General features: G+C 34.1%; 48 protein-coding genes and 1 riboswitch (2 of these 49 cut by a window edge). Of the genes, 21 read left to right on the top strand and 27 right to left on the bottom strand.

Going from position 1 to position 57671, the window contains the following annotated elements:
- Positions 1–841: the 3' end of a peptidylprolyl isomerase gene (locus ACEN2K_RS13230; RefSeq protein ID WP_441759810.1), read on the top strand. Its footprint begins 1256 nt before the window's first position; the window shows 841 of its 2097 coding nt (coding positions 1257–2097); the start codon falls outside the window, past its left edge; the stop codon is at positions 839–841.
- A 111-nt stretch (positions 842–952) separates the two neighbouring features.
- Here the strand turns inward: ACEN2K_RS13230 and ACEN2K_RS13225 are convergent, their stop codons facing one another.
- Positions 953–1864, bottom strand: coding sequence for a GYDIA family GHMP kinase (locus ACEN2K_RS13225; protein WP_441759809.1), 912 nt, complete (start codon positions 1862–1864; stop codon positions 953–955).
- Positions 1865–1909: 45 nt separating this feature from the next.
- Positions 1910–3226 carry a hydroxymethylglutaryl-CoA reductase, degradative gene (locus ACEN2K_RS13220; RefSeq protein WP_441759808.1) on the bottom strand — a complete coding sequence of 439 codons (1317 nt, stop codon included), beginning with the start codon at positions 3224–3226 and terminating at the stop codon, positions 1910–1912.
- A 181-nt stretch (positions 3227–3407) separates the two neighbouring features.
- Here ACEN2K_RS13220 and ACEN2K_RS13215 point away from each other — a divergent pair, with 181 nt between their 5' ends.
- Genes ACEN2K_RS13215 through ACEN2K_RS13195 form a run of 5 tightly spaced genes read left to right on the top strand, consistent with a single transcriptional unit; the run spans position 3408 to position 10729 of the window.
- Entirely contained in the window at positions 3408–5576 is a 2169-nt protein-coding gene (locus ACEN2K_RS13215; RefSeq protein ID WP_441759807.1) for a S9 family peptidase, read from the top strand.
- Positions 5577–5583: 7 nt separating this feature from the next.
- Entirely contained in the window at positions 5584–7098 is a 1515-nt protein-coding gene (locus ACEN2K_RS13210) for a peptide MFS transporter (RefSeq protein WP_441759806.1), read from the top strand.
- A 35-nt stretch (positions 7099–7133) separates the two neighbouring features.
- A complete protein-coding gene (locus ACEN2K_RS13205; RefSeq protein ID WP_441759805.1) occupies positions 7134–8648 on the top strand; it encodes a peptide MFS transporter in 1515 nt (504 codons plus the stop codon).
- Between the two features lie 39 nt (positions 8649–8687).
- On the top strand, positions 8688–10229 hold the full coding sequence (locus tag ACEN2K_RS13200) for a peptide MFS transporter (RefSeq protein WP_441759804.1): 1542 nt from the start codon (positions 8688–8690) through the stop codon (positions 10227–10229).
- A 41-nt stretch (positions 10230–10270) separates the two neighbouring features.
- On the top strand, positions 10271–10729 hold the full coding sequence (locus ACEN2K_RS13195; RefSeq protein ID WP_441759803.1) for a thioredoxin family protein: 459 nt from the start codon (positions 10271–10273) through the stop codon (positions 10727–10729).
- 6 nt (positions 10730–10735) lie between these two features.
- Here ACEN2K_RS13195 and ACEN2K_RS13190 read toward each other — a convergent pair whose 3' ends face one another.
- The 5 genes from ACEN2K_RS13190 to surE all read right to left on the bottom strand — a co-directional run bounded on the left by ACEN2K_RS13190 (position 10736) and on the right by surE (position 15577).
- Complete coding sequence (locus ACEN2K_RS13190) at positions 10736–12775, bottom strand: ComEC/Rec2 family competence protein (protein ID WP_441759802.1); 2040 nt, start codon at positions 12773–12775, stop codon at positions 10736–10738.
- A 39-nt stretch (positions 12776–12814) separates the two neighbouring features.
- Entirely contained in the window at positions 12815–13312 is a 498-nt protein-coding gene (locus tag ACEN2K_RS13185; RefSeq protein WP_441759801.1) for a C40 family peptidase, read from the bottom strand.
- A gap of 18 nt (positions 13313–13330) precedes the next feature.
- Complete coding sequence (lpxB, locus tag ACEN2K_RS13180; protein ID WP_441759800.1) at positions 13331–14446, bottom strand: lipid-A-disaccharide synthase; 1116 nt, start codon at positions 14444–14446, stop codon at positions 13331–13333.
- Positions 14447–14532: 86 nt separating this feature from the next.
- A complete protein-coding gene (locus ACEN2K_RS13175; protein ID WP_441759799.1) occupies positions 14533–14838 on the bottom strand; it encodes a hypothetical protein in 306 nt (101 codons plus the stop codon).
- Positions 14798–15577, bottom strand: a complete 780-nt coding sequence (gene surE / locus ACEN2K_RS13170; protein ID WP_441759798.1) for a 5'/3'-nucleotidase SurE — start codon at positions 15575–15577, stop codon at positions 14798–14800. Before surE ends, ACEN2K_RS13175 begins: the two co-directional genes overlap by 41 nt.
- Positions 15578–15776: 199 nt before the next feature.
- Here surE and ACEN2K_RS13165 point away from each other — a divergent pair, with 199 nt between their 5' ends.
- The 3 genes from ACEN2K_RS13165 to ACEN2K_RS13155 are packed head-to-tail and all read left to right on the top strand — an operon-like array spanning position 15777 to position 19999.
- Entirely contained in the window at positions 15777–18032 is a 2256-nt protein-coding gene (locus ACEN2K_RS13165; protein ID WP_441759797.1) for a carboxy terminal-processing peptidase, read from the top strand.
- A 17-nt stretch (positions 18033–18049) separates the two neighbouring features.
- On the top strand, positions 18050–19156 hold the full coding sequence (locus ACEN2K_RS13160) for an ABC transporter permease (protein ID WP_441759796.1): 1107 nt from the start codon (positions 18050–18052) through the stop codon (positions 19154–19156).
- Between the two features lie 18 nt (positions 19157–19174).
- Positions 19175–19999, top strand: coding sequence for a DNA/RNA non-specific endonuclease (locus tag ACEN2K_RS13155; RefSeq protein ID WP_441759795.1), 825 nt, complete (start codon positions 19175–19177; stop codon positions 19997–19999).
- 1 nt (position 20000) lies between these two features.
- Here the strand turns inward: ACEN2K_RS13155 and rodA are convergent, their stop codons facing one another.
- From rodA to purH, 6 genes are all read right to left on the bottom strand, one after another.
- Positions 20001–21236 (bottom strand): rod shape-determining protein RodA, encoded by a 1236-nt coding sequence (gene rodA, locus ACEN2K_RS13150; RefSeq protein WP_441759794.1) that lies wholly within the window; start codon positions 21234–21236, stop codon positions 20001–20003.
- A 17-nt stretch (positions 21237–21253) separates the two neighbouring features.
- Entirely contained in the window at positions 21254–23203 is a 1950-nt protein-coding gene (mrdA, locus tag ACEN2K_RS13145) for a penicillin-binding protein 2 (protein WP_441759793.1), read from the bottom strand.
- Positions 23200–23706, bottom strand: coding sequence for a rod shape-determining protein MreD (locus ACEN2K_RS13140; RefSeq protein WP_441759792.1), 507 nt, complete (start codon positions 23704–23706; stop codon positions 23200–23202). Before ACEN2K_RS13140 ends, mrdA begins: the two co-directional genes overlap by 4 nt.
- Positions 23699–24526 carry a rod shape-determining protein MreC gene (gene mreC / locus ACEN2K_RS13135; protein WP_441759791.1) on the bottom strand — a complete coding sequence of 276 codons (828 nt, stop codon included), beginning with the start codon at positions 24524–24526 and terminating at the stop codon, positions 23699–23701. The genes ACEN2K_RS13140 and mreC overlap by 8 nt, the downstream gene beginning before the upstream one ends.
- 106 nt (positions 24527–24632) lie before the next feature.
- A complete protein-coding gene (locus ACEN2K_RS13130) occupies positions 24633–25661 on the bottom strand; it encodes a rod shape-determining protein (protein WP_187009493.1) in 1029 nt (342 codons plus the stop codon).
- A 54-nt stretch (positions 25662–25715) separates the two neighbouring features.
- Complete coding sequence (purH, locus tag ACEN2K_RS13125) at positions 25716–27242, bottom strand: bifunctional phosphoribosylaminoimidazolecarboxamide formyltransferase/IMP cyclohydrolase (protein WP_441759790.1); 1527 nt, start codon at positions 27240–27242, stop codon at positions 25716–25718.
- A 196-nt stretch (positions 27243–27438) separates the two neighbouring features.
- Between purH and ACEN2K_RS13120 the strand changes: the two genes are divergently transcribed.
- Both ACEN2K_RS13120 and ACEN2K_RS13115 read left to right on the top strand, forming a co-directional pair.
- A complete protein-coding gene (locus tag ACEN2K_RS13120; protein ID WP_441759789.1) occupies positions 27439–28689 on the top strand; it encodes an ABC transporter permease in 1251 nt (416 codons plus the stop codon).
- 116 nt (positions 28690–28805) lie between these two features.
- Positions 28806–29858: an NAD(P)-dependent alcohol dehydrogenase gene (locus ACEN2K_RS13115; protein WP_441759788.1), complete on the top strand. Its 1053-nt coding sequence runs from the start codon at positions 28806–28808 to the stop codon at positions 29856–29858.
- Between the two features lie 129 nt (positions 29859–29987).
- Here the strand turns inward: ACEN2K_RS13115 and accD are convergent, their stop codons facing one another.
- The 3 genes from accD to tamL all read right to left on the bottom strand — a co-directional run bounded on the left by accD (position 29988) and on the right by tamL (position 34627).
- Positions 29988–30842 (bottom strand): acetyl-CoA carboxylase, carboxyltransferase subunit beta, encoded by an 855-nt coding sequence (gene accD / locus ACEN2K_RS13110; protein ID WP_441759787.1) that lies wholly within the window; start codon positions 30840–30842, stop codon positions 29988–29990.
- Positions 30843–30927: 85 nt separating this feature from the next.
- Complete coding sequence (fbaA, locus tag ACEN2K_RS13105) at positions 30928–31995, bottom strand: class II fructose-bisphosphate aldolase (protein WP_441759786.1); 1068 nt, start codon at positions 31993–31995, stop codon at positions 30928–30930.
- Between the two features lie 67 nt (positions 31996–32062).
- Complete coding sequence (gene tamL, locus ACEN2K_RS13100; RefSeq protein ID WP_441759785.1) at positions 32063–34627, bottom strand: translocation and assembly module lipoprotein TamL; 2565 nt, start codon at positions 34625–34627, stop codon at positions 32063–32065.
- 37 nt (positions 34628–34664) lie between these two features.
- Here tamL and ACEN2K_RS13095 point away from each other — a divergent pair, with 37 nt between their 5' ends.
- Positions 34665–35396 carry a TrmH family RNA methyltransferase gene (locus ACEN2K_RS13095; RefSeq protein WP_441759784.1) on the top strand — a complete coding sequence of 244 codons (732 nt, stop codon included), beginning with the start codon at positions 34665–34667 and terminating at the stop codon, positions 35394–35396.
- A 10-nt stretch (positions 35397–35406) separates the two neighbouring features.
- Here the strand turns inward: ACEN2K_RS13095 and porT are convergent, their stop codons facing one another.
- On the bottom strand, positions 35407–36111 hold the full coding sequence (porT, locus tag ACEN2K_RS13090) for a type IX secretion/gliding motility protein PorT/SprT (RefSeq protein WP_441759783.1): 705 nt from the start codon (positions 36109–36111) through the stop codon (positions 35407–35409).
- A gap of 24 nt (positions 36112–36135) precedes the next feature.
- Positions 36136–36867, bottom strand: coding sequence for a bifunctional demethylmenaquinone methyltransferase/2-methoxy-6-polyprenyl-1,4-benzoquinol methylase UbiE (gene ubiE / locus ACEN2K_RS13085; RefSeq protein ID WP_441759782.1), 732 nt, complete (start codon positions 36865–36867; stop codon positions 36136–36138).
- A 242-nt stretch (positions 36868–37109) separates the two neighbouring features.
- On the opposite strand from ubiE, the gene ACEN2K_RS13080 reads away from it, so the two are divergent.
- Positions 37110–37409 carry a hypothetical protein gene (locus tag ACEN2K_RS13080; protein WP_441759781.1) on the top strand — a complete coding sequence of 100 codons (300 nt, stop codon included), beginning with the start codon at positions 37110–37112 and terminating at the stop codon, positions 37407–37409.
- 70 nt (positions 37410–37479) lie between these two features.
- Here the strand turns inward: ACEN2K_RS13080 and ACEN2K_RS13075 are convergent, their stop codons facing one another.
- Positions 37480–37962: a dihydrofolate reductase gene (locus tag ACEN2K_RS13075; RefSeq protein ID WP_441759780.1), complete on the bottom strand. Its 483-nt coding sequence runs from the start codon at positions 37960–37962 to the stop codon at positions 37480–37482.
- A gap of 3 nt (positions 37963–37965) precedes the next feature.
- Positions 37966–38304 carry a 2TM domain-containing protein gene (locus ACEN2K_RS13070; RefSeq protein WP_441759779.1) on the bottom strand — a complete coding sequence of 113 codons (339 nt, stop codon included), beginning with the start codon at positions 38302–38304 and terminating at the stop codon, positions 37966–37968.
- A 236-nt stretch (positions 38305–38540) separates the two neighbouring features.
- On the opposite strand from ACEN2K_RS13070, the gene ACEN2K_RS13065 reads away from it, so the two are divergent.
- Positions 38541–38837, top strand: a complete 297-nt coding sequence (locus tag ACEN2K_RS13065) for an isoamylase early set domain-containing protein (protein ID WP_441759778.1) — start codon at positions 38541–38543, stop codon at positions 38835–38837.
- On the opposite strand, the gene ACEN2K_RS13060 is transcribed toward ACEN2K_RS13065, so the two are convergent.
- The 4 genes from ACEN2K_RS13060 to ACEN2K_RS13045 all read right to left on the bottom strand — a co-directional run bounded on the left by ACEN2K_RS13060 (position 38834) and on the right by ACEN2K_RS13045 (position 42352).
- Positions 38834–39658, bottom strand: a complete 825-nt coding sequence (locus tag ACEN2K_RS13060; protein ID WP_441759777.1) for a thymidylate synthase — start codon at positions 39656–39658, stop codon at positions 38834–38836. The two genes, ACEN2K_RS13065 and ACEN2K_RS13060, sit on opposite strands and share 4 nt — an antisense overlap.
- A gap of 85 nt (positions 39659–39743) precedes the next feature.
- Complete coding sequence (locus ACEN2K_RS13055) at positions 39744–40373, bottom strand: bifunctional nuclease domain-containing protein (RefSeq protein WP_441759776.1); 630 nt, start codon at positions 40371–40373, stop codon at positions 39744–39746.
- 165 nt (positions 40374–40538) lie between these two features.
- Positions 40539–41507, bottom strand: a complete 969-nt coding sequence (locus tag ACEN2K_RS13050) for an electron transfer flavoprotein subunit alpha/FixB family protein (RefSeq protein ID WP_441759775.1) — start codon at positions 41505–41507, stop codon at positions 40539–40541.
- A 98-nt stretch (positions 41508–41605) separates the two neighbouring features.
- Positions 41606–42352, bottom strand: coding sequence for an electron transfer flavoprotein subunit beta/FixA family protein (locus ACEN2K_RS13045; RefSeq protein ID WP_441759774.1), 747 nt, complete (start codon positions 42350–42352; stop codon positions 41606–41608).
- A gap of 267 nt (positions 42353–42619) precedes the next feature.
- On the opposite strand from ACEN2K_RS13045, the gene ACEN2K_RS13040 reads away from it, so the two are divergent.
- The 4 genes from ACEN2K_RS13040 to ACEN2K_RS13025 all read left to right on the top strand — a co-directional run bounded on the left by ACEN2K_RS13040 (position 42620) and on the right by ACEN2K_RS13025 (position 49562).
- On the top strand, positions 42620–43597 hold the full coding sequence (locus tag ACEN2K_RS13040) for a pyruvate dehydrogenase complex E1 component subunit beta (protein ID WP_441759773.1): 978 nt from the start codon (positions 42620–42622) through the stop codon (positions 43595–43597).
- 70 nt (positions 43598–43667) lie between these two features.
- Entirely contained in the window at positions 43668–46154 is a 2487-nt protein-coding gene (locus ACEN2K_RS13035; protein ID WP_441759772.1) for a DUF5686 family protein, read from the top strand.
- A gap of 283 nt (positions 46155–46437) precedes the next feature.
- The gene (locus ACEN2K_RS13030) at positions 46438–46968 is read left to right on the top strand and encodes an inorganic diphosphatase (RefSeq protein WP_441759771.1); all 531 of its coding nucleotides are present in this window, start codon (positions 46438–46440) and stop codon (positions 46966–46968) included.
- 110 nt (positions 46969–47078) lie between these two features.
- A complete protein-coding gene (locus ACEN2K_RS13025; protein ID WP_441759770.1) occupies positions 47079–49562 on the top strand; it encodes a sodium-translocating pyrophosphatase in 2484 nt (827 codons plus the stop codon).
- A gap of 114 nt (positions 49563–49676) precedes the next feature.
- Here ACEN2K_RS13025 and ACEN2K_RS13020 read toward each other — a convergent pair whose 3' ends face one another.
- The 3 genes from ACEN2K_RS13020 to metK all read right to left on the bottom strand — a co-directional run bounded on the left by ACEN2K_RS13020 (position 49677) and on the right by metK (position 52506).
- Positions 49677–50291, bottom strand: a complete 615-nt coding sequence (locus ACEN2K_RS13020) for a deoxynucleoside kinase (RefSeq protein WP_441759769.1) — start codon at positions 50289–50291, stop codon at positions 49677–49679.
- Positions 50291–51082 carry a hypothetical protein gene (locus tag ACEN2K_RS13015; RefSeq protein WP_441759768.1) on the bottom strand — a complete coding sequence of 264 codons (792 nt, stop codon included), beginning with the start codon at positions 51080–51082 and terminating at the stop codon, positions 50291–50293. Before ACEN2K_RS13015 ends, ACEN2K_RS13020 begins: the two co-directional genes overlap by 1 nt.
- Positions 51083–51255: 173 nt before the next feature.
- On the bottom strand, positions 51256–52506 hold the full coding sequence (metK, locus tag ACEN2K_RS13010; RefSeq protein ID WP_441759767.1) for a methionine adenosyltransferase: 1251 nt from the start codon (positions 52504–52506) through the stop codon (positions 51256–51258).
- Positions 52507–53328: 822 nt separating this feature from the next.
- Here metK and ACEN2K_RS13005 point away from each other — a divergent pair.
- The 3 genes from ACEN2K_RS13005 to ACEN2K_RS12995 all read left to right on the top strand — a co-directional run.
- On the top strand, positions 53329–53466 hold the full coding sequence (locus tag ACEN2K_RS13005) for a hypothetical protein (RefSeq protein WP_441759766.1): 138 nt from the start codon (positions 53329–53331) through the stop codon (positions 53464–53466).
- 180 nt (positions 53467–53646) lie between these two features.
- Positions 53647–53755: riboswitch (SAM riboswitch) on the top strand.
- A gap of 80 nt (positions 53756–53835) precedes the next feature.
- Positions 53836–57222, top strand: a complete 3387-nt coding sequence (thrA, locus tag ACEN2K_RS13000) for a bifunctional aspartate kinase/homoserine dehydrogenase I (protein ID WP_441759765.1) — start codon at positions 53836–53838, stop codon at positions 57220–57222.
- A gap of 122 nt (positions 57223–57344) precedes the next feature.
- Positions 57345–57671: the 5' portion of an OsmC family protein gene (locus ACEN2K_RS12995; RefSeq protein WP_441759764.1), read on the top strand. The gene runs 108 nt beyond the window's last position; 327 of the gene's 435 nt are visible here — the first part of the coding sequence; its start codon is at positions 57345–57347; its stop codon lies off the right edge, out of view.

The raw sequence follows: 57671 nt of genomic DNA, 5'->3' as shown, positions 1-57671 counted from the left end.
TAATGACTTTGTATTTAATAACGGTATTGGTAAAGTAGGTTTAGTAGAGACTCCTTTTGGTTTTCATATTATTAAAATTACTGATAAACAAGACGGAATACGTTTAGCAACTGTTGCTCAAAAAGTGGAAGCTTCAGAAGCAACTTCAGATAAAATATTTACACAGGCAACTAAATTTGAAATGGATGCTACTGATAAAGATTTTAATAAAGTTGCAAAAGAAATGGGACTTACAGTTTCAGCTCCAGTTACTGTATCTGCAATGCAAGAAAACTTTGGTTCATTAGGAAATCAAAGATCTATTGTAAGATGGGCATTTGAAGATGATTCTAAAGTAGGTGCTGTAAAACGTTTTGAGGTGGCTAATGTGGGTCACGTTATTGCAAAAGTAAAAAGCATTGATAATTCAGGATTAGTTTCAGTAACACAAGCAAGACCTTATGTTGAATCTATTCTTAAAAACAAGAAAAAAGCAGCAATCATAAAAGCTAAAATGACAGGAAGCTCTTTAGAGGCAATTGCTAAAACGGTAGGTTCTACAGTTCAGCAAGCTACTGATGTAGTTCTTGAAAATCCAACACTTGCGGGTGTAGGTCAAGAGGCTAAAGTAGTAGGAAATGCATTTGCATTAGCTGCTAATAAAATGTCAGCTCCTATTGAAGGGAACACTGGAGTTTATGTTGTTAAAAACATCAGCACCGTAAAAGCGCCAGCTCTAAAAGATTTTTCTCCTTATGTGGCAAAATTAAAAGCACAGTCTGCTGGGGATGTAAACAGAGTATTACCTGCTCTTAAAGACAATGCAGATATTAAAGACAATAGAAAACAATTTAATTACTAATATATAAGTAGTTATTATTAATTCCATAAAAAAAACTCGATAATTAGTATCGAGTTTTTTTATGCGTTTTTGTATCGCTTTTTAAATAGTAAGTTGAGATAGTATCAACGGTTATAAAATCATTTCCTCGTAAGATAATAAGGTGTCAAATCCTTTTGAGTGAAAATAAGCTTTAGGATTAACTTGTGAAGTGACCATTACAAAATCACCACCCCAAGCACCCAAGCTTTTAATTTGTCCGTTGAAATCAGGAAACAGTGTTTCTTTAATTGTACTAGTTTCTAAAACGTGACTCATCTCTACCTCGTGTTTCTCTATTGCGTGTTCAAAAGTTTCGATTTTCGTTGAAAGAATTATTTCTGCTGTTAATCGGTTAATTTTAGCTATGCTTTTTTCTAAATGACTAGATTTATTATCCTGATAGTTGGCAATGGCTGTTTTGCTACTTTGTTTTTTATTGAGATAAACAAAATAGATGTTTTCAGAGAAGTCAGGATCGAAAGTTATGTTTTGGACAATAGGTTTTCCTTCTTTTAGGGAGTATACTATAGGGGTGTCATTTTGAGCGCAAGCAATATCATAACCACTTCCTCCAAAACTTGAATTAAGTAGCTTAAATGCATCTATACAAGCCCACTCAGCAATGTTATTAATCAAAGTAGAAGAGGTGCCTAGTCCCCATTTTTTTGGAAAGCTAAGCTGCGTTCTAATTGTATACCCTGAACTACTGTTCAAAAATTGAGGGTTCATTAAGTAAGCTTCGTGCAAAATCTTAATTAATGTGCTTTTTACAGATTCAGAATGTACTTTTGGCTCAATAATATCAGTAAACAATATGGTGTCTTGGAACCAGATGCTGTCATCGGCATCATAGCTTTTCCATACAATTTCATTATTCGATCCCTCCTCCACAATCAAGTTTTGGCCAAACTTAGTTGGCAATGCAAGTGCTTTGGCACCATCTAATACGAGGTATTCTCCCGTTATCAATAGTTTTCCGTTGCTATAAAAAGTTTTCTTCATTCATTATAAGTTTTTCCGAGCGGTAGTATGACAGCTTTCTAAAAATTATTTTCGCATTGCTTCGATAAAGTCAACCACTGCGCTATGTGTAACTGCATGATGTTTAAAATGTTTGCTAATACTGCTTCTTTCGTCGTCATTAGTGTCAAACTGGTTCAGAATATTGTTCAGGTGCATTTTCATATGCCCTTCTTGGATACCCGTAGTGGTGAGTGAGCGAAGGGCAGCAAAATTTTGTGCTAAACCAGCGACTGCAACCACTTCCATTAGCTCTTGAGCTGAAGGGTTTTCGAGCATTTCTAAAGAAAGTTTAACCAAAGGATGTAAAGAAGTTAAGCCTCCTACAGTTCCAAGTGCTAAGGGCACTTCTAACCAAAAGCTAAAGATGCCGTCTTCGATCTTGGCGTGAGAAAGACTAGAGTATTGACCGCTTCTTGCTGCATAAGCGTGAATTCCTGCTTCCACTGCTCTAAAGTCATTTCCTGTGGCGAGTACTACTGCATCAATCCCGTTCATAATTCCTTTATTGTGCGTAACTGCTCTAAAAGGTTCTACCTCGGCAATTTGAACTGCTTGGACAAATCGTTGGGCAAAATCTAAGGGGTTTTCTATATGCTTTTCTTTTAAGTCCTCAACTGGGCATGAAACTTCGGCACGAACAATACAATTCGGTACGTAGTTCGACAAAATGCTCATTATGACTTGTATTTCTTTTTCTTCGGCCGTAAATAATTCGAATGCTAATGCTTCCTCTTTTAATGTTTTTGCAAATTGTTCTAAACAAGAATTGATAAAGTTAGCGCCCATACTGTCTTTGGTTTCAAAAGTCGCATGCAGCTGAAAATAATTGGGAAGTAAATTTGTTTTCTCTTGTAAGATGATGTCTAAAATACCGCCACCACGTTTTTGCATGTTTTTTGTAATGCTTTCCGTATTCGCGAAAAATTTAGATTTCACTTGTGCGAAAAATAAAACTAGTTTTGACTCGTCACCTTTGTAGATAAAATGAACTTGACCTATTTTTTCGGTATTGATAACAGTAGCTTTAAAACCACCACGTGTAGACCAGAATTTAGCTGATTTGGATGCTGCTGCAACCACAGAACTCTCCTCAATCGCCATAGGTATGGTGCTGAATTTGTTATTTATCAAAAAATTTGGAGCAACTCCAAGAGGAATATAAAAATTGGTGAGTGTATTTTCTATGAATTCATCGTGTAGCTTTTGCAGTTTTGCATCTGAATTCCAGTAACTTTTTAACAATGCAATTGCAGTTGTAGGAGTTGTGAAATATTCCTTAGCAATCCAATTTATTTTTTCTTCTTTGGATAATTTTGAAAATCCAGCAATGGGGTTATTCATTTTCAATTGATTATAATGTAATTTACCGCAAATATACAGATTTAGGGCTTTTGTATCGTATTAAATTGTTGCCATTAGTAGCTGCTGAATAATATTGTTTTTAATATTTAACACATGAAATGTAAATTAATTGTAAAATTTTCACTAAAATTGGACTCTTTTTTACATATAAATCAATAGTATGAAATCTAAACAATTTTCGGTCTTATTTTTATTTTTGTGTTTCACCGTTTTTGGACAACAAAAAATTACAGTTGAAAAAATTTATATGGGTGGTTTTCGTGCCCAAGGAATGGACGAACTACAGTCTTTGAAAAACACCAATCAATATACGGTATTGAACCAAGACCAAAAGGGAGAACAGCAAATTGATTTGTTTGATTTTGCTACCTTAAAAAAGACCAATACCTTATTTGATACAAGTAATTATTCAAAGGATTTTCCTAACATTTCTAGCTACACTTTTGACGCTACCGAAAAGATGATTTTAATAGCTTGCAATTCCAAGCAAATCTTCCGACATTCCTTCACCGCGGACTATTATTTATACAACACAATCAATAAAGAATTAACCAAGCTGTTTGACTTTCAAGTACAAGAGCCCACTTTTTCTCCAGACGGGAGAATGATTGCTTATGCCAAAGACAATAACTTATTTGTTTATACTATAGCCACAAAGAATACAATTCAAATAACTACTGATGGGAAGAAAAATGCCATTATAAATGGTATAACTGATTGGGTTTATGAAGAGGAATTTGCCTTCGTAAAGGCATTTGACTGGAGTAAAGACAGTAAGAAAATAGCTTTCATTCGTTTTGACGAAAGTGCAGTTCCTGAGTTTTCTATGTCAATGTTTCATAAGGATTTGTATCCTACAGTGGAAACATTCAAATATCCAAAAGCTGGTGAGAAAAATGCGATCCCTTCATTGCATATTTATGATGTTGCAGCTGCAGCTACTAAACAGGTTGATTTAGGAAAATATAATGATTTTTACATTGCTCGCATGCAGTGGACTAATGACGCAAATGTATTATCTGCTCAAATTTTAAATCGTCATCAGGACAATCTTGACTTAGTATTTATTGATGGAACTACAGCAGCAGCTAAAGTGGTTTTAAACGAAAAAGATAAAGCTTATGTTGATGTTACGGATAACTTAACTTTTTTGAAAGACAATAGTTTTATCTGGACTAGTGAAAAAGGTGGTTTCAATCATATTTATGTTTATGATAAAAACGGAAAATTAAAAAACCAAGTAACTAAAGGGAACTGGGAAGTAACTTCTTATTATGGTTTTGATGAAAAAACAAGTACGGTTTTTTATCAGTCTACCGAGAACGGTTCAATCAACAGAGCAGTTTACAGTATTGCTTTAAATGGTAAAAATAAGAAAGCATTGTCTAATGAAATAGGAACAAATGGCGCAACCTTTAATCCTAACTTTCAATATTATATCAATACGTTTTCTAGCGCCTCTCAACCTACGCGCTATACATTAAATGAAGCTAAAACGGGTAAGCAGTTAAAGGTTATTGAAGATAATGCGGCTTTAGCAGCTACAAATAAAGATTATAATTTACCAACTAAAGAGTTTTTTGTACTAAAAACAGCTAAAGGGCATGAGTTAAATGCTTGGATATTAAAGCCTAAAGATTTTGATGCTACTAAAAAATATCCTGTTTTTATGTATCAGTATTCAGGTCCTGGTTCACAACAAGTAGCGAACCAATGGAATAGTTCTAATGATTATTGGTTTATGATGTTAACTCAGCAAGGATATATCGTTGCTTGTGTCGATGGAAGAGGAACTGGTTTCAAAGGTGCCGATTTTAAAAAAGTAACACAGTTGCAATTAGGAAAATATGAAGTTGAAGATCAAATTGATGCTGCAAAAGTAATTGGGGATTATCCATATGTTGATCAAGATAGAATTGGAATATTCGGATGGTCCTATGGTGGATTTATGGCTTCTAATTGTCTTTTTAAAGGAAATGATACTTTCAAAATGGCAATAGCTGTTGCTCCTGTTACTAACTGGAGATTCTATGACAGTATTTATACAGAGAGATACATGCAAACCCCACAAGAAAATGCAAGTGGTTATGATGACAACTCTCCTATAAATTATGTAAATGGTTTAAAAGGGAAATTTCTTTTAATTCATGGAAGTGGAGATGATAACGTGCATGTGCAAAATTCGATGCAAATGATGGAAGCTTTAATTCAGGCGAATAAACAATTTGACTCGCAAATTTACCCAGATAAAAATCACGGAATTTACGGTGGAATGACTAGAATACAGTTGTATAATAAGATGACTAATTTTATCAAAGCAAACCTATAATCCGGTAATGAGCACTACCAATTTGACTTTAGCAGAAATTCAAAATTTCAAAGGCAAGTATCCAAAACAATTGTGGTACTTGTTTTTTAGCGAAATGTGGGAGCGTTTTTGTTTTTACGGAATGCGAGGCATGCTTGTTATTTTTATGGTGAATCAGTTGGCGATGAACGACCAAGTGGCTAACTTACAGTACGGAGCTACACAAGCATTTGTCTATGCGTTTACTTTTATTGGAGGTTTATTTGCAGATAAAATTCTAGGCTACCGGAAATCACTTTTTTGGGGCGGTTTGTTAATGATAGTAGGAAGCATGATTTTAGCTTTCGATCCTAAACAATTCTTCTTTTTTGGTATCAGTTTTACCATCATCGGGACTGGATTTTTTAAGCCTAACATTTCTACGATGGTCGGTAAATTATATAAAGAGGATGATCACCGCAGAGATGCAGGCTTTTCTTTATTCTATGCTGGAGTAAATCTAGGAGCATTAATAGGTGGGTATTTGTGTATTGCTGTTGCAAATGGATCGATGCTAAGTTCACTAGTGCCAGTTGCATTGCGTTGGAATGTAGCCTTTGGTTTTGCTGCCTTTGTAATGCTTATTAGTTTGTTAACCTTTACACAAACCCAAAAAAGTTTAGGCGAAATTGGCCTTTCTCCTCTTGCCAATTTAGAAAAATCAAAAAGGAAAACCCTTGAAATCGCAACTTACCTTGGATCACTAATTATTATTCCTGTGATTATGACCATGGTGTCTAATACAGGATATACTGATATATTTATGTACATTATTGGACCTTGTTCGTTACTGTATCTTTTTTACGAAATGAGAAATTTCTCATTGGCCGAAAATAAAAAATTATTTGCAGCCCTAGTCTTTATCATCTTTTCTATCTTCTTCTGGGCATTTTTTGAACAAAGCGGCGGTTCGTTAAGTTTGTTTGCTGCTCATAACCTCAATAATACTGTTTTAGGAATAACGCTAGATCCTAATGGGGTGAATAACTCAGCTAACTCTTTATTTGTTATTATTTTTGCGGCTCTGCTGGGATTGGTATGGATTTGGATGCACAAAAAAAAAATTGAACCTAACACTGTTGTGAAATTTGGATTAGGCTTCCTGTTTTTAGCAGGCGGTTTTTATGTGTTTTATTACACTAAGTTCTTCGCTGATGCTTCTGGAAAAACTTCATTAGATTTATTTACTTTTGGATGGTTTATAATTACATTTGGAGAATTATGTCTTTCACCAATAGGAATGTCAGTAATGACAAAGCTTTCGCCTCATAAAACACAAGCAGTAATGATGGGAATGTGGTTCTTGGCGAGTGCTTATGGTCAATATTTTGCGGGAATATTAGGTGCTAATATTGCCGAAGCTTCTGAAAATGCTTCTAACCTAGAAAAATTAACGGTTTATGCCGATGGATATAAAGACCTTGCAATTTATGCATTAATTGCTGGAGTAGTTCTGATAGCTATTTCCCCATTGGTAAAAAAATTAATGCAAGAAGTAAAATAAAGAATAATTAAACTAATAAAATCAAAATAAGAATTATGTTAAAAACCACTACTGATGCACATTTAGAACCAACTTTGTTTGGTCACCCAATTGGGTTATTTATATTGTTTTTTACAGAAATGTGGGAACGTTTTTCTTATTATGGAATGAGAGCACTGCTTGTACTTTACATGACTACAGAAACCATGGGAGATACGAGAGGGCCAGGATTGGGTTGGACTAGTCAAGAAGCATTAGCTTTATATGGTTGGTATACCATGTTAGTATATGTAATGTCAATTCCGGGAGGAATGATAGCCGATAAATTATTAGGTCAAAAGAAAGCTGTTTTGCTTGGAGCTGTTGTTCTTTGTATTGGTCACGGTGTACTGGTGTTTACAGATACATGGGCTTTTTATACTGGATTAGGTTTAGTAATTCTAGGTGTAGGTTTGTTGAAACCAAATATTTCTACCATGGTAGGAGGCTTATATGCACAAGGAGATATTCGTAGGGACAAAGGATTTAGTATTTTTTATATTGGTATCAACACGGGATCATTATTAGCAACAATGGTAATTGGATTTGTTGTTGCACAATGGGGATGGCATGCTGGTTTTGGATTAGCAGGTATCGCTATGGTTTTTGGTCTTGTTGTTTATTTATGGGGACAAAAATACCTGACGCATGTAGGTAACTTAGAGGTTCAAGAAGCAAATGTTGTTGACGAAAGTTCTTACGGACTGCTTTTTAAAAATTTATTGACTTCACAAAAGCAATTGCTTTTCACGGTTATATTAACTGTGGTTTCAATATTTGGATGGTATAGTTTAGGATGGGGATTTGGTTTATTATTTTTATTTTTAACAGTGATTGCTGCTTTAATGATGATGATTTACAAAGAATTGGGTTCACAACAAGATAAAGACCGTTTCTTAGTTTTATTATTGTCTTTCATCATGGTAATCATCTTTTGGGGTGCTTACGAGCAAGCAGGGGGATTAATGAATTTATATGCCGACTCTAAAACAGATAGAATGCTACTTGGAATGCAGGTTCCTACTGTAATGTTCCAAAGTTTAAATGCTGGTTTTATTATTATATTTGCTGCTATTGTTGCCTCTTATTGGGCTAAGCGCAAATTGAATGGGAAGGAAGCTTCATCCATTTTTAAGATGGCAATAGGTATTGTAATTATGGGATTTGGATTTTTATTCATGGTTTTTGCAACCATGGAATTTGAAAAGTCAGGTTCGTCAAGCATGTTATGGTTAGTTATGGCTTATCTATTTCATACTATTGGAGAGTTATGTATTTCACCTGTAGCGTTATCTTTTATAACTAAATTGTCTCCTGTTAAGTATGCCTCATTAATGATGGGTGTTTACTTTGCAGCTACAGGGTTAGGGAATAAAGTGGCTGGAATAATCGGTGAGTCTGCTAGTGAATTAGGAGAGTATGCTGTATTTATGGGAATATTAATATTCACAATTATTATTGGAACATTATTTATCCTATTGTTAAAACCATTGAAACGTTTAACTCACGGTGCTGAGGACAACGAAAAATAGTAAGTAATTTAAAATAATCAATAATTAAATATTTTTTATATGAGTCAAGATACTTCTGATCAATTTTTTAAAGATTCTGTTTTAGGACATCCAGCAGGTTTGTTTGTACTATTTTTTACAGAAATGTGGGAGCGTTTTTCTTATTATGGAATGCGTGCTTTATTAGTATTGTTTTTAACTTCTTCAATTGCCAAAGGCGGTTGGGCATGGAGTGTAGAAGATGCTTTAGGTTTATACGGTACCTACACTATGTCAGTTTATTTTACCCCAGTAATTGGAGGTTTTCTTGCTGATAAGTATTTAGGATATCGATGGGCGGTAATTTTAGGAGCACTTGCAATGACACTGGGGCATGCCTCTATGGCTGTAGAAACTCCTTTGTTCCTATATATCGGTATTGGTTGTTTAATAATAGGAAACGGACTGTTTAAACCTAATATGACTTCTATCATATCAAATGCTTATGAAAGCCATCCTGAGAAAAAAGACGGAGCATACTCTTTGTATTATATGGGAGTTAATGCTGGTGCATTTTTAGGAATTATGCTTTGTGGATACATTGGTGAGAAAATATCTTGGAGTTGGGGATTTGGTTTAGCTGGAATCTTCATGTTTTTTGGAATGTTACAGTTTTATTTTACACAAAATATTTTTGGTAACATTGGTCTGAAACCTACAGCGGCTTCAAAACAAGAGTCCATAGATAAAGCAGCATTAGAGAAAGTACCTGCAAATGTAGTACGCGACAGGATTATTGCCGTATTAATATTTTCAGTGTTTACCGTTTTCTTTTGGGCAGCATTTGAACAAGCAGGTGGGTCTATGACTATTTTTGCTGAGAAATTTACACAAAGAGAATTGTTTGGAAGTAGTGCTTCACTTTTTAAAATTGCAGATACTTTATTGACAATTGTCCCTTTATTAATTATCACGTACGTTTTAATTAAATTGTTCTCTAAAACATTTAAAAAATATTCAATAGGAAATATTATTTTATCAATAAGTTTTGTAATTATATGGGCTATCGTGCTTTGGAAAGTAGGAAGAGAGTTCTCTTCTACGAATACTGAAGTTCCGGCAACTTGGTTTGGTATTTTAAACTCCTTATTTATTGTAGTGTTTGCCCCAGTTTTTTCTAAATGGTGGGAAAGTCAGTACAATTTATCTGGGCCACTTAAATTTGGTTTAGGGCTTACATTATTAGGATTAGGATTTGGTTTTTTAGCATACGGAAGTATGGGAATTGATACGGACTCAGTAATCAGAGTTAGTATGTTCTGGTTGATCGCTGCTTACTTGTTTCATACTCTGGGAGAATTATGTATCTCGCCAGTTGGATTGTCGTATGTGAGTAAATTAGTGCCTGCAAAGTGGATTGGAATTATGTTTGGAGTGTATTACTTATTCATAGGTACAGGAAACAAAATTGCGGGATCTATGGGAGGAATGATTGAAACTATTACGGCTCAATACAGTTTGTCCACTTTCTTTCTTATCTTTACTATTGTTCCAATTGGGGCAGGACTTTTGATGGTAGTACTTTCTCCATTAATGAAAAAATTAATGCACGGTGTAAAATAAAAAGGTATTGTTTTTGTTACAATGACATTAAAATTGATCAAATGAAAAAAATAATTATTGTATTGTTACTGCTTTTAGGTACACAGTTTGTGCATTCTCAAGATTTGGTATGGCATACTGATGTAAAGGAAGCGATAACAATTAGTGAAAAGGAAAACAAACCTTTGCTGTTATTCTTTACGGGAAGTGACTGGTGTGGATGGTGCATCCGATTGCAAAAAGAGGTTTTAAAAACACCTGAGTTTGCTAAATGGGCTGATAAAAATGTAATTTTGGTTGAATTAGATTATCCAAGAAGAACACCTCAAACTCCTGAAATCAAAAATCAAAATAATGACTTGCAACAAGTTTTTGGTATACAAGGTTTTCCAACCATCCATTTTGCCAAAGGTGTGAAGTTAGATGGTAAAGTGAATTTTGAAGGTTTAGGGAGTACTGGCTATGTAGCTGGTGGACCAGAAGCATGGCTTGCAGTAGCTAACCAAATATTGAAAATATAAAGTTTTTTAATTCAATTTATAGAATCCCTTTTCGGCAGTAGCATGAAAAGGGATTTTTTCTTTTAAACAACTTTTCTTCCAGTCTTGAACGAAGCTTTTGTAATTAGAAGCGTCAGCAATCACTTGCTTGGGTTTAATAGACTGTAAAAGCCGATCTAAATTTAGCCTAGGAGATTGGGTAATAACGATGATATCAGCTCTCAGATTCGGAGGGTATATACCTGTACTATCAAGAATGATAATTTTATTTCCTTTAAAATAACTTAGGTTTTTTAGTGATTCATGATGGTTGATAGTACTAGCATTAGCAACCAAATAGGATTTTAAGGTTTGATTATTAGTAGGATTTTTTAATATACTATCATTAGCAAATAATGAAATTGTTTTGCCATTTCGTTCCGTTATCAAACTATTTCTTTTGGCATTAAAAACAATCCACTCCCTTTCTGTCTCTGTTTTATAACTCGAATATAGTTTGCTGCTCTGGAGCATTATAATTGCTAGAAGTGCAAATACGAGTTTATGATAGCTGGGTTTCTTTAACCATAGAATAGTGCTGACGATTACTAGATATAAGGTGAGTAATACGTAGAAATTAAGTGGTATGTCTTTTATGATAAATTGTTCAAATGATGCAATAGTATTGACAATGCTGTTTAATAAGAAAATGCTCCACTCTAACGGCTTCGAAAGTAAAAGAGGTACAAAACCAAACCCAGCTAGCAATAGCACAATAATTCCTAGAAACATAATTACACTCAGTAACGGAATGATGGCTAGATTAGTAATGAAGAATAAGCCGGGAAATTGGTGAAAATAATAAATAGTCAGCGGTAATGTGCCTATTTGTGCTGCGATAGAAACGGTCAAGATGTTCCACACAGATGCTGTGAATTTATATCGTGGAGTCCAGATTGATTTTAGTAAAGGCTGTAGCCAAATAATCGAAAAAAGGGCTATATAACTTAACTGGAAACCTACGTCAAATAAGAAATAAGGTTGGAACAGTAAAATTACAAATACCGAAACCAGCAATGTATGGTAAATATTTACTGTTCGTCTCAAATTGTACCCTACGGCAACAAAAGAAAACATAGTTACAGATCGCAGTACAGAAGGAGATAGTCCTGCAATCACACCAAAAAGCCACAATACAATTAGGGTAATGATTAATTTAGTAAAGGAACCTTTCTTAGTGTTAGGAATAGGTTTGAGGACAAAGTTTAGAAATAGGATTATAAATCCCACATGCAGGCCTGAAACAGATAATATATGGATGGCGCCTGCATACTGATAACTTTGTATTAGTTCAGGAGCGATGTCTTGTCTCTGTCCCATCAATAATGCTACAGCTACATTTAATTCTTTGTCGTTAAAATGATTTTGTTTTAAATTACGAATGATAGTTGCTTTTATTTTAGCGCTGTAATACCAAATGTCTTTTTTTATTAAAGTACTAACTGCAATTCCAACTTCGTCAGTATACAACTGTGCATATAATTGTTTTTTATTTAAGTAGTTGCCGTAGTCAAATTGATTAGGATTAGTAGGAGGTTTGTTTTTTTGTAATTGTGCAGTAATTTTCAAATAATTGCCCGTTTCTAAAATGCGGTTTGTTGCCTTCTTTGAAATGTTTAAAATAATTTTTCCGCTACTCTTTTTGTCGTTTATTTTAGATACTAGTGCAATGTATCGTTCGTGGTATTTAGAGCTTTTTATTTTTTCTCTAATAATAATTTCTATATCGTGAGGGTCACTAAAAATAGAGCTGATGTTTACATAATTTGACTTTTGATAAGATTCAGTATGTGCAATTAACGTGTTGGCTCCAACAAAAAAAGCGATACAGTAAATTAAAACTGCACTCATTACGTTTTCCTTGCCACTCTTCTTTTCAGAAACGTTAACAAGAAATAGCGCTAGTAAGCTTGTTAAAAGTATGCTACCAAGTACTATGCTATTTGGCGTTAGCAGAAAAGCAAAAAGCACTCCTGAAACAAAGGATAACGTAATTCTCGCTAAAGGGAATTTAAGTACTTTCATCATTCTAAAGTACAGAATTTTAGCAATATAAAAATATTTTTTTTAGAGGATAACGCGATTTAATTGCACGAAGGTTTTTTGATAATAAGGTTCTTTGGTCGAGGATATAATGACCCCCTTAGAAGTTGATGTATGGATAAACAAAAGCTCATCATCATGCACTTCTGTAACTATGCCTACATGGTTAATTTGCGAACGATGGTTGGTTTTGAAAAAGATTAAATCTCCTTTTTGTGCTTTTGAAATATTTCGACCTAAGTCAATACCCACTTTTGCCTGTTGAAAAGAGGATCTTGGAAGTGGTATATTAAAAGATTCAAAAGTCGAATAAACTAATCCTGAACAGTCAAATCCAGCACTTGTAGTGCCAGCAGTTTTGTATTTTACGCCTAAGTTTTCTGAAGCACTATCGATAATATTATCAGCTAGTTTACTGATTGTTTTTTCTTTTTTTTTAGAGCTAGATGTGCTAATTGGTGAAGCAGACTTACATGAGGTAAAAAGTACGATGGCTAATGTAAAATAGACGAAGGTTTTCAAATGACGGTTTTCTAAAGATTATTTTGTTATATCCTTAACGATTAAATGAGCCGTTTTATTACTTGCACCAATTCCTCCTAGCTTCTTTTCTAACAAATCATATTGTTGCAATAACTTTTCACGATGGCTAGGCTGCAGTATTTTGTTCAATTCTGTTTTTATGTTTTTTGAATTGAAGTCTTCTTGGATTAATTCCGTTACAACTTCTTCATCCATTATTAAGTTTACTAATGAGATGTACTTCAGTGTGATAATGCGTTTTGCAATTTGGTAAGAAGCCCAGCTTCCTTTATAACAAACTACTTCGGGAACTTTAAATAAAGCCGTTTCCAGAGTGGCTGTTCCAGAGGTAACTAAAGCAGCCGTTGCAATTTTTAATAAGTCGTACGTTTTATTAGATATAAATTTAATGTTTTTGTTAGTAATAAACCTTTCATAGAATTCATAATCTTGGCTAGGAGCACCAGCTATTACAAATTGGTAATCAGGAAAATCGTCAACAACACTTAGCATGACAGCAAGCATCTTAGTGATTTCTTGTTTTCTGCTTCCAGGTAGCAATGCTATGATTGGTTTTTCATTCAAATCATTTTCTGTTTTAAAAACTGTAGGGTCGATTGCCGGTTGATTGTGAATAGCATCAATCAGCGGATGGCCTACAAATTCTACTGGAAAATGATGTTTGTCTTCATAGAAGCTCTTTTCAAAGGGTAGGATGACATACATTTTATCTACGTCGCGTTTAATAGCTTTAATTCTATTTTCTTTCCATGCCCATATTTGAGGGGAAATATAATAATGAGTTTTGATACCCATCTCTTTTGCCCATTTTGCAATACGCATATTAAAGCCAGGGTAATCAATAAAAATAATCACATCAGGTTGAAATTCTAAGATGTCTTTTTTACAAACTTTAATGTTTCCTAAAATTGTTTTTAAATTAAATAGGACTTCAACAAATCCCATAAAAGCTAATTCACGATAATGTTTTACAAGAGTTCCTCCTGCTTGTTCCATCAAATCGCCGCCCCAAAACCTAATATTTGCGTTAGTGTCTTCTTTATATAAAGCCTTCATTAAATTAGCTCCATGTAAATCTCCTGATGCTTCTCCCGCTATAATGTAGTATTTCATTTTTATGAGTATGAATTAGTTTTAAAGCTTCTGCTTTTCAAAATTAATTATTGCACTGTAATCGTCAAACAAATCAAATGTTATTTTTAAACGAACATGGTTACAAATGCCATAATGATAATGGATAATATCACTCCACGAGCCATCATTTCTTTATTCAATTTTAGTAGAACAGCAAAAATAAGTAAATTAGGGATAGAACCCAATGTAATTAGTTTGCCTAAAGTGCCCTGTAACTTCATGGTTTGTATTCCATTATTAAAATCAAAAGAGGTAAAGAGCTTTATGAAAAGAAAACTACCAAATAGTGTTCCTACAAAGCCTAAAATTACGCCTAGTATAATGGCACTTTTATTCATTCCATTGCCATGAGTTAAGTTCTTGTGAAGCATGATGCGCTGTTAAATCAAATTGTACAGGAACAACGGAGATGTATCCATTGTGTAAAGCCCATTCATCAGTATCTTCTCCTTTGTCTAAATTGACAAATTCGCCAGCCAGCCAATAGTAATCTTTCCCTTGAGGCGTAATTCTTTTGTCAAATTTTTCGGCCCACATTGCTTTTGCTTGACGGCATATTTTTATTCCTTTAATTTCCTCTTTTTTTAACTTCGGGAAATTCACATTCAGTACAACATCTTTAGGAAGTCCGTTGTTTAAAACTTCTAATGTGATTTTACGTAAGAATGATTTTATAGTTTCAAAATCAGCATTCCAGTCATAATCTGACAGTGAAAATCCTATTGCAGGAATACCTTCAATACCTGCTTCAACTGCGGCGCTCATCGTGCCAGAGTAAATAACGTTTATTGAGGAGTTTGATCCGTGATTAACACCAGAAACGCATAGGTCTGGTTTCTTTTTCAAAATTTCATTAACCGCAAGTTTCACGCAGTCTACTGGTGTGCCTGAGCAGCTGTACTCTGTGATAAGGTCATTTTCTTTTGAGAGTTTGTTCAAATACAACGTGCTATTTATAGTAATGGCATGCCCCATGGCGCTTTGTGGTTTATCAGGTGCTACTACAAGAACTTCTCCTATTTGTGACATAACATCAATTAATGCTCTTAGTCCTGGAGCCGAAACACCATCGTCATTGGTTACTAAAATTAATGGTTTAGTCTTTGTCATAGTATATTTTGTTGTATATTACGCGCTTTGAACAAGCGGTTTTTAATGTTGTTGTCTATTTAAAACAAAGGAAACAAAATTTATTAACTTGGACCATTAAAGCCAAAACAAAAAAACTATTTTATATCTTTAACAAAAAATTATGTAGTGCTCACGGCTCTTGGCATAGTTTTTACCGTAACTTAGTTTAAAAATTTGGATGAATACAATTATTATCTTTATGAAAAGAAATTATAAAATACTCCTGACTATATTGTTGCTTTCAGTAACGTTGTTTGCATTTAAAATTAAGTCCGGAAATGAACCAGACCCCGATAAGGATAAATTGCTTTTAGAGTTGTTGACTTTTGTGATTGAAAAAGGGCATTACAACCCAGCTACTATAGATGATAATTTTTCAAAAGGGATTTATAAGGATTATATTCAAGCCTTGGACCCTTCTAAACGATTTTTTCTACAGTCAGATATCGATGAGTTTTCTAAATTCGAAACAGATTTAGATGATGAATTAATGAATAAAGACTTAACTTTTTTCAACCTTACATACGATCGTTTGATGCAAAGAATGAAAGAAAGTAAAGGGATTTATAAAACGGTACTAAGTAAACCTTTTGACTACTCTATTGACGAAAGTTTTAATACTGATTATGAAAAAGCAGCTTACGCTAAAAACGCCACTGAACTTAAAGACAGATGGCGCAAACAAATTAAGTTATCAACGCTTTCTTCCTTGACAGATCGCTTGAAAATTCAAGAAAATAGAAGTAAAGGTATAGCAGAGCCTACTGAAAATGATAGTGTAGCGAAACTGCAAACTGGAGATAAATTAGTTGAAAGTACAGCGAAAAATGCTGATTCAGATAAAAACAAGTCTTTTGCAGAATTAGAAAAAGAAACACGCGAAAGTGCTCAAAAATCACTTGATGAGTATTTTGGATTCATGAATGATTTGGACAGACAAGATTGGTTTTCGGTTTATATTAATTCGATAACGGCACGTTTTGATCCACATACTAATTATTTTGCTCCCGAAGAAAAAGAGCGTTTCGATGTAAGTATTAGTGGTAAGTTAGAAGGTATTGGTGCGCGTCTTCAAAAGAAAAATGATTTTACTGAGATTTCTGAACTTATTTCTGGTGGCCCAGCTTGGAGAGGTAAACAACTTGAAGCAGGAGATTTAGTTATGAAAGTAGCTCAAGGAAATGGTGAGGCAGTTGATGTAGTAGGAATGCGTCTTGATGATGTTGTTAAAAAAATTAAAGGACCTAAGGGTTCTGAGGTACGTTTAACAGTTAAAAAAGTAGATGGAACTATAAAAATTATTTCGATAATTAGAGATATTGTAGAAATTGAGGAGACGTATGCTAAGTCGAGTATCGTTAATAAAAACGGACTAAAATATGGAGTTATTTATTTACCAAAATTCTATATTGATTTTGAAAATAGAGATGGTAGAGACGCTGGTAAAGATATCGCTATTGAAGTAGAGCGATTAAAGAAAGCACAAGTAGATGGAATTGTATTAGACGTTCGTGATGATGGTGGTGGATCTTTATCTACTGTTGTTGATATTGCGGGATTGTTCATCCAAGAAGGTCCTATTGTTCAAATAAAATCAGCGGGAAGAAAAAAAGAAGTTTTATACGATAGAGATAAAAAAATTGAATGGGACGGTCCATTAGTGGTAATGGTAAATAGTTTTTCAGCATCTGCATCTGAAATTTTGGCTGCAGCCATTCAAGACTATAAACGAGGAATTATCATAGGTAGTAAACAAACGTATGGTAAAGGAACTGTTCAAAATGTTATCGATTTGAACCAGTTTGTTCGTAGCAGTACCGTAGGAGATCTAGGAGCTTTGAAAACTACTACTCAAAAATTTTATAGAATTAATGGTGGTTCTACGCAATTAGAAGGAGTGAGTAGTGATGTGGTAATGCCGGATAGATATGCTTATTTAAAAATGGGAGAGCGTGATGTTGATAATGCAATGCCATGGGATAAAATAGATGCAGCACCTTATACTGTATGGGACAAGACTGAAAATTTTAATAAAGCAATTAACAATAGCAAAGAAAGAATTGCTAAGAATGAACAATTTAAATTAATCGAAGATAATGCTAAATGGATTGATAGCCGTAGCAATGAAAATACGTATAGCTTAAATTTAGAAAAGTTTAAAATTGCTCAAAATGCAATTGAAGAAAAAGCTAAAATGTACAGACCTTTATCAAAATACAAAAATAATCTTCAGTTTACCTCATTGCCTTATGAGATTACACAAATGCAAGAAGACGGTACTTTGAAAGAAAAAAGGGATAGATGGCATGAAAGTTTATCAAAAGATGTTTATGTTGAAGAAGCTTTAAATGTTTTAGATGATTTACAAACTAAAATAGTTGTAAAAAAGAACGTAACAACTAAACTAAAAAAAGATAAATTAGTAAAATCATAAGCAGTAGTTTTTTTTAAATGAACAATACAACACAATCCTTAACGGCTATTGCGCTCCAAAAATTCAAAAAGAATTTTTGGGGCGTTTTTAGTTTTGGCTTTATCCTAATCTTAATTTTTATTTCAGTATTTGCTTATGTTTTAGCTCCGGATAATTCGGAAAATGCAAATCAGATGCACCTGTCGGTTCATTCAAAGCCACCAGGTTTTAAAGTAAAAATGCTTTTAATACCTGTAGGTCAAAAACCCAACGCCACTTTGTATAATTATTTTTTTGGTTTTCCAAATTCGGTTACAGAGGTGCCTATTGAAAGTTATACTATAAAAAACGATACTATTCACTACGTAGAGTACTCTGAAGAGCCCTCTTTAAATATCATCAAAGAAGCTAATTTATCTGCTTTTGGCGAGAATGTTTCAAGTACTTCATTAGTAAAGGATAACATTAAAGAAAAGACTTTTTATTTAGGTACAGACAAGTACGGCAGGGACCTGTTAAGCAGGATGCTTATTGGTTCTAGGGTTTCTATATCCATCGGTATTGTAGCAGTAGTTATTTCATTAATTGTAGGAATATTTTTTGGAGCAATTGGTGGTTATTTTGGAGGTAAGATAGATGCACTAATTATGTGGATTGTAAATATCATCTGGTCCATTCCCACCTTACTATTGGTAATAGCGATTACACTTGCACTTGGAAAAGGATTTTGGCAAGTATTTGTTGCAGTAGGTTTAACGATGTGGGTAGAAGTGGCGCGTGTAGTGCGTGGTCAAGTAATTAGTGTAAAAGAGATGCAATATGTTACTGCAGCGAAGGCATTAGGCTTTGGCAATTTCCGAATCATATTTAACCATATCCTACCCAATATTATGGCGCCAGTTATTGTGATTTCTGCTGCAAATTTCGCTTCGGCTATCTTAGTTGAGAGTGGTTTGAGCTTTTTAGGACTTGGTGCACAACCGCCAATTCCTAGCTGGGGTAGTATAATAAAAGACCATTACAGTTACATCATTCTTGGGAAACCTTATTTAGCGATGGTGCCAGGTTTGGCTATTATGTCATTAACTTTAGCTTTCATGATGATGGGTAATGCATTGCGAGATGCATTAGATGTAAAAGAATAATAAATTAAAAATTTCCACATGAGATTTTCACAGCTTCTATTGCTATTATTTTGTACATTTTCAATTGTAACTTCTTGTAAAAAAGAAAGCGGAATTGATACAGTGCCTATAGAAGAAACAGCTATAGTGGGAACAAATAAGCAATCCTTAAAGCTTTCAGATGAATTAGATTCCTATTTACCAGTTTCTTCGTCAAATCAAGTAATAAAGCATTCTTTTTATACGTTGTCTTACAATGAAAAAGCTGAACAAGCAGAGTGGTTGGCTTATGAACTGAAGAAAGAGTATGTGGTAAATAACAATTTTAAAAGACCGTATTTTATTGAAGACCCGAAGGTGAAAAGCGCTTCCGCTGATTGGAGAAACTATAAGAATTCTGGTTACGATAAAGGACATCTTTGTCCCGCTGGAGATATGGGGTTTGATAAAAATGCCTATAATGATACTTTTTACACTTCAAATATTTCTCCTCAAGATCATGACTTTAACGCAGGAATTTGGAATAGGTTAGAGCAAAAAGTGCGCTACTGGGCCGTTAAATATGATGGTCTTTATGTTGTAACTGCGGGTGTACTTGGAAATTCATCTCAATCTATTGGTAAGGAAAAAGTTAGTATTCCTAAATTCTTCTATAAAATCCTATTGAATAGATCTAATGGTAATTACAAAATGATAGGATTCCTTATTCCAAATGCAAAGAGTGAAAAACCCTTATATAGTTATGTAGTAGCTGTGGATAAGATTGAGCAATTAACAGGAATTGATTTTTTCCCACAACTTGATGATACTGTTGAAAATAAATTAGAGAGAAACACTGACTATAGTGGCTGGATCTTTAATTAAACTACCATTCATTTACTTTGTTGGCATCCATTTTTAGGAAAATAAAAAGTAAAATAGTAAATCCCCAAAGACCAGAACCTCCATATGAAAAGAAGGGTAGTGGTACTCCAATAGTTGGGAATACACCTACAACCATGGCGATATTTACAAAAAAGTGTGTAAATAGTATTCCGGCTACACAATAGCCATAGACTCTACTAAATTTTGTTTTTTGTCTTTCAGCTAAATAGATTACTCTTAAAAGCAAAGCTACAAAAAGGCCAATAACAACTAAAGATCCTGCAAAACCCCACTCTTCACCTACAGTGGTAAAGATGTAATCGGTGTGTTGTTCAGGTACAAAACCACCTTTAGTTTGTGTTCCTTCCAGAAATCCTTTTCCAATCCATCCTCCAGATCCAATAGCAATTTCAGACTGATTGGTATTGTATCCAATCCCTTTTAAATCGACTGTTTTACCCAATAAAATATTGAAACGATCGCGGTGGTGCTGTTTGAATACATTTTCGAAAACGTAATTAACTGATAACACAAAGCCTGAAATAATGACAAAAAGGATGCTACTCAGTACAATATTTCGATCTCCTAATCGTGATTTAAAATGAACAATTAATATAACGAGTAAGGCAATTAAAATAACGTAGTAAGGTTCTAATACTAAAGTAAGCACAAATAGTAAGATGGTTACAAAGCCAGTCCACACGTACCAAGATGGCAGACCTTCACGGTACAGAACTATAATAAAAATGCTATAAATAAGGGCACTCCCTGGGTCAGGTTGTGGTAAAATTAGCAATACAGGTAGAAAAACAATGGCTAAGGCTTGTATCTGTCTATTGACTTCTTTTAAGTTTATTTGAGAATCACTGAGATACTTGGCTAAAGCTAGTGATGTTGCTGCTTTGGCAAACTCAGAGGGTTGTAATGTAAATCCACCAATAGCATACCAGCATCTTTGTCCGGCAATTGTCTTTCCAAAAAGGAACAAGCCCGCTAGAGATAATAAGGAGATTCCAAAAATGATACTCGCATATTTTTCATAAAACTTACCGTCGATGGCTAGAATGATGAAAATTAATGGAATCGTTAATAGAATAAATATAAGCTGTTTTTGATAGGTATCTTCAATTGATGATAAGGACGAGGAGTATATGTTCAACCATCCCATCACTACTAAAGCAGAGTAGATTATGATACAAGACCAGTCAAGATTTTTTTTAACGCTTTGATTTTTCATTCGGAATGAATCTCTATTTAATTTTGATTAGTTGTGTCAATTTTTACTTTTGGAACAGCTTTTATATTTGAAACAGCTTTGATTGGCTTACGAATAGTGTCCTTAGGTGTTGTTTCAATGGCACTCGCTTCTTTCATTCCACCTAAGATAGCATATCTGTCTCTTAAACTAGTATTTAAAATTCGTGTTTCTAAATCAGTTCTTGTGATAGTTTTTCTTAAATAACGTTCTATCATTAAACTAGCAATCGGTCCTGCAATTGTTGCTCCAAACCCTCCATTTTCAACAAGAATAGCGATTGCAATCTTAGGATTGTCTTTTGGTGCAAAGGCAACAAATATAGAGTGATCTTGAAGTTGGACTCTTTTACCTCCAATTTTCGCAAAATTTTCAGCTGTACCAGTTTTACCGCAAATATCAATTCCTTCTACACGTAAACCTCTTGCCGTTCCCATATTGTAAACATCAAACAGCCCTTGAATCATCGGTTTGTAAAATCTTTTATCAATTGTAGTAACGTGCTTCTCAGTAAACTTAGGATCAATATTTCCTCCTTTAATCTTTTTGATGATATGAGGAGTGTAATAGTAACCTTCATTAGCAACAGTAGCCATCATGTTAGCTAATTGGATTGGAGTCATTAAAACCTCTCCCTGTCCTATAGAATTGGAAATTATAGTTGTACTTCTCCAGCCACCATTAGGATAAATGCGTTTGTATGTTTTTGAATCGGGTACATTTCCTCTTTTCCCTGTTGGCAAATCATATCCCATAAAATCACCTAAACCAAAACTTTTAACATGTTTGCTCCAGACATCCACAGCATAGGCAGGTTTTACGTATTTGTTAATCGTACGCATATAGACATTGGCAAAATAGGTATTACAAGAATTGTAAATTCCGTTATTAAGATTGTGGGGGCCAAAGCCGTGGCATTTCATAAAACGTCCTCTAGCGTAGCTAAAACCATGATGACACATGAAGGAAGTTTGTTCATCGACAACACCTTCTTGCAGTCCAATTAATCCTGTTAAGATTTTAAAAGGGGATCCAGGAGGGTATTCCGCTAGTAATCCTCTGTCATAAAGTGGTTTTGCGATAGAATCATGATACAATAAAGTGTAATTTTTAGAACGCTGTCTTCCTACTAGAATCGAAGGGTCGTAAGAAGGTGCGGTAACTAAAGCTAAGATTTCTCCTGTTTTTGGTTCAATAGCTACAATTCCACCTCTTTTGTTAATCATTAGTTGCTCTCCGTACTTTTGAAGTTCGGCATCGAGACTAAGATTAATGTCTTCACCCTGCACAGCAATAGTGTCATATTTCCCATTTTTATAGGAGCCAATTTCTCTATTATATTTGTCTTTTTGGAAATACTTAACTCCTTTTATACCGCGTAATATTTCTTCATAACTTTCCTCAACACCTTGGCGACCAATTAAATCACCACTGTTGTAGTAAGGATTTTTTGCGATGAGCTTTTCGTTAACCTGTGTAATAAAACCAAAAACATTGGCTCCAAAATCAACTTCGTAATCTCTCAAAGATCTTTTTTGGAAATAAAAACCTTCAAATTTTCTTATCTTTTCTTGAAATGCTGCAAACTCACTCTTATTTAATTGAGGTAAAAATACAGAAGGTAAGCGCGGACTATATATTTTAGCTTTCGCGATTTTTTTAATATAATCTTCTTTGGTAATGTTCAGTAATTTGCAAAATTCTAAAGTGTCAATATTTTTTAACTCTCTAGGTATTACCATGATGTCATAAGAAGCCTGATTCGCTACTAATAACTTACCATTTCTATCGTATATATATCCTCGTTCGGGATAGTCATACTTAATTTTAATGGCATTGTTTTCTGATTTTAATTTGAAAGTATCATTGATAACTTGCAAATAAAAAATCCGAATTAGTAGCAAGGATGCTGCAACAATAATTAAAGAAGGCAGCAGTAGTTTTCTCATCGTTTATTAGGCTTAATAAGGTATATTATAATTATGCAACTGATTACTGTAAATACGGTGCTTAATAAAGCGCGTATTAAAATGTCTAGAAAGAAACTTACCTGAAAAGCTTCTAGTATAAACAAGGTAAAATGGTGAATAATAACAGAAAGTAGTATAAATGAAAAACGTTCTGGTGTTAAAACATCATTTAATTTAATGGTTTGGTATTCATAACTCACACCAAATGAAAATTTAAAAATTGATGGTCTTGTGTACGCAAGTACGAGACAGGCCGTAGCATGAATTCCTCCCGAATTAGAGAAAAAATCCATCGTAAGTCCCAGTAAGAAACTAGCTAGTAAAAGACCAGACTTGTTTCCATTTACAGGATATAAAATAATAAACAATATGTAGGGCAAGGGTAATATAAAACCCAGGAAATTCATATTGTTAAAAATTATTATTTGGACGGCTAATAATAAAATAAACCGAGAAATATTGCCTAACAAAGTGCTATTCATTTTTTTTCGTAGTTTTTTCTAAATTATTAAGTTCGTCTCTGTTTTCGCTTTTGATAATATAAACATGGCCTAAATTAGTCATGTCATTGAAAAGCTTAACATTTATGGTGTAATAATGAGTTTTATTATCAATTTCAATTTTATCAATAGTACCAATGTTGATATTTTCAGGAAAAATAACCGACTGTCCACCAGTCACTATGGTGTCCCCTTTTCTTATGGCAGCTAATCTTGGTACATCAATTAATTGAACAAATCCTGTACTCCTTCCGTTCCAAATTAGAGAACCAAAGTGATTTGATTTTTTAATTTTTGCATTAATTTGTGATTTCACATTCAAAATGCTGACAACAGTTGCATAATGCGCAGATGTCTTATCAACAATACCTACAATCCCCAAGTTATTGACAACACCCATATCTGGTTTAATTCCTTGTAGAGATCCAGAATTTAGAGTTAAAAAGTTCTCATGAACGTTGTAGGAGTTGTGAATTACTTTTGAAACAACAATGTCACCTGGAAGTGAACCTTTAAGGTTTTCAAAATTCTTAATTTTTAAAGTGTCCTTAGTATTAAATAGAAGACTTTTCAGTCTTGCATTTTCAATAGCTAAAGCATCGTTTTGAGTTTTTAAGTTTAAGTACTCACTTATATTATTCACTTTTTCATAAACACCACCACTAACAAAATTAGCCGAACTAATTACACGGCTTTTGTGATAGGAATGGGATTGTATAGTGAGTAATAACGAAATGCATAATAACAGCAAAAACAGTATTCTATTACTGTTTTTAAATATAAAATTAAATATTTGCTGCATTTCTTGTTGTTATTATATTATTTGAAAAAGATACCTTGGCTGCTATTTCATTAGACTTTAAAGTAATAAATTAAAAAGTGTAATGAAATAGTAGCCAATGGGAATCTTATTTTATCAAGATACTTTTGAATTTTCCAATATTTTTAAGCGCCATACCTGTCCCTCTAACAACAGCTCTTAATGGATCCTCAGCAATGTATACAGGTAAATCTGTTTTTTGAGAGATTCTTTTATCAAGTCCTCTAAGCATAGATCCTCCACCTGCAAGGTAGATTCCTGTATTGTAAATATCTGCTGCTAATTCAGGAGGTGTTTGAGATAAGGTTTCCATTACTGCATCTTCAATTCTTTGAATAGATTTGTCTAATGCTTTAGCTATCTCTCTGTAAGAAACATCAACTTGCTTTGGTTTTCCTGTTAATAAATCTCTACCTTGAACTGACATGTCTTCTGGTGGAGTTTCAAGATCCTCTATAGCGGCTCCAATTTGGATTTTAATTTTTTCAGCAGTACTCTCACCTACAAAAAGGTTGTGCTGTGTGCGCATGTAATATACGATGTCGTTTGTGAAAACATCACCAGCAATTTTTACTGATTTATCACAAACAATTCCGCCTAATGCAATAACTGCAATTTCAGTGGTACCACCACCTATATCAACAATCATGTTTCCTTTTGGTTGCATGATATCAATTCCAATACCTATAGCTGCTGCCATTGGTTCGTGAATCAAATAAACTTCTTTACCGTTTACACGCTCACAAGACTCTTTTACAGCTCTCATTTCCACTTCTGTAATTCCAGAAGGAATACATACCACCATGCGCAGTGCTGGAGTAAACATTCTTTTTTTCAATGCAGGTATGCTTTTGATAAACATACTAATCATTTTTTCTGAAGCATCAAAATCAGCAATTACACCGTCTTTCAAAGGTCTTATTGTCTTAATGTTTTCATGTGTCTTACCCTGCATCAAGTTGGCTTCTTTACCAACTGCGATTATTTTACCAGAAATTCTATCTCTAGCAACAATTGATGGGCTGTCAATTACAACTTTATCATTATGTATGATTAAAGTGTTAGCGGTACCAAGGTCTATCGCGATATCCTCAGTCATGAAATCAAAAAATCCCATAAGTTTTTTAGGGGTTTAAAAGTTAAAAATTAAGAGCCTACAAAGTTAAACAAATTAATGTTTAAAATGACGTGTTCCTGTAAATACCATTGCAAGTTTATTTTCATTACAATAATCGATGCTCAACTGGTCTTTAATTGATCCTCCTGGCTGAATTACAGCTGTAATTCCTGCTTCTTTTGCAAGTGCTACACAATCCGGAAAAGGGAAAAATGCGTCACTAGCCATGGAAGCGCCATGTAAATCAAAACCAAATGTTTTCGCTTTTTCAATTGCTTGTAACAAAGCATCTACTCTTGAAGTTTGTCCTGTTCCTGATGAAATAAGTGTTCCGTTTTTTGCAAAAACAATTGTGTTAGACTTAGTGTTTTTACACACTTTAGAAGCAAAAATCAAATCTTGAATTTCTTGTTCAGTTGGACTTGTTAGGGTAACGGTTTTTAGATCGTCTTTATTGTCTGTGATATTATTTCTTTCCTGAATAAGCAATCCGTTCAAACATGTTCTCACTTGTTTTGCCGGCAAAGCCATATCATTTTGGATTAAAATAATTCTGTTTTTCTTTTCTTGAAGTATCGCAGTCGCATCTGCGTCATATTCTGGAGCGATAACTACCTCACAAAATAACTTGTTAATTTCTGTTGCCGTTGCTACGTCAATTTTAGTATTCGAAATTAATACACCTCCAAAAGCAGATGTCGGGTCGCAAGCTAATGCAGCGTTATATGCTTCACTAATTGTATCTCTTGAAGCTAAACCACAAGCATTGTTGTGTTTTAAAATGGCAAATGTAGGTCCGTCATTCTTAAATTCATTAATCAAATTTACGGCAGCATCTACATCAAGTAAGTTGTTATATGATAATTCTTTTCCGTGCACTTTGTTAAACATCGCATCAAAATCGCCAAAGAAAAACCCTTTTTGATGTGGATTCTCTCCATAACGTAATACCTGACCATCAGCTATACTTTCTTTATAAACAGTTTCGTCTGTGTTAAAATAATTAAAGATCGCTGTGTCATAATGTGAGGAAACATGAAATGCTTTAGTTGCTAATAATTTACGATCAGCTAGCGTTGTTGCCCCGTTTTGATTCGTAATCATGTCTAATAAAACACTGTATTCATCAACAGAAGCTACAATTGCTGTGTCTTTGAAGTTTTTTGCAGCAGCTCTGATTAAAGAAATACCACCAATATCTATTTTTTCAATTATATCTGATTCACTAGCGCCAGAAGCCACTGTTTTTTCAAACGGATACAAGTCAACAATTACTAAGTCAATTTGAGGGATATCAAACTCCTTCATTTGTTGTGCATCACTTTCGTTGTCTTGACGGTTTAATATTCCGCCAAAAACTTTTGGATGCAAAGTTTTTACTCTACCACCTAAAATTGAGGGATAAGAAGTGACGTCTTCAACGGCTACAACTGGAATTCCAAGATTTTTTATAAAATCTTCAGTTCCCCCTGTAGAATAAAGTGTAACATTTTGACTGTTTAGTAGTCTTACAATAGGTTCGAGGCCTTCTTTTGAAAAGACTGAAATTAATGCAGATTGAATTGTTTTAGTTGTGCTCATGTGTAGTTATAATTATAAAATGCAAAAATAGTTTTTTAAAGTGAAAATTGGGCTATTTCAAAAAGAGATAATTTGTATTACTATACATATTTTACTTGAGAATCAGAATCATGCTCTAGAATCATAACGAATGTTTTTTTCATTAGGTTTTAGAGATTAAATTATAGAATTTTACTTTAACAGAAATTACAATATTATGCTAGTCTATTTTCGATTATTGAAAGAGAGTTTTGGTTTTGCTATAAATGCATTAAGGAACAATAAGTTACGTACACTGCTCTCGCTACTCGGGGTAACTATTGGGATCTTATCCATAATTGCGGTACTGGCTGCTGTGGATTCTTTAGATCGAAAAATCACAAAAGACTTGAGTAGTTTAGATAAGAACACCATTTATTTGATGCGTTTTTCTTTTGGTCCATCAGAAATTCCACAATGGAAAAGACAACAATTTCCTGATGTAAAATATGATGAATATACCTATTTACAAAGTTCATTAAATAATACTGAAGAGGTGGCTTTTCAGCTTTTTGTAAAAAGGGAAAGTATCCGTTTTGAATCTAAATTAGTCAGTGATGTAAATGTTGTTCCTGTTTCTAATGAATTTATCGATATACAAGGATTAGAATTTGAAAAAGGTCGATTTTATAATGCATCAGAATCTAATTCAGGAACAGCGGTTATCGTTTTAGGATATGAAATTGCACAGGGGCTTTTTGAAGATAGTGATCCTATAGGTCAAAATATTCGTTTGTATGGTCAGCGTTTTACTGTAATTGGGGTGTTAAAAAAGCAAGGTGAAGGAATGTTTGGTGACAGTGATGATACTTCAGTTTATATCCCAGTTAATTTCTTGCGACGACTTTATGGAGACAATAATGATTCCATGACACCAGTCATATTATTAAAGCCTGAAAAAGGTGTCGATATGGACGCTTATAAAGCCGAAGTGTCACAGAAGTTAAGAGCGGTTAGAGGGATTAAAGCCGGTGAAATTGATAATTTCTTTATTAATGTGTTGTCTGGTTTTACAGATTTAATTGATGGAATTATTGGTCAAATGAATTTTGTTGGGTGGATTATAAGTGGATTTTCATTGCTTGTTGGTGGTTTCGGAATCGCTAACATCATGTTTGTTTCTGTGAAAGAACGTACAAACTTGATAGGAATTCAAAAGTCTTTAGGTGCAAAAAATAGATTCATATTATTTCAATTCTTATTCGAAGCGGTAATTCTATCTGTAATTGGTGGTGTAATTGGTTTAATTTTAGTCTGGATAATAGCCTTGATTTTAACAAACGTTCTTGATTTTGAATTTGTATTGAGTATGGGGAATGTATTATTAGGAACGGGATTAGCGGCACTTATAGGATTGATATCTGGAATTCTTCCTGCAATTACGGCTTCAAAACTAGATCCTGTTGAGGCGATTAGAACGGGGATGTAATAGCTTAATTCTACGTAGGTTGTATTTATAAAGTGTTGAGGGGATTCATTTATTATATTCTTAACAGTTGAGGGAACTCTTTTTTGTAATTTTAGCTAAACTAAAAATATAAAAATATGACCGCAATAAAAGCTTATGCTGCATACGATGCTGAAACGCCTTTAAAACCCTATTCTTTTGAGAGAAAGGATATTGGAGAGAAACAAGTACAAATTGAAATACTGTATAGTGGTGTGTGTCATTCTGATATACATACAGCAAAAGGAGATTGGGGACCAGCAATCTATCCATTAGTACCCGGACACGAGATTGTTGGAAGGATTACAGCAGTAGGAAGTGGAGTAACCAAATTTAAAGTTGGAGAATTAGCAGGTGTTGGCTGCTTTGTTGATTCTTGTAGAACTTGTCCAAGTTGTAAATCAGGAGAGGAGCAATTTTGTGAAGAAGGAATGACTGGAACTTATAACAGTTATGAAAGAGGCACAAATACACCTACATATGGTGGGTATTCTACTAGTATTACTGTCGATGAAAATTACACTTTACACATTTCAGACAAACTAGAACTTTCTGGAGTTGCACCCTTGTTGTGTGCAGGAATTACAACCTATTCGCCATTACGTTATTTAAAAGTAGGAAAAGGTCATAAAGTTGGAGTTTTAGGATTAGGCGGTTTAGGTCACATGGCGGTTAAATTTGCCGTTTCCTTTGGTGCCGAAGTGACGATGTTGAGTCATTCTCCTTCTAAAGAAGCCGACGCCAAGAAATTAGGAGCTCATCATTTTGCTTTGACTTCAAATGAAGAAACGATGGATTCATTAGCGAATAGTTTTGACTTTATTTTAAATACCGTTTCAGCAAAACATGATTACAATGCGTATTTGAACCTTTTAAAGACTAACGGAACTATGATTATTGTAGGTGTTCCTACTGCGCCAGCAGAAGTTCCTGCTATCACCTTGATTATGAAGCGTAGAAGTATAATGGGAAGCTTAATAGGTGGAATCGCCGAAACACAAGAGATGTTAGATTATTGTGCTGCACATAATATCACATCCGATGTTGAGGTTATTGATATGGATTATATTAATGAAGCTTACGATCGTATGAATAAAAGTGATGTTAAATACCGCTTTGTAATTGATATGGCTTCTTTAAAAGAGAAATAAAGGAGAAATAAAAGGAGATTCAATTAGAATTTAGAGGTTTTAACCCTTTTTGAATTCCCTATAGGGTAAAAAAAAATCCCAAGAAATTAATTTTCTTGGGATTTTTTACTTTCAGTAGTAGTTAACGAACTATCTAACTGTATTGTTTTGAATCAAATCAATGTATAAATTGATCTTATCTTTTAATTCTTTTCTTGGAGTAATAAAGTCTAAGAAACCATGCTCTAACAAAAACTCAGCTGTTTGAAATCCTTCAGGTAAATCTTTACCGGTCGTATCTCTCACTACTCTTGGTCCTGCAAATCCTATCAATGCACCTGGCTCAGAAATATTAATATCTCCTAACATCGCGTAAGAAGCTGTTGTTCCTCCCGTAGTTGGGTCCGTGCATAATGAAATGTAAGGAAGTTTTGCTTCTGCAAGTTGGGCTAGTTTAACAGATGTTTTAGCTAATTGCATTAAAGAGTAAGCAGCTTCCATCATACGAGCACCACCTGATTTAGAAATCATGATAAAAGGAAGTTTGTTAGTAATCGCATGATCAATTCCTCTCGCGATTTTTTCACCTACTACAGCACCCATAGATCCACCAATAAAGGCAAAATCCATACAGCATATAACAACGTCTCTCCCTTTAGATTTTCCTACTCCAGTGCGCACTGCGTCCTTAAGTTTGGTTTTTTCCATAACATCCTTTAATCTGTCTGCATATTTTTTTGTATCCACAAATTGCAAAGGATCTTTAGAAGTTAGGTTTTTGTCTAATTCGATAAATTCATGGTTATCAAATAAAATTTCAAAATAGGTTGCACTACCAATTCTAACATGAAAACCATCTTCTGGACTTACAAATAAATTGCGTTCCAGCTCGTCAGCATCAATAACTTTACCAGTAGGGGATTTGTACCAAAGTCCTTTCGGTACATCCATTTTATCTTCCGTAGCGGTAGTAATTCCTTTTTCTTTTCTTTTAAACCAAGCCATATTTTAAAATTATGAGTTATGAGTTAAAAGTTATGAGTTATAAATTACAAGATAAACTCGCAATCCATAACTCATAATTCTTAATCTATAGAGTATTCACATTGTTTAAGTCAGCAAATGCTTGTTCCAATCTAGTGTTGAAAGTCATTTCGCTTTCACGTAACCATTTTCTAGGGTCGTAATATTTTTTATTAGGAACGTCAGCTCCATCAGGATTACCAATTTGTGTTTTTAGGAAATCGATATTTTTAACCATGTAATCACGAATACCTTCAGTGAATGCAAATTGCAAGTCAGTATCAATATTCATTTTAATTACACCGTAGCTAATTCCTTCTCTGATTTCTTCTAATGTAGAACCTGATCCTCCGTGGAAAACAAAATCAACTGGATTGTTACCCGTGTTGAATTTCTTTTGAACGAAATCTTGAGAATTCTTTAAGATTTTTGGAGTTAACTTCACGTTACCTGGTTTGTATACACCATGCACGTTTCCAAAAGCTGCCGCGATTGTAAAGCGTGGGCTTACTTTTGATAATTCTTCGTATGCGTAAGCAACCTCTTCTGGTTGAGTGTATAATTTAGAGCTGTCTACATCAGAATTGTCTACACCATCTTCTTCACCACCTGTGATTCCTAGTTCGATTTCAAGAGTCATTCCCATTTTGCTCATTCTCTCAAGGTATCCTTTGCAAATTTCGATGTTCTCTTCGATAGGCTCTTCAGACAAGTCAATCATATGAGAGCTGTATAATGGTTTTCCAGTTGCAGCAAAATGTTTTTCTGATGCGTCTAATAAACCGTCGATCCAAGGTAAAAGTTTTTTAGCACAATGGTCAGTATGTAAAATTACTGTTGCTCCATAGGCTTCAGCCAAGGTGTGAATATGTAATGCTCCTGCAATACCTCCAGCAATAGCTGCTTTTTCATTTGCATTTGAAAGTCCTTTTCCAGCATTAAACTGAGCACCTCCATTAGAAAATTGAATAATAACTGGTGCATTTAGTTTTGCGGCAGTCTCTAGAACGCTATTTATAGTGTTTGAACCTGTAACGTTTACTGCAGGTAAAGCAAAGCCTTTTTCTTTAGCATAGTTGAAAATTTCTTGTACTTGATCTCCTGTAGCTACGCCCGGTTTGATGTTGTGTGCCATTGTAATTTTTTTTAGTTGGTTCTTTTTGTTTTTAGTTCAAGACTGCAAAAATAAGAATTAATTAGCATTAGAACGGGTAATTTATTCCAAAATTTAAAACACTGTTCCCGAAATTGTAATCCCTAAACCATTTTTTGCCTGTTTCATTCGCTGGATTATAAGTTTTAAAACCAAAGTCAAAACGGATGACAAGGAAGTTTAAATCGTATCGCAATCCAAAACCAGTTCCTAAAGCAATGTCTTCTAAACTCTTAAACCCTGTAAAGGTTGATTTTTCATCGGTGACATTATCACTAACGTTCCAAATGTTTCCTGCATCAGCAAATAAAGCGCCTTTAAAATCTCCAAGAATTTTAAAACGAAACTCCGTACTCAAGGCGATTTTCATATTGGCTTCGTTGAAATCATTCTTTGCGCCACTGCTTCCTGGTCCTAAACTATAAGGTTGCCATGCTCTATTATCATTTGATCCACCAGAAAAGTAACTTCTTGAAAACGGAATATTGTCTGAATTACCAAATGGAATGGCAATACCAAAAAAGCTTCTTACAGCCAGTACTTTTTCTTTGGTTAGATCCCAGTGTTTGATATAGTCAAATTCAGTTTTGATATATTCTGAGTATTCTAAGTTGAATACTTCGTGGTTGCCATTAGCGTTTACGGTCTGGTTAGTTGCTTTGGATATCAAAGACAATAAGGAACCTGCTGATTCAATTTTTGTTTTAAATAAATAGAAAGTATTGTCTTGAAGGTCTTTCTTAGTTGTTTTTGTAAATGTAAAACTAGTAGCTAATATGAAGTCATTTTCGGTTAGTCTCACCCGTCTTTCTTCAATGCTTTTTACTGTTTGGTATTCATCATCTTGTGGCGTTAAGCTTGTTTGTGAACTTGTAACCAGATTGGTAAAACCCTTAGTTCCTTCTTCGATTTTTAAATCTCTATCAGTAGGGTTGTTGAAATAAGAATCTTCAGTATTGTATATTTTTGCTATGTCATTTAATGCATTATACGAAGAACGATACACATTAAAATAGTTCTCAGGATTAAGATTTCTAACAAACTGCACATTAAACAAGTCAAAACGAGCAGTGTTATTCTTCTTTGGGGTCCAATTGTAAGATACGGCACCCGTGAAGTTTTCTTTATCAAGTCCAATATTAGTTTGTCTAGCAAAACCCACAGCCATTAGCGTAGATGGAATCATGCTCTTTGGGATAATCTTGTCAGTAGAGAAAGGAAGAAAAATTCTAGGGATACTCAGTTTTAGGTCGGCTCCATACTCAGAGACATTAAAAAACTGATTATTGGGATTGGCTAAATCTTTTGATGAACCAATGTTGGCACGCCCTGAAATTTCAAGAGTTTCTGCTCCTCTGAAAATATTTCGAATAGTCAATGCCGGACTAAATGAAATACCGATATCCTGAATATTAGAATGGGTTACATCAAAGGATGCTCCAAAGCTGTATTTTTTTCTTGGTGTAAGATAAATTTTTGCAATGAGTGAACTATAGGTAGTATCCCTTTTATCTACTTCATATTGAATACTTGGGTAATTGAATATTTTCAGATTATTAAGGTATCGCGTCGTGAGTACCGTTTTATTATCGGCAAATAAACCTCCTTTTGTAATAAAAATAGCGTCAGTAATAGCATAAGGTTTGTACCTTAATTTATCATGGCTATAGAGATTAAAGTTTTTATAATTTGCGCTATCCGTAATTTTTAAATTCGTTTTATTAGCCGCATAATCAGTATAAATATTTACATCACTAATTTTGTAAATTTTAAAAGGTTCTGTCCTTGTAGAATCTTTGTCTTGGTACGAGTAATTGTTAATGATTAAATTAACATTGGCTTTGTTGACTTTGTTAATGGTGTCAATATCAAAATTAACATATGTAGGCTGAAAATAATAAACACCGTTGTTTCTAAACTGCGTGGTAATGCGGTTTTTTTCATCTTCAAAATTAATAGTCTTGTATTGCTGTCCAGACTTAATTACGGAATTGTCTTTGTTTAATTGATATAAAGAATCGAGTGCAACTGTTGCTATAGATGTTTTGAGTGTGTCTATAAAATAGGGATTACCAGAAGCAATTTCATACTTTATCTTGCCTCTTTTTTGTTTGCTACTGTCTAAGGTATAATTTGATTTTACATCAAAATAGCCTTTGTTGAAATAGTAATACTTTAAACGTAAAACAGATTTGGCTGTTTTTGAGCTATCAATTATTACGGGTGGTTCACCTACTTTTTTTAAGAAGTCGTGTATGCCATGATACCAAAACGATTTTCCAAGACGATCCACTTGTTTAGCCGAAAGCCATTTCGCTTTACGTTCATATTTACCAGGATTATTAGTAAATTTAGCGTGATAGGTAGAATCGGGTTCAAGATTTGCAATATTATAGAGATTCAGACGCAGTGGATAACCTAAGAGCAGGGTGCTGTTTGGTTTTTGGTATAATTGATTATACGCATTTTCTTCATTGGTGACTTTACCATTTACTACAATTTGGTTTTTGGTAAGAAGTCGTTTTCCGTCAGGAACTCTTTTTTCAGCGTTACAAGCAGATATAATTATTCCAATTAGAATAAATAATGATATTTTTGTTGAAATTTTCTTCAAGTGTTCTAAAATATTTAATTCAAAAGTACATATTTTTATGGTTAGTAAAAACCAAATAAAACTTATAACGAGTTTACAGCAAAAAAAGTTTAGGAACGCCCATCAATTATTTTTTGCCGAAGGTGTAAAAGTGATTCAAGAACTACTTCAGTCAGATTTAGAATTGGATCATTTGTACACAACTCAAAATGATTTTGACGAGGTCACTAGTAGTAAAAAGAGCTTGGTACACGAGAGTGATTTGAAAAAAATCAGTGCGCTATCTTCTCCTAATACTTGTTTAGCGGTTTTTAAAATTCCTGCTGAGAAAACAATCATTGACTCAGGGTTAATTGTTGCTCTTGATGCCATACGCGATCCTGGAAATTTAGGTACCATTTTAAGATTGTGTGACTGGTTTGGAATTAAACAATTACTTTGTTCTAATGAAACAGTAGACATTTACAATCCTAAAGTGGTGCAGGCAACAATGGGTTCAATAACTAGGGTTAATGTTAATTATATTGACCTGAGCACCCATTTTTCTACTACTAAACTTCCTTTATTCGGAACTTTCATGGATGGAGATTCTATTTATAAGTCGACGTTGCCTAAAGAAGGGATTATCATCATGGGTAACGAAGCTAATGGAATTTCAGAAGAATTAGAGAAAATAATCAAAAACAAGTTGTCTATTCCACGTTTTGGAGAAATTCAAAAAACAGAAAGTTTAAATGTAGCCACAGCTACAGCAATTATCCTAAGTGAGTTTAGAAGAAACGATAAATAGGTAGCGTGTCTTAATGAAAAGTAAAGTTGATTAAGACAGCTCTAGTTTTTAAAGATTCAATATTTCCAGTCCATGGACTATTAGGATCTTTGTCCCTAATTAGTTCGTCGCCTATTCCAAAAACCCCTCGTATCGATGGTGAAAAGATAAAATATTCAGAGAAAAGATCAATTCCAAAACCTAACTCATAATTAGTAGTCCAGGTTTTAACTCTGAATTTTTGTTCTGCGTTGTCATCCTGTGCTTTCTCATTACTAGATAAGTTTAAGGTGGCAGATAATCCGCCGAGAAGATAGGGGCGAACATTTCCTGTTCTCAAGGAAGAAAGTTTTACTAATAAGGGGAAATGGATATAAGTACTATTAACCTCCCTAATGGCGTCTATTTCATTCGTAAAGCCAGGATAGTATAAATCTCGCTTGGTGTAGTAAAGTCCGGGTTCAAAACGCAGATTGATGTATTCCTGAAGTTTTAAATCCCCAACGATTCCCACATTAAATCCTGTAGTTTTTTTTGTTTGGATATCAGGTCCTACCGTTCGATAATCGATTTTAAAATCAAAATTATTGAAACCAAGATAATAGCCAAAATAGACTCGCTGCTGCTGGAAGTTCTCCAAATTGATAATGGGATCTTTGCCAAACATGCTGTTTCTAAACTGTGCATTTCCTGTTATTGATAAAGCCAGTAAAACTAATACAACTATTTTTTTCATATGTACAGAGGGTGTCCTTCAGTATTATTTTTTTGAAGCCGAATAAATGGTGGCTACACCAAATGTTTGAGGCATCGCTACTACATCTATAAACCCTACTTTTCGTAAAATATTGTTTAAGGCTTCTCCATAAGGGAAAGCAGCAGCCGATTCTGATAAATAGCCGTAAGCAACATTGTCTTTAGAAAACAATTTACCTATTAATGGCAGAATATTTTTACTGTAAAAATTATACCCTTGTTTATATGGTGTCTTATCTGGAACAGAAGTTTCTAAAATAACAAAAACACCATTAGGTTTAAGTACTCTTAAAATTTCAGCTAATCCTTTTTCTAAAGTTTCAAAATTACGCACTCCAAAAGCCACAGTGATAGCGTCAAAATAGTTGTCTTCAAAAGGCATATTTTCAGAGTCAGCCAAAACCATCTCTATAGTATTAGAAAGCTTTTTCTCGGCTATTTTTTTCTTACCTACTTCAAGCATTCCTGCAGAAATGTCTAATCCTATAATTTTTGTAGCTTTAGTTTGCGCCATTAAAATTGCCAAATCACCTGTGCCAGTAGCAATATCTAAAATGGTTTTTGGGTTTGATTTGGCTACTATTGCTACTACTTTTTTTCTCCATTTCACGTCTATTCCAAAAGAAATAACGCGATTTAAATTATCGTAATTTCCAGATATTGTGTCAAACATCTTAGCGACCTGCTCTTTCTTACCTAGTTCTGAATTTTTATATGGTGTAATGTTTTTTGACATTTTTTTTAAATTTTCACAAATATAATACATCTGTTTTTAATGCAATCTAGTTTTAGTGGCTCTAGCTAAAATATATACGTTCAAAAGATGTATATGGATGAGATAGACTTTTGCACTGTTTACGATTTATTTTCAAATAAATGCAAATATCACTAAAAGTGGGTATTGTGAGACACGTTATTAATGGCGAATTTTACGGTATAAAAATATAAGGTATTTTTTCAATGATTAAAAAGGGAATAATGGCTCAAATCAAGTGGTTGCTTCTTGCGCTAGTTATATCGCTTGTTCTTGTAAGTTGCTTTGATGGTGCTGCTTTAAAAAGCAGTAATGTAGTTATAGCGCAACATACGTTCTTAGGATTAAATTTGTTTTTGGAAATTTTAATTTTCTTTGTCTTTAGTACCTTCGTGGTATTTGGTATTAAAGGCTTTTTTGAGATGTTTTCTCAAGAAACTTCAAATGTTATAATCTTCATTTCTGGAGCATTATTAACATGTGTAATTTTTTTGTTATCATATCAAATTCTCTTTCAAGAGTAAGCCATTTTCCCAATCATTGTTTTAAACAAAAAAAACACCCTAGTTTGCCGGGGTGTTTTTTTTTTGCTTTTTATTTTCGAACAAAGGTTTGATAGGTAAAATCAATGAGATGTTTTTCATCTTTCGCTTGGAACTCTGACTGTATGAGTTCCCATTCATCTTGGTTAATGTCTGGAAAAAAAGCATCCGCTTCAAAATTATCATGCACTCGGGTAAGTTCTATTTTATCTGAGTAAGGCATTCCTAACGTATATATCTCTCCACCACCTATAATGTAACTGTCTTCCTCTTTAGGGCATAGCGCGATTGCTTTTTCTAAGCTATTCACAACAATGCAACCGTCTGGTTGGTAATTTTTTTGTCTGGTAATGACAATATGTGTACGGTTAGGTAACGGTTTTGGGAAGCTTTCAAACGTTTTTCTCCCCATTATAATATGGTGACCAGAGGTAAGTGCCTTGAATCTCTTAAAATCATTAGGTAAATGCCAGACTAATTCATTGTCTTTTCCCAATGCGTTATTTTCTGCAGCTGCAGCTATCATGATAATCATTAGCTATAAATCTTGTTTTTGATTGTCTTCAATTTGTTTTTCTAATTCGGCTAATTTCTTTTGCTGTAGCCCAACAAGTCTATCGATTTGTTCTCGTTCCCAGTTCTTGTTCATAAAACGATCAGTAATGTACACTTTAATAAAATGCAACAAAAAAATAAAAAACCAGATAGTAATTAGCCAAATGTATAAGTTGGAGTCGGGATTAAAATCAAAAATTTTAGTAGAAATAAATAAGAATAAGCTGGCCAAAAACAAAAATACAAAATGATAATAAAGCCCTTTTTTTTGTTTAATTCTTTTTCGGGCATATTCATACAGTTCATGCTGCTCTCTTTCCATAAGTCTTATTTTTGATGTTAAAGATAAAATTTAATTCTGAATGTCTTCCTTGCTCAAGGGTAATATTTAGTGTGCAATCGTTTTCTTTTTTTTATTCGAAAAATTAAAGCATACTAAATTATTAAATTTATTAAAATTTAACAAAGAATTGTCCTTTGTAGTAAATCGTATTAGTGTGTTTGAAAGTTCGGGATAAATGGTTTTCTTTGTGTTATAACATTAAAAATGAAATGATTATGGCTATTAAGAAACAATTTATTAAGACGAAACCTGTTTGTAAAGTTACTTTTTCTATTGTTGCAAAAGACGCAGATCATGCTGCAGTTGTTGGTGATTTCAACAATTGGAATGTTGCCGAAGGAACTTTAAATAAATTAAAAAACGGAACTTTTAAAGGTGTCTTTGATGTGAATAAAGACGCTTCCTATGAGTTTAAATATGTAGTAGATGGTGCATTTGTCAATGAGCCAGAAGCCGATTCTTTTAAATGGAATGATTTTGCTGGTTCTGAGAATAGTGTCATACTGGTTTAAACAGCAACACTACCTTTAATTCCAGCATGTGGCTCATAACCTTCTAAGGTAAAGTCATCAAATGTAAAGTCAAATATATTTTTTATCTCAGGATTTAAAATCATTTTTGGCAATTGCTTAGGCTCTCTTGCAAGCTGTGTTTCTAATTGTTCAAAATGATTATTGTAAATGTGTGCGTCTCCAAAAGTGTGGATAAATTCTCCTGCTTCTAAGTCACACACTTGCGCTATCATCATAGTAAGTAATGCATACGATGCGATGTTGAAAGGAACACCTAAGAAGATATCAGCGCTCCGCTGGTACAACTGGCAAGAAAGCTTTCCGTCAGCGACGTAAAACTGAAAAAAGGCATGACAAGGAGGGAGAGCCGCTTTGTTATTAGCCACATTTTCCTCAAAAGATTTCTTTGTGTCTGGCAGTACCGATGGGTTCCAGGCAGAGACCAACATTCTTCGACTGTTAGGATTTGTTTTTAGTTCGGTAATTAAATCAGCGATCTGATCAATTTCTTCGCTATTCCAATTGCGCCATTGATGACCATATACCGGTCCTAGATCTCCATTTTGATCTGCCCAAGCGTCCCAAATTTTAACTCCGTTTTCTTTTAGGTAATTGATATTAGTGTCCCCTTTTAAAAACCAAAGCAATTCGTAAATAATAGATTTTAGGTGCAATTTTTTAGTAGTAACCATTGGGAAACCTTCACTTAAGTCAAAACGCATTTGATAGCCAAATACACTTTTAGTTCCAGTTCCAGTTCGATCACCTTTTTGGCAACCGTTTTCCATTACATGTTGCACTAAATCTAAATATTGCTTCATTATCGAGGTTTTTGAATTTGGGAAATAGTTTTGGGACTTTTAAAAATTACCATACAGCTTAAACGCTTTGGTATGCTTAAATAAATTACGATTCTCTTTTTGAGATTTCGTCTCTAATTTTAGCTGCTTTTTCATAGTCTTCATGGGCTACCGCTTGTGCAAGTAATTCATTTAATTCTTCTAGACTATGTTTAATATACGCTCTGCCCGATTGATTGGTTTCTTCTTCAGTACCAAAGGTTTCTGGATTCGAAAGGATGTCATCAATTTCTTGTGAATCCTTATCGGTTTCTTGAGGGTTTGCTTTAAGATAGATACCCGCTTTATCTAAGATATTTTTGTAAGTAAAAATTGGCGCGTTAAAACGAAGCGCTAGAGCGATAGCATCAGATGTTCTTGCATCGATTATTTCTTCGATTTTATCTCTTTCACAAATAATGCTAGAGTAAAAAACACCATCAACTAATTTGTGTATGATGACCTGTTTTACAACAATGTCAAAACGCTCAGCAAAATTTTTAAACAAATCATGGGTCAATGGACGCGGCGGTTTGATTTCTTTTTCAAGTGCTATAGCAATTGATTGTGCTTCAAATGCACCTATGACGATAGGTAATTTTCGTTCACCGTCAACTTCATTTAAAATTAAAGCATACGCTCCATTTTGGGTTTGACTATAAGAGATTCCTTTTATTGACAATTTAACTAAGCTCATAATTGCTGTACTGTAAGGCACTTTGTGCCTAATTTAGAGATTTTGAATTCTGTTATTAAATTTGGGTGCAATTTTAATAAAAAAATAGGAGACAAAAAAAGCTGCCTAAAACAAAGATACGATTATCTATATTTAGGCAGCTAAAATATTTAAATAATAATTAAATTATGCTTGTTGAGATTTGAATGCTTTTAATTTTTCAATTAATTGCGGTACGATTTCGAAAGCATCACCTACGACACCGTAATCAGCTACTTTAAAGAAAGGAGCTTCAGGGTCAGTATTAATTACCACTTTGACTTTTGAAGAGTTGATTCCTGCAATATGCTGAATAGCTCCTGAGATTCCAATAGCGATATAAAGGTTAGTTGCAACAGGTTTTCCTGTTTGTCCCACGTGCTCACTATGAGGTCTCCATCCTAAATCAGATACTGGTTTTGAACATGCTGTCGCTGCACCAAGTACAGAAGCTAATTCTTCAACCATGCCCCAATTTTCTGGTCCTTTTAATCCACGACCTGCAGATACCACAATATCAGCATCAGCAATAGAAACTTTTCCTGATACTTTTTCTACTGAATCAACTTTTACACCAAAATCATTGTCTCCAATTGTTGGGTTAAAGTCTTCTTCTGTAAGTGTAGATGCATTTTCAAAAACACCGTAAGAGTTTTTAGCAAGACCTAAAACTTTTACATCAGTAGTGATTTCTGTAATGTTAAAGGCTTTATTTGAAAACGCATTTCTTTTCACTTGAAATGGCGCTGTGCTAACTGGAAGTCCCACAACGTTTGAAGCATAACCTGCATTTAATGCTACAGCAACAAGTGATGATAAGTAAATACTATCTGTGGTAGAAGATAGCACAACTACTTTAGTGTTTTCTTTTTCAGCAGCCTGTTTGATTACATCAGCATATGCTTTTGCTGTAAAGCCACTTAATTTGTCATTGGTTACTTTTAATACTTTGTCTACTCCGTATTTTGCTAATTCTGAAACATCTCCAGCGTTAACTGTTACTGCTGTTACTGTTGTCCCCAAAGTTTCAGCTACTTTTTTTGCATAAGAAGCTAATTCAAAAGCTACTTTTTTGAATTTTCCTTCTGCTGATTCTGCATATATTAATATTGACATGATTTTTTTGTTTAAAAGTTTAAAGTGTGCGGTTTAAAGTATTTGAAACTGAAACTAAAAACTGAATTAAATTGATTTTTTAAACTGAATACTAAAAACTAAATTACCTTAGCTTCGTTGTGTAATAGGTTAATTAACTCATCTAAGTTATCTGCTGATACTAATTTCACCGCTGATTTTGGAGCTGGTTTCTCAAACTTCACCGCTCTAGTAGCCGCTGTTGCGTCAACTGGTTCAACTACGGCTAATGCCTTAGTTCTTGCAGTCATAATTCCTCTCATATTAGGAATACGCAAATCTTTTTCTTCAACCAAGCCTTTTTGACCCCCAATAATTAAAGGTAAAGTTGTAGAAACGGTTTCTTTTCCACCATCAATTTCACGAACCGCCTTTACATTTGTTCCATCAACCGTTAGGCTAGTACAAGAATTTAAGAAATTATATCCTAATATTCCTGCCATCATTCCAGGTACCATTCCACCATTGTAGTCTAATGATTCTTTACCTGCAATTACAATATCGTAACCTCCAGTTTTAATAACTTCAGCTAATTGTTTTGCTACAAAAAATCCATCAGTAGGATTTGCGTTAACACGAATGGCTTCATTCGCACCAATTGCTAATGCTTTTCTAAGTGTAGGCTCTGTTTCAGGACCTCCAACATTTACTACAGTAACTGTAGCGCCTTGTTGTTCTTGAAACCAGATTGCTCTAGTAAGTCCAAATTCATCATTTGGATTGATTACATATTGAACTCCGTTAGTATCAAATTCTGAGTCGCCATTAACGAAGTTTATCTTCGAAGTAGTATCAGGAACGTGGCTGATGCAAACTAATATTTTCATGGTTATATTTTTTTATTTTCTTAATTTCTTTTACAAATTTAAAATAATAAATTGAATAATATACTATGCGCGCATAATATTTTTACGAAGCTATTACGATTTCGTAGCCCAGATAGCAGCCCCATCCTTCCTGTGGCTGCTTTAGCCACAGGAAGATATAGCATATAGCTGGAAAGAGCTCCTGATTATTTTAAAGTAATTTATGCATAAAAGTGATTTAAAATATTTATTTTTGCTTTTCGAAAATTAGACATATACAATACAAATATGAGAACGATACAATTTAGAGAGGCCATTTGCGAAGCGATGAGTGAAGAAATGCGTCATGATGAGTCCATTTATTTAATGGGTGAAGAAGTTGCTGAATACAATGGTGCTTATAAAGCATCAAAAGGAATGCTTGATGAATTTGGAGCAAAAAGAGTTATTGATACTCCTATTGCAGAGTTAGGTTTTACTGGAATTGCAGTGGGTTCAGCAATGAATGGTTGTCGTCCTATTGTAGAATACATGACATTCAATTTTTGTTTAGTGGGTATTGATCAAATTATCAATAACGCTGCTAAAATGCGTCAAATGTCAGGTGGTCAATTTAATGTACCTATTGTTTTTCGTGGCCCAACAGCTTCGGCAGGACAATTAGGAGCAACACACTCTCAAGCATTAGAAAACTGGTTTGCTAATACTCCAGGTTTAAAAGTGGTAGTTCCATCTACAGTTTATGATGCTAAAGGTTTATTAAAAGCAGCTATTCGAGATAATGATCCTGTAATTTTTATGGAGTCTGAGCAAATGTATGGTGATAAAGGTGAGGTTCCTGAAGGAGAATATACTATTCCTCTAGGTGTAGCTGATATCAAACGTGAAGGTACAGACGTAACTATCGTATCTTTTGGTAAAATTATTAAAGAAGCTCATATTGCTGCTGAAGAATTAGCAAAAGAAGGAATTTCTTGTGAAATTGTAGATTTAAGAACAGTACGTCCTTTAGATTATGATACAATCTTGAAATCAGTTAAGAAAACAAATCGTTTAGTGGTTCTTGAAGAGGCTTGGCCTTTTGCAAGTGTTGCCTCTGAAATTACTTATATTGTTCAAGAACGCGCTTTTGATTTTCTTGATGCGCCTATTCAAAGAATTACTACTGCTGATACACCAGCGCCATATTCTCCAGTACTATTGAAGGAGTGGTTGCCAAATGCTGATGATGTGATTAAAGCGGTTAAAAAAGTAATGTATAAATAATACATATTCCAATACTATTAAAGCTTCATCATACGTTAGTGTGATGAAGTTTTTTTTTTAAAGTAGAATTATGAAAAAGAGTGTTTTTTTTATTGTGTTTTTATTATTGCTTGTGACAAACGGGCTAATGGCACAAACAAAAGTCAGCGGAATTATCGTTGATAAACAAAGGCAGGCTGTTCCTTATGCTAATGTTGCTTTTAAAGGTTCAAATCAGGGTACGGTAGCTAATGAAGATGGGAAATTTTACTTAGAGTCAGACAATTCATATACTGTTTTGGTTGCGACATCAGTCGGTTTTTCTGATAGTGAAATTACATTGGAGAAAGCCGTTAACTATAATATGGTTGTCGTATTAAAAGATATGGAAAGTTTAAATGAAGTAGTCATTTTTACTGGGAAAACATCTAAGAAAAATAATCCCGCTCTTGATATTCTTAGAAAGATATGGGAGAGAAAACGTAAAAACGGACTCTATCAATTTGATCAGTATCAAATGGAGAAGTACGAGAAAGTAGAATTTGACATGAACACGATAGACAGTGCTTTTATGCAAAACAAACTTTTCAAGGGCATGGAGTTTATTTTCAAACATGTAGATACTTCTAAAGTTACTGGAAAGACATATTTGCCTATTTTTATCAACGAGACGCTATCAGATGTTTATGGGAATAACAAATTGAAAAAAGTAAAAGAAAAATTAAAAGCCAATAAAAATTCAGGTTTTAGTAATAATCAACAGATTTTGTCTTTTGTAAAAGACTTGTACTCTGATTATGATATTTACAATAATCATTTAACATTTTTTGATAAAAGTTTTACCAGTCCGTTGTCTAAAACGGGTATTGATGTCTACAACTATGTGCTAAGAGACAGTTCTTATATCAATAATAAGTGGTGTTATAATATCGTTTTTTATCCAAGACGAAAAAACGAACTGACCTTTAAGGGGGATTTTTGGGTAAACGACACTACGTATGCCATTAAAAAAATTAATATGGCAGTGACTAAAAGTGCTAATATTAACTGGGTAAAAGACATTTACATCGAGCAGGAATTTGAAGTAGAGAATGATTCGGTTTTCTTACTGACACGAGATTATATGATGTCTGATTTTGCTTTGAATAAAAAAGATGAATCAAAAGGTGTTTATGGAAAAAGAACAACGCTCTATCAAAATCATAAATTTAATATAGAGAAACCGGTCGCGTTTTATAAAGATGAGGTGAACTATATTGATAATGAGGTCTACAATAAATCAGATGAATACTGGGATGACAACCGCTTTGAAAATCTTAACAAAGATGAAAAAGGCGTGTATAAAATGCTGGACACCTTACAAACAGTCAAGAAATTTCAGAATTTGTATAATCTTGTATCTATTTTAGGAAGTGGCTACATACAGTCGGGGAACTTTGACTACGGACCAATATTTTCTACATTTGGTTATAATGAGGTCGAAGGAATACGACTAAGAGTAGGAGGGAGAACCTATTTTGGACCTAATGACACTTGGCGATTACAAGGATATACTGCATATGGATTTGACGATGATAAATTTAAGTTTGGACTGTCTGGAAAGTGGATGGTCGATAAGAAAAAACGAATCATAATCTCTGGAGGAAATAGACGAGATATAGAACAAATTGGTGCGAGTCTAACTACTACTAATGATGTTTTAGGAAGAAGTTTTGCTTCGTCCTCATTATTTTCTTCTGGAAGTAATGGTAAATTGACAAACATCAATTTAACAAATGTTGGTGTAGAAATTGAACCTATTAAGAACTTAACTTTTCAAACTGGTTTTTCTTACCGTACTTTAGAGTCGGCATCAGATTCTTTTAGTTTGGATTACTACACAAACGCATCACAAACCGCTATAGAAAGCAAGGTCAATCAATCTGAGGTGAATTTCCAAGTTGAATATACGCCCAATAGGAAAACAATTGGCTACGGAGTAGAACGCAGTGATGTTGATAGTCCTTTTAGTCGTTTTTACGTGAATTACAGTCATGGTTTTAAAGGCTTGCTAAATAGCGATTTTAAATATGAAAAGATCCAGTTGTACTACAAGCAACCTATTATTATTGGACCTCTCGGACGCTCTAATGTAATTGTCGAAGTGGGGAAGACTTTTGGAACAATTCCGTTAGGTTTAATGAGTGTCATTCCAGGAAATCAGACTTATTTCACCATCGAAAATACCTTTACTAATTTAAATTTCTATGAGTTTGTTACTGATCAGTACGCAACCTTACAATGGAGTCACAACTTTAGCGGAAGACTTTTTGCTAGAATTCCATTTATGAGAAAATTGAATTGGAGAGAAATCATTGGTGCTAAAGCCGTTTATGGAACCATATCAGATGCTAACAGAGCCATTAATGCTTCTGGATTAACGTATACCGCGCCCGAAGAGGTGTACTGGGAGTACAGTGCAGGTATAGGTAACATCTTCAAGGTGTTTAGAATTGATTTCACCTGGAGAGCGAATTATTTAAACACACCAGATACACAACGTTTTTCTGTAAAAGGCTCGTTTGGTTTTTATTTTTAGTAGCTATATCCAGCTATACGTTGCAATCTTTTCTTTTTTAAAGAAAAAAAGAAAAGGATTTTCACTGCTATCTGGGCTAAAAAGAATGCTGTGCAAACCCTTTAATAATATGGTTTATGGATAATAAGTTATTGTTGATTGAAAGTGCTTTAGTACTTTCTTGTTACTAAATAGTGAAGCTTTTGTATTCTTGCGTTTTAAGATAGATTATTCTTGTAATAAATAGCTTTTTAAACTACTTTTGCAACCGCATAAAATGAATTTAAGATAATAAAAAATAAAAATGACTGCAGATAAAATAAACACTTTCGATGTGTTAATCGAAATTCCAAGAGGAAGTAGAAACAAATACGAGTACGATTTTGAAATCAAAAGAATGCGTTTTGATAGAATGTTATTTTCTTCAATGATGTACCCAGCTGATTATGGATTTATTCCAGAAACATTAGCTTTAGATGGAGATCCATTAGATGTATTGGTTTTAGTAAATGAACCTACTTTTCCTGGATGTGTAATGGAAGTGAAGCCTATTGGAGTTTTCCATATGGCAGATGATAAAGGACCAGATGAGAAAGTAATTTGTGTACCTGTATCTGATCCAATTTGGAATTCATTAAATGACTTGTCAGATATGAATCCGCATTTATTAAAAGAGATTGAGCACTTTTTTCAAGTGTATAAAGATTTAGAAAATAAAACAGTTGATGTTGGTGGATGGGGAGATGTAAATGAAGCGTATGACATTATTAAAAAATGTACAGAGCGTTTTGATGCAATCGAAAACAAACCAGAAGGATTATTTAGTATTAGATAATTTAAACATCTCATTTTTGTAAAAAAAGCAATATTCTACTAAGAGTATTGCTTTTTTTGTTAAATTCGTTTGGTATACTATTGATTATTAACCAAAACCAAAACAAATTTATGAATGCAATTATGATTTATTTGCCAATTGCTATGGCAATTGTTGGTCTTCTTTTTATGTCGATTAAAAGAGCTTGGGTATTAAAACAGGATGCCGGAGACGGTAAAATGAAAGAGATTTCAGATTATATCTACGAAGGTGCTTTGGCCTTTCTCCAAGCAGAATATAGATTACTTACCTTTTTTGTGGTGGGAGCAAGTATCGCATTAACTGCGGTTTCTTATTTTGTACCTACCACGCATATTTTAATTGTGGTTGCCTTCGTTTTTGGTGCCTTTTTCTCAGCACTTGCGGGGAACATGGGAATGAAGATTGCCACTAAAACCAATGTGAGAACCACACAAGCAGCCCGTACAAGTTTGCCACAAGCCTTAAAGGTTTCTTTTGGTGGTGGTACTGTGATGGGACTAGGAGTAGCTGGCTTAGCTGTATTGGGATTAACCTCCTTTTTTATATTCTTTTTTCATTTTTTTATGAATGGTACATGGACTTCAACTGAAGACATGACTATCGTTTTGGAAACTTTAGCGGGATTCTCTCTTGGAGCAGAGTCCATTGCCTTGTTTGCACGTGTGGGAGGTGGTATTTATACTAAAGCCGCTGATGTAGGTGCTGATTTAGTAGGAAAAGTTGAAGCGGGTATTCCAGAGGATGATCCTCGTAATCCAGCAACGATAGCGGACAATGTAGGAGACAATGTAGGTGATGTTGCCGGTATGGGTGCTGATTTATTTGGTTCGTATATCGCTACCGTTTTAGCAGCAATGGTGTTAGGGAATTATGTGATTAAAGATATGGGTGGCAGTATTCAAGATGCTTTTGGCGGAATTGGTCCTATATTATTGCCAATGGCAATTGCTGGTTTCGGAATTTTATTTTCCATACTGGGAACCATGTTAGTAAAGATATCAGATAATAATGCTAAAGAGGCACAAGTGCAAAAAGCACTGAATATTGGAAACTGGGTTTCTATTGGTTTAACAGCAATTGCTTGTTATTTCTTAGTGCAGTACATGTTGCCTGTAACCATGAAAATGGAGTTCTTTGGTGAAGGAATACAAGATATTTCGTCAATGCGTGTTTTTTATGCTACTATAGTCGGTTTAGTGGTAGGTGCTGTCATTTCATCGGTAACTGAGTATTACACAGGATTAGGAACAAAACCAGTTATGGCAATTGTTCAAAAATCGAGTACAGGAGCAGGAACAAACGTAATTGCAGGATTAGCAACGGGTATGATTTCCACATTCCCAACTGTGTTGTTGTTTGCTGCTGCAATCTGGACATCCTATGCTTTTGCAGGATTCTATGGTGTCGCTTTAGCAGCTTCAGCAATGATGGCGACAACGGCAATGCAACTTGCCATTGATGCTTTCGGACCTATTTCCGATAATGCAGGAGGTATTGCTGAAATGAGTGAATTACCAAAAGAAGTACGTACACGTACTGATATATTAGATTCTGTAGGAAATACAACGGCTGCAACTGGGAAAGGTTTTGCAATTGCGTCAGCAGCATTAACGTCATTAGCTTTATTTGCAGCTTATGTAACCTTTACAGGAATAGATGGTATAAATATATTTAAAGCACCTGTTTTAGCCATGTTGTTTGTTGGTGGAATGATACCGGTGGTTTTCTCTGCTTTAGCAATGAACTCTGTTGGAAAAGCAGCCATGGATATGGTTTATGAAGTTCGCCGCCAGTTCAAGGAAATTCCTGGAATTATGGAAGGTACAGGCAAACCAGAATATGCTAAATGTGTGGATATTTCGACAAAAGCAGCGCTGCGTGAAATGATGCTACCGGGAATATTAACTATAGGTTTTCCTATCGCGATTGTTTTGTTAGGAAAGTTAGTTTATGCAGATAATAACCAGCTTATTGCAGAGATGTTAGGAGGGTACATGGCTGGAGTAACCGTTTCGGGTGTACTTTGGGCGGTATTTCAAAACAACGCTGGAGGCGCTTGGGATAACGCTAAAAAATCTTTTGAAGCAGGAGTATTGATTAACGGAGAATTGACCTACAAAGGTTCTGATGCCCATAAGGCAGCTGTAACCGGCGATACCGTTGGCGATCCTTTTAAAGATACTTCAGGCCCATCGATGAATATTTTGATTAAATTGACTTGTCTAATAGGTTTAGTAATGGCTCCTATATTAGGCAGCGGAAGTCATACGCTGACTAATACTAAAGCTAGCTGCTGTATGACTACAGGAGCGTGTACATCAATGTCAAAAGAAGAATGTCTAGCGAAAGGCTGTACTAATGCTGCTTGTGAACACATGATGCACAATCAAAATAGAATGCATGGTCAAAACAGCATGCATAACGAAACTTCTAAAGAAGTAACCATTGAAAAAACGAATGTCAATGGAACTGTGGTGGGAACCATAACGACAACTGTAAACGGAAAGGTAGAAACTCAAGTATTTGAAGGTACGGATGCTGAAGTTCAAGCCAAAATTGATGCAGCGAAGTAGCGCTCTCAATTACATTAGAATTATGTATAAAAAAAGTCCCGCATTTGCGGGGCTTTTTATTTGTATCTTATAAAAGGATGCAGTTTATAGTATTGGTGTATAACTGTAAATAAATTAAAACAAGCCGTTTAGTTCGGCATCAATTCGATTAAAAATAGTTCCTAGATCTTCTGGATTATCTACAAAATTGATATTGTCTACGTCAATAATTAACAATTTTCCTCGATCGTAAGTATGAATCCAAGCTTCATAACGTTCGTTCAAACGACTCAGATAATCAATTGAGATGGAGTTTTCATACTCACGTCCTCGTTTGTGAATTTGCCCTACAAGATTGGGTATTGAACTTCTTAAATAGATCAACAAGTCTGGTGCCTTTACCGTAGATTCCATTAATTCAAAAAGGGAAGAGTAATTTTGAAAATCTCTATTAGTCATTAACCCCATTGAATATAGGTTAGGAGCAAAGATATGTGCGTCTTCATAAATAGTTCTATCCTGTATGATTTTCTTTCCGCTTTCGCGAATTTGCATCACTTGTCGAAAACGACTATTTAAGAAATATATTTGTAAATTGAAGGACCAACGTTCCATTTGGTGGTAAAAATCATCGAGGTAAGGATTGTCAACTACGTCTTCAAAATGGGGTTCCCATTTGAATTGTTTAGCTAGTAAACGAGTTAAAGTTGTTTTTCCAGATCCTATATTTCCTGCTACTGCTATGTGCATTACGGTATTGTGATTTTATAATTGATAATTCCTTCCGATGTAAAAATAGCTAAAATTTGGTCTTTGTAATAGAAATTTTCAAAGGTTTTTTCTAAAATTTCAATTTGATATTTTTCGTTTTTAATCATGTTAACTAAATATAAATTTCCGTTTTTAGTGTAGATAATTTCCTCTTCATTTATAATTTTAACTAAGTCATAATCAGGTATTTTTCCTAGAGTCCTTATTTTGCCAAAGATGTCACAACTATAGTAGTTGTTTTTATTGTCTATCCAAAAGAAATAATTGAAGCTAGAATGAGTCTCTTTGATTGTTTCTATAAGAGGATTGGAGATAGGTTTATAAGTATTTTTTAAATAATCATAAAGCCCTAATTTTTGATCAAGACTATTATAGATCCACAATTGATTGTTGAGAGACAAACCAACAGCTGTTGCCGTAATTGGATTACTGTTCTCTAACAGATTAATGTTTTGCACTTCATTTAGCTGATTGTCTAATAAGATTATACTGTTAAAATTTTCGTAGAAAAGTACAATCTTGAGGGGGTTTTCGATAGTAACATCCGTTAAATTACCAAGGGAGATATTTTTATATTCAAAGGTTTGCTTATCGTTTGTTTTAAAAAGTACATTGTCCTTAATGAAATAGAAGAATCCAAATACGTCAAATCCTATATTATTTTCAAATCGCGAAGGGATAGAATTTATTTTTGAAGCTACAATAGGTTCATTTTGAGCTTTCGCAAAAATGAAAGTTAATAATAAAAATAAAACATATGGCTTTTTCATAAGGATTGCAAAGTACAAAAATAATGATTAGGTCTTATTTTATGTTTTATTGCAATTATTTTAATTTCTGTTATGGTAAAATGTTGCAAACAAAAACCCCGAATGTTGCATTAGCAAAATTCGGGGTTCAGTAAGTAGGGTTAAGAATCTAATTTAGGTTCTTAATATTGGAATTACAATCCAAAAGCTGTTTTTACTTGGTCAACAAAATCTAATTTTTCCCAAGTAAACAATTCAACGGTAACTGTTTTTTCATTTCCACCAGGAGCAGAGAATGTTTTAGTTACAGTTTCTGGAGTACGTCCCATATGACCGTAAGCTGCTGTCTCACTATAAATAGGGTTTCTTAATTTTAAACGTTGCTCAATAAAGTATGGACGCATGTCAAAAATAGCTTCTACCTTTTTAGCGATTTCGCCATTCGTTAAGTTCACTTTTGATGTTCCATAAGTGTCAATGAAGATTCCCATAGGTTTGGCTACACCAATAGCATAGGAAACTTGTACTAAAATTTCATCAGCAACACCAGCTGCTACTAAGTTTTTAGCAATATGACGTGTTGCATAGGCAGCACTTCTATCTACTTTACTTGGATCTTTACCAGAGAATGCACCACCACCGTGAGCACCTTTACCACCATAAGTGTCTACAATGATTTTTCTTCCCGTTAAACCAGTATCTCCATGCGGTCCACCAATAACAAATTTACCTGTAGGATTAATGTGGTATTGAATTTTATCATTGAATAAATGTGCACTTGCTGGATTTTTAGCAATGATTCTAGGAATCAAAATGTCAACAATGTCTTTTTTAATTTTAGCAAGCATAGCTGGCTCTTCATCAAAATCGTCATGTTGAGTAGAAATAACAATCGCATCAATACGAGTTGGTTTGTTATCGTCACTGTATTCAAGTGTTACTTGAGACTTAGCGTCTGGACGTAAATAAGTTATTTCTTTATTTTCGCGTCTTAATAGGGCTAATTCTTGTAGTAATTTATGAGATAAATCAAGTGCCAATGGCATGTAATTTTCCGTTTCATTTGTAGCGTAACCAAACATCATTCCTTGGTCACCTGCTCCTTGCTCCTCTGGGCTAGAACGGTCGACACCTTGATTGATATCTGCTGATTGCTCGTGAATAGCCGAAAGAATTCCGCATGACTCTGCTTCAAACATATAGGCGCTTTTTGTGTAACCAATTTTCTTGATTACATCGCGAGCAATTTGCTGCACATCTAAGTAGGTGTTTGACTTTACCTCCCCAGCCAAAATAACTTGACCTGTAGTTACTAAAGTTTCACATGCAACTTTTGAATTAGCATCAAATGCTAAAAAATTATCAATTAATGCGTCTGATATTTGATCTGCAATTTTGTCTGGATGTCCCTCACTCACAGATTCTGACGTAAATAAATAGGCCATAATAAATAGTATTTTTAATTAATTTGAGAAAAAGGGATTGCAACAATATAGCGCTAAAGAAGAGTTTCTGCTTTAGCATTTTTTTCTACTGAAAAATTTTCAGCATCCATAATGAATTCGTTTCATTATGAAGAGGTTGCAATCAGTTCAAATTTTTCCTCTTATATTCGGGTGCAAAGGTATGAAACCATTTTGAATTGCAAATTAAACTTCGCTATTTTTTGGAATTAAAAAAATATGGAGTAAAATTTCAGTTAGTGTGGTGCTTTTATCAACAATATATCTTTAGGATTTAATCATCTACGCATAACAATAAAAATGGCTAAACTAGAGTAAATAAAAACTATTTGAAGTCGCATTTTTCATAATTGTAGGTTAATAGTTATAGTATTATAATCTCGATTTATAAGATTTTAATAAATGGTAAAAAATTGCGTTAAAATATTGATTATCATTAGGAAAGTAACTCTAAAATCCTCAAATTTGCCATATGAAAATACCAAGAATAAATTTAAATATTTATAAAAATGCCAAAACTGGTTCAGAGAGATCTGTCGGGTCGTGATCACTTTATATATACCATATAATAGTAAAAGCCTCCCATTAAAATGGAAGGCTTTTTTATTTAATATAAAATGATTTAACAAGACAGAACAATTATAAAATTTAACTCACTGGTTTTTTTCAAGTAGCAATTTACAAAAGGATATCAAGAAAAAATACAATACAAAGTACAACAATTAAAAAGTGAATATTATGGGGGCAACAAACAGAATTACCAGGGCAGTTAGTTTTTTGAGGAATTTAAAAACTAAAAAAAATATGATTAATATATCAGTAGATGATTTGATTAATCCACGATTCGGAATCAATACAACAAATGCGAATGACTTAAACAAAGTCCCTAATTCATTGCAGTTTTTGATGTATTCAAAAGAGAATGATACACTTTTTATCTAATTGATAACGTACGGTCTCTATACTGATTTTCACGCGAGTAATTTCTGAATTGTTTAGTTCAGCGATGCCTTGCGTTTTTTTGTTGTCTATTTTTTTTTAGAAGAAATCTTGATAAATAATATTTGCTTGTTAATTAAATTAATAGTTAATTTGTACCATTAAGTTCACAAACGTATTGAAATGTTATAAAGAAAGGACGAGGGAATAGACCCGATGAAGCCTTAGCAACCCTTCGATTTATCGAAGAAGGTGCTGCATTCTACCACTCCCAAAAGTGGAAAGATAACAACAAGAATTTTTCTAGTTTACAACTAGTTTTTTCTTTCTAATATTTCCAAATACAAATCAAAATCAATAAAAGATTTGACATTGGAAAATAAACCAACACATATTACATTACACAATTTCACCACACACAATGGTGCTGTCTATGCTAGCCTTAACTTAAGTTATCAAGTTTTTGGTGCTCCTTTGCATACTGCTCCCATTATTTTAATAAATCATGCCTTGACGGGAAATTCTCAAGTGATAGGAGAATCCGGTTGGTGGAATGATATTGTGGGAGTTGACAAAACAATCGATACTAGAAAATATACCATTGTAGCTTTTGATGTTCCAGGTAATGGCTTCAACTCAATTACTATCGAAAATTACCGAGATTTTATCGCAAGAGATATTGCTAGAATATTTATCGAAGGGCTTCGGTTTTTAAAGATTGATCAATTATTTGCACTCATCGGCGGATCTGTAGGTGGCGGAATTGCTTGGGAAATTTTGGCCTTAGAGCCTAAACTAGCGCAAAACTTTATTCCTATAGCTACAGATTGGAAATCGACAGACTGGTTAATTGCTAATTGCTACCTACAAGAGCAAATTCTCAATAATTCTAAAAAACCCATTGAAGATGCGCGTATTCACGCCATGTTATGCTACCGCACGCCTGAATCTTTCAAAGAAAAATTCAATAGAGACATCAACGTACAGCTAGAAACTTTTCAAGTAGAGAGTTGGTTAAACTACCACGGAGAAAAGTTAGAAAAAAGATTTCAGCTGGCGGCCTACAAGATGATGAATCAACTATTGAAAACAATTGATATTACGCGCAATCAGGAATCGCTAGAAACGATTATTTCTAGGGTAGATGCTAACATATACATTGTAGGAATCAATTCAGATTTGTTTTTTACCGCAAAGGAGAATAGAGAAACCTATAACGAAATCAAAAAATTTAAAAATAATGTATTCTATAGTGAGATTGACTCTCAACATGGCCATGACGCCTTTTTGATGGAATACGAACAATTAGACAATTTATTAGAAGTTGTTTTTAAAAATAAAAAGCAGATGAAAATAGTAAAATTTGGTGGGAAATCTTTAGCTAATGGCGGTGGTATCGCTACCGTTTTAGACATTATAGAAGATAAGGTAAAAAAAGAAGAACAATTTGCTGTCGTGGTTTCGGCAAGAGGAAAAGCTACAGATGAACTTGATGATATTTTGACCATAGCTGCTAAAAACGGTAATTACAAACCATTATTAGAAAGTTTTAAAACCTATCAAAAGGATGGTTTTGAGAATGTTGATTTTGCGGCAGAATTTGATAAATTAGATAAGCTTTTTGAAGGTGTTAGGTTGATTGGTGATTATAGTGCTAAAATCAAAGACCAGGTGCTTGCACAAGGAGAACTACTCTCGGCTAAGTTATTAGTGTTTTTGTTGAACGAAAAAAACATTCCTGCGAAATTAGCAGACACTAGAGAATTGATTATTACCGACTCCAATTTTGGTGATGCGCAACCTTTTGATGCTATTTCGAAGAAAAACGTCATCCAAGTTTTTAAAGATAATAAAAACGTTATTCTTGTACTTACCGGCTTTATTGGTTCGAATGGGAAACAAGAAACCACAACCTTGGGAAGAAACGGCAGCAATTATACAGCTTCATTGATTGCTAATTATATCAATGCCGAAGAACTACAAAATTTCACACATGTGGACGGAATCTATACTGCTAACCCGGAGTTGGTACTTGATGCTAAAAAAATAGAATCCTTGTCTTATAATGAGGCGAATGAGATGGCTAATTTTGGTGCGAATATTTTGCACGCCAAAACAATCATTCCTCTTTTAGAAAAAAACATCCCACTTCGAATCCTGAATACGTTCAATCATGAAAATAATGGGACCCTAATCACTTCTAATTCAAATGCCGCTGGAATTAAAACCTTGTCCGTCCTAGAAAATGTATCTCTAGTAAACTTAGAAGGCAGAGGATTGTTAGGGAAAACGGGTGTTGATGCGCGAATTTTTAGAGTTATGGGAGATAACGATATTAGTGTAAGCATCATTTCGCAAGGTTCTTCAGAAAGGGGAATTGGACTTGTAGTAGCTGCTGATAAAGCGACAAAAGCAATGATTCAACTCGAAAAAGAATTCGAAAATGATTTCTACTCTAAGGATGTCAATAAAATCACGGTGACTGATAATGTATCTGTAATTTCAATTATTGGTCAGGATTTAAGCACTTTTCATAAGCCATATACGGCTTTAATAAAAAATAAAATTGTTCCCATCCTTTTCAATAATACGGTGACAGGTAAAAATGTGAGTTTAGTGGTTAAGAAATCAGAACTTAACAAAGCACTGAATGTAATTCACGGGGAAATTTTTGGAGTAGCTAAGAAAATCAATATTGCCATTTTTGGTCATGGATTAGTGGGTGGAACCTTAATTAATCAGATTTTAGAATCGGCGAAGGCCATTGAGAAAAGGAAAGACATCAAATTGAATGTGTTTGCTATTGCCAATTCTAAACGAGTGCTTCTAAATAAAAATGGAGTTTCGGCTAACTGGAAAAACGAAATTCAAGCTAACGAAGCGCCTTATACAATTGCTGATGTTATTGCTTATGCAAATGAGCATCATCTAGAGAATTTAATTGCCATTGACAATACGGCTAGTGCCACTTTTGTAGAAAACTACATTCCGCTTGCCGAAAATAGTTTTGATTTGATCTCGTCCAATAAAGTGGCGAATACTTTAAGTTATGGTTTCTATAAAGAATTGCGAAAAGTACTGGCTGATAATCAAAAGAATTACTTGTATGAAACTAATGTAGGTGCAGGATTGCCACTCATTGATACCATAAAATTGTTGCATCTTTCAGGAGAAAATATCACTAAAATCAAAGGTGTTTTCTCTGGTACTTTGAGCTACTTATTCAATAATTTTTCTGCCAAGGATGTTCCTTTTAGTGAAATTTTGAAAGAAGCAATTGACAGCGGATTCACGGAGCCTGACCCAAGAGAAGATTTAGGTGGAAATGATGTAGGAAGAAAATTATTGATCCTGGCTAGAGAATTAGACTTACAAAATGAATTTGAAGAAATTGACATTCAAAATTTAATTCCAGAACATTTACGTGAAGGAAGCGCCGCTGATTTCTTGACTAAATTAAAAGAATTTGATCCTATTTATGATAAAATCAAAACAGATCAAAAACCAAATCATGTGCTGCGTTATATTGGGGAACTGTCTGGTGATTTACAAAATGATAAAGGAATTTTGGAAGTGAAATTAGTTTCCGTACCTTCGGATACCGCTTTGGGAGGATTGAAAGGATCTGATTCTTTCTTCGAAATCTATACCGAATCATACGGAGATCGACCAATTGTTATTCAAGGAGCTGGAGCTGGATCAGCAGTTACTGCCAGAGGTGTTTTTGGAGATATATTAAGATTGTCCGATAAAGGTTAGAAGCCCCCTAGCCCCCGAAGGGGGGAATTTACAAGATGGTGAAATTTAATAAAATCCGCGTTTAAAATCCGTATTTTGCGATAGCAACACCGTTTTATCCACGTTCAAATAATAAAACAAACATGAAAATCACATTAAATAGAGTAAACGACAATTTCCATTTCGAATTAAAAAACGAACGTGGACATATTGTGAATGTAGATAGCCGTCCAGAATTTGGTGGCGATGATCAAGGACCAAGTCCGATGGAATTAGTATTAATGGGAGTTGCAGGATGTAGCGCTATTGACATTATTTCAATCTTGAAAAAACAACGCCAGGAAATCACTTCTTTCAGAGCTGAGGTTGAAGGTGAAAGAGTGCAAGTAGGAGAAGCAAAGCCATTTAAAGATATCCACTTGGTTTTTTATTTAGAAGGAAACATAAAAGAAGACAAAGCCGCAAAAGCA

This window comes from Flavobacterium sp. W21_SRS_FM3 (genome assembly GCF_052113625.1).
GTDB lineage: Bacteria > Bacteroidota > Bacteroidia > Flavobacteriales > Flavobacteriaceae > Flavobacterium.
The sequence above is the reverse complement of the archived record's forward strand: the minus strand, read 5'-3'. Positions and strand labels throughout refer to the sequence as shown.

What these genes read in the sequence shown, in the direction of transcription:
- ACEN2K_RS13225 (WP_441759809.1), bottom strand. Translation starts at nt 1,864, where the DNA reads ATGAAGAAAACTTTTTATAGCAACGGAAAACTATTGATAACGGGAGAA.
- ACEN2K_RS13220 (WP_441759808.1), bottom strand. Translation starts at nt 3,226, where the DNA reads ATGAATAACCCCATTGCTGGATTTTCAAAATTATCCAAAGAAGAAAAA.
- ACEN2K_RS13215 (WP_441759807.1), top strand. Translation starts at nt 3,408, where the DNA reads ATGAAATCTAAACAATTTTCGGTCTTATTTTTATTTTTGTGTTTCACC.
- ACEN2K_RS13210 (WP_441759806.1), top strand. Translation starts at nt 5,584, where the DNA reads ATGAGCACTACCAATTTGACTTTAGCAGAAATTCAAAATTTCAAAGGC.
- ACEN2K_RS13205 (WP_441759805.1), top strand. Translation starts at nt 7,134, where the DNA reads ATGTTAAAAACCACTACTGATGCACATTTAGAACCAACTTTGTTTGGT.
- ACEN2K_RS13200 (WP_441759804.1), top strand. Translation starts at nt 8,688, where the DNA reads ATGAGTCAAGATACTTCTGATCAATTTTTTAAAGATTCTGTTTTAGGA.
- ACEN2K_RS13195 (WP_441759803.1), top strand. Translation starts at nt 10,271, where the DNA reads ATGAAAAAAATAATTATTGTATTGTTACTGCTTTTAGGTACACAGTTT.
- ACEN2K_RS13190 (WP_441759802.1), bottom strand. Translation starts at nt 12,775, where the DNA reads ATGATGAAAGTACTTAAATTCCCTTTAGCGAGAATTACGTTATCCTTT.
- lpxB (WP_441759800.1), bottom strand. Translation starts at nt 14,446, where the DNA reads ATGAAATACTACATTATAGCGGGAGAAGCATCAGGAGATTTACATGGA.
- ACEN2K_RS13175 (WP_441759799.1), bottom strand. Translation starts at nt 14,838, where the DNA reads ATGCTTCACAAGAACTTAACTCATGGCAATGGAATGAATAAAAGTGCC.
- surE (WP_441759798.1), bottom strand. Translation starts at nt 15,577, where the DNA reads ATGACAAAGACTAAACCATTAATTTTAGTAACCAATGACGATGGTGTT.
- ACEN2K_RS13165 (WP_441759797.1), top strand. Translation starts at nt 15,777, where the DNA reads ATGAATACAATTATTATCTTTATGAAAAGAAATTATAAAATACTCCTG.
- ACEN2K_RS13160 (WP_441759796.1), top strand. Translation starts at nt 18,050, where the DNA reads ATGAACAATACAACACAATCCTTAACGGCTATTGCGCTCCAAAAATTC.
- ACEN2K_RS13155 (WP_441759795.1), top strand. Translation starts at nt 19,175, where the DNA reads ATGAGATTTTCACAGCTTCTATTGCTATTATTTTGTACATTTTCAATT.
- rodA (WP_441759794.1), bottom strand. Translation starts at nt 21,236, where the DNA reads ATGAAAAATCAAAGCGTTAAAAAAAATCTTGACTGGTCTTGTATCATA.
- mrdA (WP_441759793.1), bottom strand. Translation starts at nt 23,203, where the DNA reads ATGAGAAAACTACTGCTGCCTTCTTTAATTATTGTTGCAGCATCCTTG.
- ACEN2K_RS13140 (WP_441759792.1), bottom strand. Translation starts at nt 23,706, where the DNA reads ATGAATAGCACTTTGTTAGGCAATATTTCTCGGTTTATTTTATTATTA.
- mreC (WP_441759791.1), bottom strand. Translation starts at nt 24,526, where the DNA reads ATGCAGCAAATATTTAATTTTATATTTAAAAACAGTAATAGAATACTG.
- ACEN2K_RS13130 (WP_187009493.1), bottom strand. Translation starts at nt 25,661, where the DNA reads ATGGGATTTTTTGATTTCATGACTGAGGATATCGCGATAGACCTTGGT.
- purH (WP_441759790.1), bottom strand. Translation starts at nt 27,242, where the DNA reads ATGAGCACAACTAAAACAATTCAATCTGCATTAATTTCAGTCTTTTCA.
- ACEN2K_RS13120 (WP_441759789.1), top strand. Translation starts at nt 27,439, where the DNA reads ATGCTAGTCTATTTTCGATTATTGAAAGAGAGTTTTGGTTTTGCTATA.
- ACEN2K_RS13115 (WP_441759788.1), top strand. Translation starts at nt 28,806, where the DNA reads ATGACCGCAATAAAAGCTTATGCTGCATACGATGCTGAAACGCCTTTA.
- accD (WP_441759787.1), bottom strand. Translation starts at nt 30,842, where the DNA reads ATGGCTTGGTTTAAAAGAAAAGAAAAAGGAATTACTACCGCTACGGAA.
- fbaA (WP_441759786.1), bottom strand. Translation starts at nt 31,995, where the DNA reads ATGGCACACAACATCAAACCGGGCGTAGCTACAGGAGATCAAGTACAA.
- ACEN2K_RS13095 (WP_441759784.1), top strand. Translation starts at nt 34,665, where the DNA reads ATGGTTAGTAAAAACCAAATAAAACTTATAACGAGTTTACAGCAAAAA.
- porT (WP_441759783.1), bottom strand. Translation starts at nt 36,111, where the DNA reads ATGAAAAAAATAGTTGTATTAGTTTTACTGGCTTTATCAATAACAGGA.
- ubiE (WP_441759782.1), bottom strand. Translation starts at nt 36,867, where the DNA reads ATGTCAAAAAACATTACACCATATAAAAATTCAGAACTAGGTAAGAAA.
- ACEN2K_RS13080 (WP_441759781.1), top strand. Translation starts at nt 37,110, where the DNA reads ATGGCTCAAATCAAGTGGTTGCTTCTTGCGCTAGTTATATCGCTTGTT.
- ACEN2K_RS13075 (WP_441759780.1), bottom strand. Translation starts at nt 37,962, where the DNA reads ATGATTATCATGATAGCTGCAGCTGCAGAAAATAACGCATTGGGAAAA.
- ACEN2K_RS13070 (WP_441759779.1), bottom strand. Translation starts at nt 38,304, where the DNA reads ATGGAAAGAGAGCAGCATGAACTGTATGAATATGCCCGAAAAAGAATT.
- ACEN2K_RS13065 (WP_441759778.1), top strand. Translation starts at nt 38,541, where the DNA reads ATGGCTATTAAGAAACAATTTATTAAGACGAAACCTGTTTGTAAAGTT.
- ACEN2K_RS13060 (WP_441759777.1), bottom strand. Translation starts at nt 39,658, where the DNA reads ATGAAGCAATATTTAGATTTAGTGCAACATGTAATGGAAAACGGTTGC.
- ACEN2K_RS13055 (WP_441759776.1), bottom strand. Translation starts at nt 40,373, where the DNA reads ATGAGCTTAGTTAAATTGTCAATAAAAGGAATCTCTTATAGTCAAACC.
- ACEN2K_RS13050 (WP_441759775.1), bottom strand. Translation starts at nt 41,507, where the DNA reads ATGTCAATATTAATATATGCAGAATCAGCAGAAGGAAAATTCAAAAAA.
- ACEN2K_RS13045 (WP_441759774.1), bottom strand. Translation starts at nt 42,352, where the DNA reads ATGAAAATATTAGTTTGCATCAGCCACGTTCCTGATACTACTTCGAAG.
- ACEN2K_RS13040 (WP_441759773.1), top strand. Translation starts at nt 42,620, where the DNA reads ATGAGAACGATACAATTTAGAGAGGCCATTTGCGAAGCGATGAGTGAA.
- ACEN2K_RS13035 (WP_441759772.1), top strand. Translation starts at nt 43,668, where the DNA reads ATGAAAAAGAGTGTTTTTTTTATTGTGTTTTTATTATTGCTTGTGACA.
- ACEN2K_RS13030 (WP_441759771.1), top strand. Translation starts at nt 46,438, where the DNA reads ATGACTGCAGATAAAATAAACACTTTCGATGTGTTAATCGAAATTCCA.
- ACEN2K_RS13025 (WP_441759770.1), top strand. Translation starts at nt 47,079, where the DNA reads ATGAATGCAATTATGATTTATTTGCCAATTGCTATGGCAATTGTTGGT.
- ACEN2K_RS13020 (WP_441759769.1), bottom strand. Translation starts at nt 50,291, where the DNA reads ATGCACATAGCAGTAGCAGGAAATATAGGATCTGGAAAAACAACTTTA.
- ACEN2K_RS13015 (WP_441759768.1), bottom strand. Translation starts at nt 51,082, where the DNA reads ATGAAAAAGCCATATGTTTTATTTTTATTATTAACTTTCATTTTTGCG.
- metK (WP_441759767.1), bottom strand. Translation starts at nt 52,506, where the DNA reads ATGGCCTATTTATTTACGTCAGAATCTGTGAGTGAGGGACATCCAGAC.
- ACEN2K_RS13005 (WP_441759766.1), top strand. Translation starts at nt 53,329, where the DNA reads ATGATTAATATATCAGTAGATGATTTGATTAATCCACGATTCGGAATC.